The following is a 55,267-nucleotide window of genomic DNA, read 5'->3' on the forward strand; positions in this document are numbered from 1 at the left end:
ACCCCGACGAGTATCTGGGCGATGAGGGGCGCGTACCCCGCGGCGGATGCCGCCTCGAAGGCCGCGGCACGTTGTTCGCGGGCTTCGTCGAGACCGTCCGCGAGGTAGCCGAGCAGGTCGTGTGTCACCGCCCTGATGTAGACCTGCTCCGCGTCGCTGCCCAGCATGGTCGTCGCGAAGTCGATTTCCAGGTGCGCCTGCCCGGTGTCGCCGTTCCACCGGGCCAGTTGCGCCTTCGCCAGGGCGAGGCCGGCCAATGCGTTCGGCCAGGCGGACCGGTCCGCGTACCGCTGCGCCTCGGCCATGGCGGCCATGCTCGCCGCCGCGTCACCCAGCAGCCAGTACAGCTGAGCTTGCCGCGCCCGCATCAGGAGAACGTCCTCGATCGCGCCGACCTCCGTGACCACCGCGATCGCTTGGTCGAGGTGCTCGCACGCACCGGCGAACTCGCCGCGCATGGCGATTCGATTCGCCACCTCGGTCAGCGCGAACGAAATCCCCCAGCGCTCGCCGATGGCCCGGAACTCGGCGAGCGCCGTCTCGAGATACGTGTCCGCCTCCCGCCCCTCCTGGCCGAGTGCGATCCGCGCCTTGCCCAGCTGGAGCCGGGCCAGCGCCCGCACCCAGGGGTCGTCGTCGGTGAGCAGCGGTTCGAACGCGGGCAGCAACGCGTCGGGCCCCTGCAACATGCGTTCCATCGCGGCGACGAACCCCAGCAGCGGGTATCGGCCTTGGCTGCGCCGACTGAACAGGTATGCCTTGTGGATCCATTCCTCCACTTGGCGCTCGTCGGTCGGCCCGGAATTCAGGAAATGCACGATCAGTCCGTACACCCTGGCCCGGATCTCGTCGTCCACCTCGCCGGGCAGGTCGGCGGCCGCGGTGATCAGCTCCATGCCCTCGGCCTTGTGCCCGCTGAGCCACCAGTACCAACCCGCGGCCGCCGCGAGCCGCATCGCCTCGGCCGCGTCGCCGGCCGCGAGCGCGCCACGCATCGCGACGGCGATGTTGTCGTGCTCGGCCTCGAGCGTGGCGAGCCACTCCAACTGCTCGGCGCGGCGCAGGTGCGGCTCCGAGGTATCGGCGAGTCCGGTGAAGTACGCGAGATGCGCCCGGCGCGCCGGATCCGATTCCCCCGCCTCCACGAGCCGGTCCCGGGCGTACTGCTTGATCGTGTCGAGCATGCGATAGCGCGGCCCGTTGTCTCCCACGGTGAGCAGCGATTTCTCGGTGAGCGCGGTCAGCAGCTCGAGCACCTCCCATTGCTCGACAACCGTGTTCTTTCCGCCGCCCTGCCCTTCGGGGCCGCCCTGCGTGCCCGCGCAAACCTGCTCGGCGGCTTCCAGGCTCGCGCCGCCGGCGAAGACCGCGAGCCTGCGCAGAACCATCCGTTCGGCGTCGGTGAGCAGCTCCCAGCTCCAGTCGACCACCGCGCGCAACGTCCGGTGCTGCGGCAGCGCGGTACGGCTGCCGCCGGTCAGCAAGCGGAACCGATCGTCGAGGCGGTTGGCGAGTTGATCGAGGGACATGGTGCGCAGCCTGGCCGCGGCCAGTTCGATCGCCAGGGGGATCCCGTCGAGCGCCCGGCAGACGCGCGCCATGGTCGACAATGTGCGCGCATCGGCAACGAGATCCTTGCGCACCGCGCCGGCCCGATCCCGCAACAGCTGTACGGCGGGGGAGGACTCGATTTCGCTTGGGCTCGCGTTCTCGGCGGGCAACGCCAGCGGCTCGACCTGCCATAGCGCCTCACCCGTGATGCCGAGCGGTTCCCTGCTCGTCGCAAGGATCCGCAGCCGGTGGCACTCCCCGAGCAGCCGGTGCGCGAACGCCGCAGCGGACTCGATCACGTGCTCGCAGTTGTCCAGGATCAACAGCGTTTCGCGCTCGCGGATCGCGGCGATGAGCCGGTCCAGCGGTTGCGCGTTCGGTGCGCCGCCGAGCAGCGCGTCCCGCAGGCCGAGCGCGGCGAGCGCCGACTGCGACACGTCACCACTCGCGCCGACCGACGCCAGTTCCACCAGCCAGGCCCCGTCCGGTAGGTCGTCGAGCATGGTCCGTGCGGTTTCCAGGGCCAGCCTGGTCTTGCCCGAGCCACCGGGCCCGGTCAACGTGGTGAGCCGATGGTCGGCGATGAGTTCGCGCACGACGGCGACATCGGCGTATTTACCGACGAATTCGGTCAACTCGGCCCGCAGGTTCGTCTTGCGGTCGGTCTCCTTCGCTCCCACTTCGCCGCGCAGCAGCGCGACGTGCAGGGCGGAGAGTTCCGGTGAGGGGTCCACGCCCAACTCGTCGGCGAGTGCCTCCCGTGCCTGCTGGTAGACGATCAGTGCCTCGTTGCCACGACCAGCGGCGCCGAGTGCACGCATCAGCGCGATGACGAGCCGTTCCCGCACCGGATGCCGGGCCACCAGCTCGGTCAGCTCGGCGACCAGTTCCGGACCCCGGCCGAGGCGGATCTCCGCTTCGTACCGATCCTCCATGGCGGCGAGGCGCAGCCCCTCGAGCCTGCTGACCACCGCGTCGAAAGCCGCGCTGTCCTGCATGCCGACGTCCTGCATCAGCGCACCGCGCCACAGGCCGAGAGCTTCGCGCAGGAGCTGGGCCCGACGCGCGTCGTCGCCGCCGCGAGCGCGCTCGAGAAGCTGTTCGAACCGCACGGCGTCGACAGCGTGGGGTTGCACCGTCAGCCGGTATCCGCCCGCCTGCCCGTCGAGCGACCCGTCCGGCAGTACCCGGCGCAGCCGGGAGACCAGTGCCTGCAAGGCGTTCGCCGCATCGGAGGGCGGCTGCTCACCCCAAATCCAGTCGACCAGCGCCGCTTTCGAGACCGCGCGACCGGGTTCGAGCGCGAGGGCGATCAAGAGCGCCCGCAACCGGGTGCCCGGTACCTCGATCAATCCGCCGTCGTCTAGTCGGATCTCGAGCGGTCCAAGCATCCCGATCTGCACCGGCCCATTCTGCCGTGGACGATCGGCCGTCAGCGGGGCGCCCGTCCCTGGGGTGACAAGCGCTCCGATGGCCTCGACCGACAACGACCAATCCAGCGCCGCAGGAGTATGCGCCGCGGCGCGGCCGACCCGCTGCTGCGATGAACGTGTGGTGACAACGCGGCCGGGCGGCGGTGACACTTCCGGCCGGTGCCGTATGGCCGGTCACCCTCGGCACGAGCGGCGCGTGCCAGGCGATGAGCAGCGGAGTCGACCATATCGGCGTATCGACGACTCGTGTTGTGGGCGAGACGAATTCCTGTCGTCGAACGGTGTCGATGGGCGTGTCAGGCCGGTGTCAGGGCGGTATCAGCCAGGCCCGCGACAGTATCCCTGTGAATAGTTCAGCGATTGCAGGTTCTGGGTTGCGAAAGGCGTACGGGGACGAGCCAGCGCCTGCCACCCGGTTCCCGGCACTGCGCCTCGCCGTCCCGGCCGAAGAGGTACCGCCGCGTGATGGCGCACTCGTCTGCGGCATGCGCTCCCTGCCCCTCACCCGGGGTCACCGGTGGAACTGAGGGTGGACCGGGAGCGCTGCATCAGCGCAGGCATGTGCGTATGGACCGCCCCCGAAGTATTCGACCAGGACACCGGGGACGGCCGGGTGGTGCTGCTGAACCGCACACCCGCACCCGAACAGGGGCCTGTCGTCCGCGAGGCCGCCCAGGTGTGCCCGTCCGGCGCGATCACCCTCGTCCCCGGCGACTAGCCGAGTCTCCGGCACAACAACCGCAACGAAGGAAAACCCGATGACCCGAGCGATTCCCATCCCGAACGGCCTCCCCACGGAGCGCGATGCGAGCCCCTTCGACCCGCCCCGCGACATCACCCGGCTGCGCGAGACTCACCCGGTCTGCCCCTTGATCTTCCCCGACGGTCACGAGGGCTGGCTCGTCACCGGCTACGACGCGGTCCGCCGGCTCATGGCCGATAACCGGTTCAGCTCCCGCCAGGACATCGGCATTCTGCACGTGCCGTACGAGACCCCCGGCATGCCCGTCGCGACCGAGCCGTCCCCGCAGGTGCCGGGCTTGTTCGTCGCCATGGACCCGCCGGATCACACCCGGTTGCGGCGCAAGCTCACCGGCGCGTTCACCGTCAAACGCATGAAGCAGCTCGAAGAGCACATCATCGACATCACCGAACGGCAACTGGACGAGATGGCGCGTCTGACCCCGCCGGTCGACCTGGTCAAGGCGTTCGCGCTGCCGGTGCCCTCGCTGGTGATCTGCGAGTTGCTCGGCGTCCCCTACGCCGACCGGGAGAACTTCCAGGTGAACTCCGCCAAGTTCCTGATCAAGGACCAGCCGCTCGAAGAGAAGATGGCCGCGTACGGCGCGATGACCACATACCTGGCCGAACTGGTCACGCGCAAACGCGCCGAACCCGGCGAGGACATCCTGTCCGACCTGGCGCTCCATGACGACCTCACCATCGAGGAGCTGACCGGCGTCGCCTTCCTGCTGCTGCTCGCGGGCCACGAGACCACCGCCAACATGCTGGCACTGGGCACGTTCGCGCTCCTGGAGCACCCCGACCAGCTGGCGCAACTGCGCGCCGATCCCGATCTGGTGCCCGGCGCCGTCGAGGAACTCCTGCGCTACCTGTCGGTCGCCGATATCTTCTATCGCTACGCCACGGAGGACATCGAACTCGGCGGCGAGACAATCGGCAAGGGATCGACCGTCGTCGTCTCGTTGCTGGCCGCCAACCACGACCCCCAGCGCTTCGAGAATCCCGACGCCCTGGATATCCACCGCACGGCGCGCGGTCACCTGTCCTTCGGCCACGGCATCCATCAATGCCTGGGCCAGCAACTGGCCCGCATCGAGATGCGCGCCGGTTTCGCCGGACTGCTGCGCCGCTTCCCGACCCTCGAGCTCGCCATCCCCGCCGGTGAGGTGAGACTCAGGACGGACATGAACATCTACGGCGTCCACGAATTGCCGGTCACCTGGACGGAAACGGCCGGGTAAGGCCGTCGAATACCGGAAGAGTCTCAGGGCGGGGATGCGGTGGATCCCCGCCCTGAGGGCTTGTCGAGAAACTGCGTTTCGATGGTGTGTGCGGCGGCTTCGATGATGGTGCGGATGCGGGATTCCGGCAGAGCGGAGTCGGGAAAGAAGACTTGCCGGTTGACCAGTCCGTCGATGACGGTGACGCAGAGTTCGGCGGCCGTCGTGTCCACGGTGTAGCCGGCCTCGGCGTACCGGTCGCGGATCAGTTGGACGAAGGCGGCGCGTGCTGTCTCGAAGTGGCGGTGCAGTTCGTCGTTGGAGCGCGCTTCGGCGAGCAGATGATGCCTGGCGAGCACCCGGTGCCGGGCATGCGGTGCGGTCATCTCGAGGACGAAGTCCCCGGCGATGCCGGCCAGGCTCTGTGACGGCGATTCCGGGGTATCGAAATGGCGTGCGGCGACGGCCATGTCCCGGGCGAACAGTTCGTCGCAAGCCATTTCGAGCAGCCGTTGCCTGGTCGGCGCGTGGTAGTTGACCGAGCCGGACGGTAGTTGCGCGGCCGCGTCGACCCCGCGATGGGTGAGGCCGCGCGGACCGTGTTCGCCGAGCACGCGCAGCGCGGCCTCGGCGATGAGAGCGCGCCGCTGTGCCGAGTCCTGCCGCTGCCGCCTCGGTTGTGTCATGTCACGAAACCTACCGACCTCGGGTCGCGGCGAAGCGTCCTCCGATAGTCTCAACATATGTTGAGACTATCGAAAATGCCTCGTCGTCGCGCGCTCTCGATCGCGACTGCTGCCGCGGGCGCGTTCACCGTTGTGGCGACCACCGCTTTCGCTCGCGCTGAAAACCGTCAGGACAACACCCGTTATGCCGGGTATTCGCCCGGCGATCGAACCCGGCCGTACGCGCGGTTCATGGCCGAGCGCACGGCTCCAGCACAGCCTGATGTCACCGCCGCCTATGCGGCGCAGGCAACGCCGAGCGAGCGGATCCCGGCCTTTTCGTCCTTGGTGGCCGATTTGGCGCCGACGGGCTATTCGCCGATCGAAACCGGATACGGGCAAACCGATTCGGGGACCGTGTGGGTCGCGGTCCGTACCGAGATGCCGCGCGTGACGGCGGCGATGTGGGATTGGTGGTTCGGTTGGCACATGGTCGAGTCCGCGCGGTACAAGCTGTGGCATCCGGATGCGCATTTGTACAGCGAAGTGGCCGTCGACCGGCTCGGCGCACCGATGGCCGACCGGAAACGGTATGTCGGAAACATCTCGTATGTCGATGAATTCATCGGCCCGAAGCCGCAACAGCTCGCCATCGCATTCCATGATCCGGTCGCGTACGGCTTCGCTGTCCCCGACGAACACACCGTGATTCTCGGCCGCGTCGGCAGTAGCGTGGCGCCGGTAGATCTCGGCTGGTTAGCGCACCAAGTGCGGCCCATCGAAGGCGGCTGCGAAATGCGCAGCCGTTTCTATCTCGGGCTGTACGGGCTGCACGCACCCGATCCGCTGCCCACTGCCCGTGCGATCCAGCGCGGCGCCGCTGCCGACGCGCGAGATCTGCTACCCGGTCTGGATCTGGCCCGGGACCTGATGATGCACTGCGGTCAGGAGATGAACCACCTCGCGCAGTTCCTGCCGGAGTTGTATCACGAATTCAAGGGATGATCTTCCGGCCGATCGTACGTGGGGCCGTCGGATCGGCATATCGCCGAGGACGACATCCGCGAAAGTACGCAGATCCTACTTTGATACTCCCCGGTAACTGCCCTAGCTCCTAATAGCCAATTAGTAGCTGACTACCTATTTTCAACCCTGGGGAGCCGCTGACATCGACCTTCGCGCGTAGCCGCTGATTGCGGGAAAAGAACATGTTGACGGATGCGAACCGCCACGGGCAGAATCGGCCGGGTCGGAACAGGGGGTGGAGGAGTTATGCGCGTTAAAACGGATATACATTTCGACGTCGCCGTCGATCCCGCCCAGGTCTTCGATGCCGTCGCCGCGATCGAAATGCTTCCCGAATGGTCGACGTATTCGGATGCGCGCGTGGCCACTCGCGGCGAATCCGGTCGGCCACAGCGGGTTTACGTGACCGCCGACACCCCGCTCGGCAGGTCCGATCTCCAGGTGCTGGAATACGAATGGACCGAAGATCGCGTGTCCTGGCAGGTCGTGGACAGCTGTGTCGGTCTCGGTGGCGGCGGCTGGTTCGAGGTATCCGAGGATCGCACGGGCGCGCAGGTCTGGTATCACACCGAGTTGCAGTCCTCCCTGCTGCTGCCCGGCCTTCTCCTCAAGCGCAGCGTTCGGCGGGAGAGCGAGACCGTGGCGCGGAACTTCATCGAATTCGCCGAAGGCTTCACCGCGCCTCCGCAGTCGCGCGCGGTATAGCAGTCACTTATCGAACCGGTCCCGGGGCGAGTGTGCCCGCGGGCGGGGGAGCGTTCTGAGCACTGCGGCCGGGCGCGCTGGGCGGCGTCGAGCGGCGTCTCAGGATTTCCCGGCCGCCCGCCGTAGCTGAGCCTCCGCCTCACCGGATGGCGTGCCGGCGGGGATCACAACCAGCGTCGCCTCAGCACCGTTCGACCCGATCAGGTGCATGACGCCGGGCGGCTGACCGGTGTCGGGTCCGTGTACTTCGATGCCGTCCTGGCGGTCGATGCGGCGTTGGGTGAGGCTGATGGCGTTCCAGTCGAAGCTGACCCGTTCGGTGGGGCCCAGCCGGGGAGTGAGGGCGCTGATCAGGTCGTGCAGCTCGGCGGAGAGGTTGTCCGTCCATGGCCACCAGCCGCCGTCGACCTGTCCGGAGCCGGTTCCGGATTCGCGCAGCAGCAGTCGTGGGGTGCGGGTGGGCGTCCGGAAGGGTTGGCGCCCGGGCGGAGGCGGACCGGTGGTGGGGGTCATGTCGAAGTGGTTTGTGATCGGACGGGTACTGATTCTGGGCATGGTCTATTCCTTCGGGTCAGCCGGTAAGGGTCGCGGATTCGGGTATCACGGAGGCCATCAAGGCGGTGTGTGCGATGTCCTCGTCGGTGTCCGACGGGATGACGCGGAGCACGATCAGGTCGTTGTCGCGGCCGAAAAGGTACATCGTGTTCCACAGTTCGAAGACATAGGAGTCGAGCCGGACGGTCTGACCGCCGTGGACGGTGGTGTGCCTGGGCGCGTCCGCCCAGCACGTGGGGTCGTAGACGACGCGCCAGATGGGGCCGAGTCGCACTGTGAGCACGGCAAGCAGATCGGGCAGTTCGGCGGTCAGGTCATCGGAGCGGGGCCACCACGCGCCATCGATGTAGTCGCCACGGTGCACTTTCGGCTTCAACCTCAGCCGGGGGGTGTAGTCGGGTGGAACGCAGTGCCGGGCGTAGGTCGGATGCGCCTGTTCGGATGTCGCGCTCATAACGCTGTTACGAATTCGCATGTCGTGTCGTCCTCTCGCGGGAGCGCCGCGTCGTCGGCCGATGGTGGCGCGATGGCTTGGATCGCCGGTCGGTTCGGACGCTGGTCGAGCGCCTCGTAAACGAACCGGTGAGCGGTTGGAATCGGGCGCACAAGGTCTCTCGAAGCGGCCGCGGCGGCCGCGATCTCCGGAGCCGGTCGGCGAAAGTCACGGGGTTCGGACGCCGTGTTCCTCCAGTAGACGCCGATCGGGTCGTGATGTCAACACTGTAGGTCTACACTCGAGACGGTAAATGGGCTCTGCGGGCGTTGGAGGCATCGAGATGGCCGAACCGGTTGATCGCGTGGGTTCTCGCACAACAAATCGGCGTCCCCAGCGGCGGTCCGGTCGGGGTGCAGGCACCGTCACGAGGGCAGTCGTGCTGAGCGCGGCGCTCGAGATCATCGATCGCGACGGTGTCGAGGGACTGTCGATGCGCCGGTTGGCCGAGGCGGTAGGGCGGGATCCGATGGTGATCTATCGGCACGTACCGAACAAGGCGGCGGTGCTCGACGGCGTGGCCGAACTCGTGTTCGCGCAGATGTCGATCGATGCCACCGATCCGGATTGGGCCGCGCAGTTGCGGGCGGTCGCCCGGGATTTCCGGCGGCTGGCGCTGGCGCATCCGCGGGTGGTGCCGTTGCTGGTGACCCGGCCGTTGGCTACGCCGCTGGGGTTGCGTCCGTATGCGGTGGTCCGCCCCCTCGAAGACATCCTCCAGTTGCTGACCGGTGCCGGATTCTCCGGCGCCGCCGCGCTCCATGTCTACCGCGCGGTGTTCGGCTTCCTGTATGGGCACGTTCTCAACGAGTTGCAGGAGATCGTGGAACGTCCCGAGGAGACCGACGAGGTGCTGCGGCTCGGTCTGTACCGCCTCCCGCTGGCGGAGTTCCCCCTGCTGCGTGAACTCGCGCCTGTCCTGGCCGCTTACGACGGCGAAGCCGAACTCGAACGCGGCATCGACATCCTGCTCGCCGGGCTGGGCGTCACCCTGCTCGAACCCGGTACGAGGTGACTGCTGTCGACGTTGTACATCTACGTTGCAGACCTGAGTCGTTGCGAAACGTAGACTGATGACCACCGTTCACGTATCCGCTGTCGGCCGGTCGACAGTCCATTGCCGCGCAACCGGAAGACGACCTTCGATGACCTCGAAGGACAAAATCGCACCAGGTCCGGTCGGGCCCTCCACATCTACCGACGCCGCCGGCCGAGACCGACGAAGACAGCCGCCGCGGGACGGATGTCGGAGGCAGCCGTCCCGGCGGCACCACCGCACTGGCCGGGCGCGAGCTGAAGCAGCGTTCACCAACTGACTCCGAGCTCGGCCGTCCGGAGATGTCGGCTCTCGTCACGGCGGAGTGCTCCAGAGACGAGGTGCTGACGAATGGCAATCACGCAGGTCGCGGCTTACGCGCATCTGAGCGAGACGGATATCGAAGCGATGGGGCGGGAGTTCGATGCGCTTCGCCGTGACATCCTCGAGCGACGCGGCGCCCGGGACGCCGCCTACATCCGCCGGACGATCGCGTTCCAACGAATCCTGGAAACCGTGTCCCGGCTGGTGATCGCAGGCACTCGGATGAAAGCCGGGTGGCTGCTGGGGACGACGGCGCTGGCGGCGGCGAAGAGCATCGAGAACATGGAGATCGGCCACAATGTGTGCCACGGCCAATGGGATTGGATGAACGACCCGGAAATCCATTCCACGACCTGGGAATGGGATATGGTCGGGCTGTCGTCGCAATGGCGCTATGCGCACAACTATCGCCATCACATGTACACGAATGTGCTCGGCATGGACGACGATATCGGCTTCGGCGTGATGCGGGTGACCCGCGATCAGCGGTGGCGGCCGCGGCTGCTGTTGCAACCGTTGCAGAACCTGTTCCTGGCGATGACTTTCGAATGGGGCATCGCCTTGCACGATTTGGGCTCCGAGCGTGCCCGCACGCCCGGACCGGCGGAGGAAGCCGACCAGGGCAGAGCGCTGATCCGGAAGATCGCACGGCAGGTCGGCAAGGACTATGTGCTCTTTCCGGCGCTGAGCGGCCGGCGCTGGCGACGCACGCTCGCCGCGAACACCGCCGCCAACCTTCTACGTAATCTCTGGGCTTATGTGGTGATCTTCTGTGGTCACTTCCCGGACGGCGCGGAGAAATTCACCGCTGCCGGGGTGGAGCACGAGACGAAGGCCGAGTGGTATCTGCGGCAGATGCTCGGCAGCGCGAACTTCGAGGCCGGGCCGGTACTCGCGTTCATGAGCGGGAACCTGTGCCACCAGATCGAGCACCATCTGTTCCCGGACCTGCCCAGCAACCGATACGCCGAGATGGCCGTGCGGGTGCGCGCGATATGCGACAAATACGATCTGCCCTACACCACCGGGCCACTGATCCGGCAGTATCTGCTGACCCTGCGCACGATCCACAAGCTGGCTCTCCCGGACAGTGTGCTGACCGCGACCTCCGACGACGCGCCCGAGACCGCCTCGGAGCGCAAGTTCGACGCCCGCGCGGCGACCGGAGCCGCCGCGTTTCCCCGGCGCGGCCTGCGCACCGCGCTGCTGCTCACCGGCCGGCCGCGCTCTTGAGTGTCCGATTTCCGCTGCGCGGCAACGCACGGTCGGAGCGTTCAGATCTCGATGTGCGCGCCCATGATGACGGTGCGTTCGCGGGGCAGACCGAATTGCTCGGCGGCGTCGGCGGTGATGTAGGAGGTGGCGATGAACAGCCGTTTGCGCCATGCGGCCATCGTCGGCTCGGCGCCTGCGCGCAGTTCGATCTTCGACAGGAAGTAGGACGCCTGGTCCAGTTGTAAGGGCCCCTCGGTGACGGCGGGGTCCACCAACGCCAGCGCGCCGGGCACGTCCTGGGCCTCCAGGTAGCCGAACCGGGCGAGGACGTGGATGATCCCGTCTTCGGTGTAGCCGAGGGGGTCGACGCTGATCCGCTGATCGGCCGGAACGCGCGGTACGGGTTCGGTCTCGATCGACATGATCACGACGTGCGCGTGGCGTACGTGGTTGTGTTCGGCGTTGGCTCGCATGGCCAGCGGCGCGGTTCGTTTGCCGCGGTTGAGGAAGACGGCCGTGCCGGGGACCCGGAGTATCGACGGGTCGTCCCCGGCGTGCAGGCGATCGATGAATTCGCGCAGTGACCCTTCCCGCCGCTCGCGTTCGGCGCTGACGATTTCGCGTCCGCGCTGCCAGGTGGTCATGACGGTGAACGCGGTGAGGCCGATCAGCAGCGGCAGCCACGCGCCGTGCACCAGCTTGGTCAGATTCGCCGCGACGAACAGTAGGTCGACCGACATCAGGGGGACGGCGCCCAAGGCGAGCAGCCACAGCGGGATATGCCACCGGGCGCGGGCGATGTAGAAGAACAGCAGGGTGGTGATGGTGATCGTGCCGGTTACCGCCATGCCGAAGGCATAGGCCAGCGCTGCCGAACTGCGGAAGGCGAACACCAGGGTGAGCACCGAGACCAGCAGCAGCCAGTTGATCCACGGAACGTAGATCTGGCCCACCGTGGATTCGGAGGTGTGCGCGATCCGCAGCCGGGGCAGGTAGCCGAGCCGGGCGGCTTGGGACGCCACCGAGTACGCCCCGGTGATCACCGCTTGGGAGGCGATCACCGTCGCCGCGGTGGCCAGCAGCACCAGCGGCAGTCGGCCCCAGGTCGGCACGAGCAGGAAGAAGGGGCTGCTGACGTGCCGGGAGTCGCCCAGGATCAGCGCTCCTTGGCCGAGATAGCTGAGAATGCACGCCGGGAACACCAGGATCAGCCAGGCCCGGGTGATCGACCGCCGGCCGAAATGACCCATGTCGGCATACAGCGCCTCGGCTCCGGTCACCGCGAGGACGACCGCGGCCAAGGCGAAGAAGGCGGTGCCGATATGGCCGGCCAGGAAACCCAGCGCGTAGGTCGGGGACAGGGCGCGCAGGATCTGCGGATGATCGGCGATGCCCGCCACCCCACACGCTCCGATGGTCAGGAACCAGACGATCATCACCGGCCCGAACACCCGGCCCACCGCCGAAGTGCCCCGGCGCTGCACCAGGAACAGCGTCACGATGATCACCGCGGTGATGGGCACGACGAACTCCCGCAGCGACGGCTCCACGACCTCGATCCCTTCGACCGCGGACAGCACGGAGATCGCCGGGGTGATCATGCTGTCGCCGAAGAACAGCGAAGCGCCGAAAATCCCCAGCGCCGCCAGCACCGCGGTCTGCCGCCGCCCGTGTTGCGAGCCCCACCGCCGCAGCAGCGTGATCAGCGCCATGATGCCGCCCTCGCCGTCGTTGTCGGCGCGCAGAGCCAGCAGGATGTAGGTGATCGTGACGATGATGGTCACCGACCAGAACACCAGCGAGATCACGCCGTACACGTTGTCGGTGGTGACCGGGACCGGATGCGGGTCGCGGGGATTGAACACCGTCTGGATGGTGTAGATCGGGCTGGTTCCGATATCGCCGAACACCACGCCCAGAGCGGCGATCACCACGCCCAACCGCGCGGTGTCGTGCGCGTTCGCCGCGGCGGGCGCCGGGGACCGTGCCTCGTCGGATGTGGTCGTGTACTGCTGATCGCTCACGGCGATCCTCCTCGCGCGGGTTCCTGGGCAGCTCCGGGCGCACGACTCAATACGACACGCGCGTCATGCGGATCTCGGAGATCGACATGCCCCGGCGGCGGCGGAACAATCCGCGCAGGGTTCCGGCGTTGAGATAGCCGACCTTGGCGGCCACCGCGTCCACCGTGAGCGTTGTGGTGCGCAGCAGGTGCACGGCCCGCTCGAGGCGGATGTCGTGCACGAATTCGGTAGGGGACATGCCGAGTTCGGCGTGTGTGGCCCGTTGCAAGCTGCGTTCGGTGACGCCGATGGCGCGGGCGGCGTGGGCGATCCGGAAATTCTCGCCGAGATGTTCGCGGACCCAGCGTTCGAAAGCCGCGGTGACGGAATCGCCTCTGGCGATGATCTCGGGAACGATGAACTCGCGTTGCGGTCGTCCCGCACCGACCGCGAGGTAGCGCATCGCCCGCTCGGCCACCGCCGGGCTCTTGCTGGCGATCAGCGACAGCGCTAGGTCCATGTGCGACAGCGCCGCGCCCGCGGTGGTGACGCCCTGGCCGCGGCACAGCGTCCGGCCCTCGTCGAGTTCGATCCGCGGATAACGGCGCCGGAAGCTGGGGCCGAGCCACCAGCTCGTGGTCGCCGGGGAGCCGTCCAGCACGCCCGCCTCGGCCAGGAAGAACGTTCCGGTGCAGGCGCCGGCCAGATGCGCGCCCCGATCGCGGGCGGCGACCAGCCGGTCGAGCACAGGACGGCTGGCCGGTGCGGAGATGAGGTCGATCAGCGCCGCGGCCTCTAGAACGTTCACGGCGGGCACGATCATCAGCTCGAATTCGTCGCCGAGCTCCTCGAGCGGGATCGTCGGCACGATGTTGCCGTTGCCCGAGCGCACCGTGGCGCCGAACGACGCGGTGTAAATCCGCCAGGGCTGCGGCGGATCGGGGAGTTCGGTGCGCACGGCATTGGCGGTGTTGAAGGTCTCCAGCAAAGCGGCGTATCCGAAATCGGCTACGCCGTCCACCACGAAGACGACGACGTCCATGTCGGAAACGGTACCGAAGATGTCGTTGACGACACTCGGTTCCACGGAAGTTCTGTCCTACTGTCATCGCGAGACGGCTCGCCCCCGGAGTCGTTCGCATTCGCCGTACCTCGTCGCTTGGGAGTTCGCGTGACCATGATCGAAACCACCGGGACGCACCACATCCGGTTGACAGTGACCGATATCGCACGGTCCCGCGCCTTCTACCGAGACGTGCTCGGCTTCCCGATCGCCGCCGAATCGCCGGGCAGCCCGGACGATCCGGCGGTGCGCGCCGATCCGATGCGCCTGTTCGGCGGGGTGGTCTTCCAGGCCAACGGCATGTTGCTCGGCCTGCGCCCGGTGGCCGCCGCGACGGACCGATTCGATTCCGAGCGTGTGGGTTTGGACCACCTCAGCTTCGCCGTCCCGGCGCGCGACGATCTGGTGGCCGCGGCCGCCCGCCTGTCCGAGGCAGGCATCGAACACGGCGAGATCAAGGAAATGGCCGATTTCGGCATCGCTATCCTCTCGTTCTCCGATCCCGATGGCATAAATCTCGAACTCACTGCGCCACTGTGAGTTTGCAAGCGCCCAGCGCGGGCATGCCCGATCCGGAATGAACGCTGTTCTGATGAAGGCTTCGACGACCGGCCGCGAAATCCGTGTGGTCGTGCCGAGGAGGTAGCCGATGCTGGTCCAGCGTGCGCGGCCACGAAAGCTGTCCGAGAGTTCGGCGTTGCCGAGCCCGAGCGCTCTGCTGTGCGCGCTGGGTGGACAGCACGTGCAGGGCCCGGTGAGCCGGTGGGCGCGCGAACTGACCGAACTGCACCGGCAGCGCCGTGAGCAGGCGCGCGACCTGGTCGAGCTCGAGCGGTACCGTGCCGAGTTGGTCGACCGGATCGACACCTGGGCGACCTTGCAGCTGCCGTCCGCCGCGTCGGGTGTGCGTCTGCACGACGTCAGCCTGGGCGTGATGATCGACCGGATGGCCGCCGTCGCGGAAGAAGCGTTCCATCTGCTGATGAACGACGATCCGGGTGGCGAGCGCATGCACGTGGCATGGACTCGGCTGGCGGAATTGGAGATCGCCTACACCGATCTGGTGCGTGCGGTCGGTGACGGGCGTCGTCGTCTCCCGCCGAAACGGATCGGGCCGTTGCCGGCACCGGGGACCGAATGATCTCCGGGCCGGGCGGTCGAGCGCCGCATCCGGGGGCCGGCCTGCCCCCCGGAGGGAAGGTGCTGGTCATCCGCGCTGCCGACCGTAGTGGAGAGTGCGCGCACGGCGTCGTGACCTGCCGCCGCGGGCGAAGCGGCGCGTGTTGTGCCGTGGCCGATCGAAACGAGTCGAGGAGAGGGCGTAGGCTGAGCGCTCCGACGGACGGCGCGACTTCTGGGAGCGGTGCATGAGCAAGGCTGAGGGGACTCCTCCCGCTACGACGCGGACCGGCACGATCAGCGTGCGGGTGCCCGCGGTGTCCGAACAGCTGGCGATGCTGCGTGCCTTGGCCGAGACAGTCATGCTCATGGCCGATTTCGGTATAGATGAGGTGACCGATATCCGGCTGGCCCTCGACGAGGTGGCCAGCGCGCTGGTGCTGGACGCGGTGGACGGGGCAGAGCTCGAGTGCGGGTTCGGTTTCGAGGACGACGCGGTGGAGGTGCGCGTGTCCACCGTCACGGTGTCGGACACCAGCCCGGACGAGTCCGGTTTCGGCTGGCACATCGTGTCGACCCTGACCGATGCGGTCTCGGCTACGCGAGGCGCGCACGATTCCGCCGCGGGCGGCTACCCGACTGTCGTCGACTTCCGTTGGGTGCGCGGCGGCTCGAATAATGCGTAGCGAGTCGAATCAGGCCGGCGCCAAGCGCAAATCGCGGGGAGACAGCTACGACAATATCGAGCCGCTCTTCGCCGAACTCGCCGCGCTTGCCCCGGACGATCCACGCCGGGAAGCCGTGCGCGCCGAGTTGATCGAGCGTTGCCTGCCATTGGCCGAACACATCGCCCGCAAGTTCAGCGGGCGCGGCGAAAGCTTCGAGGACCTGCTGCAGATCGCGCGGGTGGGCATGCTCGCCGCCGTCGACCGCTTCGATCCGGGGCACGGCGCGACCTTCCTGTCGTTCGCCGTGCCGACGATCATGGGTGAAGTGCGCAGGCATTTCCGCGACTACGCCTGGTCGGTGCGAGTGCCGCGGCGGCTCAAGGAGATCCAGTCCACCATCGGTCCCACGGTGGAGATCCTGTCGCAGCGGCTGGGCCGGATGCCGCGGGCGCGGGAGATCGCCGAGGAACTGGGCGCGGACCTGACCGAGGTGACCCAGGCGCTCATCGCACGCAACGCCTACCAGACCTCCTCGATCGATGCCGCCTCCGACACCGACGACTCGGAATCCGGCGGCCCCTCGCTGCTGGACTCGCTCGGCGCCGAGGATCCGGACTTCAGCACCGTGGAGAACTATCTGGCGGTGAAGCCGCTGCTGGCCGCGCTGCCGGAGCGGGAGAAGCAGGTGCTGGTGATGCGCTTCTTCGACTCGATGTCCCAGGAGCAGATCGCCCAGCGGATCGGCTGCTCGCAGATGCAGGTCTCGCGGATTCTGTCGAAGACCTTGAAATCGCTGCGCGAGCAGGCTCTGCGGGACTGAGCGAGCGGACCTTCACTCGCCGGTCAGCTCGTCGTGGTATTCGCGCATCGCTTGGACCACGGCGACCAGGACGCGGTGCGCGGCGGCCAAATCCGCGGCGGGCAGGTCGGCCATCGCGGCGCGGGTCTGCCGCCCGAGCGGGGTGAAGAAGCCTCGGGCCACGTCCATGCCGTGCTCGTCGTAGTGCAGGATGACCCGCCTGCGGTCGGCCGGGTCGGCGGCGCGGCGTAGGTGACCGGACTCGATCATGCGCTCGACCAGGTAGGTCACCGCCGATGAGGAGATGCCCATCAGCTTGCCGAGCGCGCCCGCGGTGAGCGGCGCGCCCTCGATCTCGGCGGTCGCGACGTGCATCAGTGCGCGAAAGTCGTTGGCGCGCAGTTCGTGTGTTCGGGCGAAGACCTGTCCGATCTGCTCGGAGATCGCGGTGAGGGCGCGGATGTCGGCGGCGATGCCGGTTTCCAGTCCATCACGGTCCGGCCCGTCCGCATTCGGCTCGGGGGTCAACGGCGCATCCTTTTCCACACGGGGGATCAGCGTAGTTCAGCCGGTGTCTCGATTGCTTAATATTTCAGTTTCTGAGAGAGTTGCGGGGTGAGCGCTTGGGATCGCTATGCGTCGGTGGTGACCGCCCGGACCTCGTGGGTGCTGCTCGTGGCGCTCGCCGCGGCTTCGATAGGCCTGATCGGGGCGGTGGGTGAGAACGAGTCCGCCGGGCAGGCACCGACCGCGCTGCCGTCCTCGGCAGAGGCGGCCCGGGTCGAACAGGCGCTGGAGGAGTTCCCGGACGCGGGGACGGCCGCGGCCATCGTCGTGGTCACACGCGCCGATGGCGGCGAACTGACCGACGCGGACCGCGATGCCACCGCCGCGGCGGTTTCCCGCGCGGCTGGACGTACACCCGGTCCCGGCGACCTGATCGCCGCGCCCGACCGGAAGGCGGCGATCGGGCAGGTGTCCGTGGACGCCGACCTGAACGGATTCGCGCTGACCGACCGCATCGAGGAGATCCGTGCCGCCGCGCGGGACGGATTGCCCGACGGGCTCGTTCTGCAGGTCACCGGCGGTCCGGCCTTCGGCGCCGACATCGCCGACTCGTTCTCCGGCGCGAACGTCACCCTGCTGGCGGTGACCGCGGTGGTCGTGGCGGTGCTGCTGATCGCGACGTATCGCTCCCCGGTGCTGTGGCTGGTGCCGCTCGCGGTGGTCGGTGCGGCCGACCGGGTGGCCACCGGCGCGGGAACCGCGCTGGCGCGCCTGACCGACCTGACCTTCGACGGCTCGACCTCCGGTGTGACGAGCGTGCTGGTGTTCGGTGCCGGCACCAACTACGCGCTGTTGCTGGTGTCGCGCTATCGCGACGAACTGCACCGGGAATCCGATCACCGCGCGGCGCTGCGGCAGGCGGTGCGGCGGGCCGGGCCGGCGATCCTGGCCAGCAACGTGACGGTGGTGGCCGCGCTGCTGGTGCTGCTGCTGGCATCGGTGCCGAGCACGCGCAGCCTCGGTGTGATGGCCGCGCTCGGGTTGCTGGTGGCGGTGGTATTCGTCCTGCTCGCGCTGCCCGCCGCGCTCGCGTTGTGCGGGCGCAAGGTGTTCTGGCCGTTCGTGCCGCAGGCCGATGGCCGCGACACGGCGGACGAGGGAGTCTGGCACGCGATCGCCGCGCGCGTGGTGCGCAGGCCCGCTCTGGTCGCAGGCAGTGCGATCGCGGTGCTCGCGGTTTGCGCGACCGGGCTGCTGTCGACCCAGGTAGGACTCTCGCAGACCGAGCAGTTCCGGGTCCGCGCGGAATCGGTGCAGGGATTCGACGCCCTCGCGCAGCATTTCCCCTCCGGGGCTTCCGATCCCGCGATCGTTCTCGCGCGCAGCGATGCGGCGGCGGAGATCGATACGGCATTGCGCCGCACCGAGGGCGTGGTGCTGACGTCGCAGACGGGGACCGCACCGACCGGACTGACCCGCTGGTCCGTGGTGATCGACGCGCCGCCGTCCTCCGCACGCGCCTTCGACACGATCGAGGCGCTGCGCGCGTCGCTCGCGCGGGTGCCCGGAGCCGACGCGCTGGTCGGCGGCACCGACGCCCAAGCGCTGGATGTGCAGACCGCCGCGAGCCGGGACCGCGAGGTGGTCATCCCGCTCATTCTCGTCGTCGTGCTCGTGGTGCTGCTCGCGCTGCTGCGCGCGGTGCCCGCCGCGCTCCTGCTGGTCGCGGTGACGGTGCTGAGCGCGCTGGCCGCGCTGGGGTTGGGCAGCTGGATGAGCGAGCACGTGTTCGGATTCCCGGCGCTGGACATCAGCGTGCCGCTGTTCGCGTTCCTGTTCCTGGTCGCCCTCGGCGTCGACTACACGATCTTCCTGGTCACCAGGGCGCGCGAGGAGACGCCGCAGTACGGCACCACGCACGGCATGGTGCGGGCGGTGTCGGTGACCGGCGCGGTGATCACCAGTGCGGGCATCGTGCTGGCCGCGGTGTTCTGCGTGCTCGGCGTGCTCCCGCTGATCACCCTGACCCAGGTCGGCATCGTGGTGGGCCTCGGCATCCTGCTCGACACGTTCGTCGTGCGCACGGTGGTGATCCCGGCACTGTTCAGCCTGATCGGGCGCATGCTCTGGTGGCCGAGCGAGTTGCGGCTCGTCGAGGAGGACGGCGCGACCTCCGGCGCTGATCAGTCGGCCGGTGACCAGCCGGGGCTGCGCGACAAGTAGCCGCAGGGGCGCGCCATGGCGGCGTCGCGCAGGTTGCCGGATCACGGAGAATCGTGGCGGCCACCTTGCCCGGCGCTCGCGGGCAGCGCCGACGTCCGGCCGCATTCACCCTCAGGCTCGGCACCCGAGCAGCCGATTCGGTGGAGCGCGCGGAAGGAGACCAAGAGAGCGGATGACCGCGAGTGCGGTCATCCGCTCTGGGAGGCGTACCTCTGCCTTCGCTGCGGCCATGCGCCGCGTTGCCGGGCGGACTACATCCGCAGCGCTGTTCAGCAGTGGTCAGTGCTTGAAGGCGTCCTTGACCTTCTCGCCGGCGTCCTTCAGGTCGGACTTGACCTTGTCGGTGCGGCCTTCGTCGCGCTTCCCCCGGTCGCCCGTCGCCTCGCCGACCTTCTCTTTGGCCTGACCAGCGACTTTATCGGCCTTGTTCTTCGCCTTGTCGACTGTGCTCATGTCACAACCTCCTTGTGAAGAGACCGGCCGACCATCTTCAGCCGGTCTTTTGCGCAGTAGCCCGATAGAGCGCGGCCAAACATCCGGAATTCCTCGCAAAGCAGAAGACCCGGTCGAAACCGGGTCTTCGCGAGAGTGCGCAGCGAAAAGCGACGAGTCGCACGGTGCGATGCGGCGCCGGAGCCCGCCGGGAAAGGCGAATTACGAGGCGGGAACCGTAGGTGGCGTGAGAAGCCCTTGGAGCACACCGACACCCGCTCCGACAGCCGCGCCGACGGCGATGGCCGGGGACGCGACGAACCCGTACCCGATGGCGGCGCCGAAGGCCATGACGGCTACCGTCCCGGTCGGAAACATCGGCAGGCCCGCGATGGCGCCGCAGACGGCGCCGATGACCGCGCCGATCGAGGCGACCGGCGAAGCCACCATGCTGCCCACCGAGGCGCCCATGGCGGTGGAACCGATGAGATCGGCGGCCATGCGATCGGAGCGCGACGGCTCGAAGCCCGCCGAGTCCAAGGTTTGCGCGATGCTTGCTTCCGGGCCCGCGATCGCATCGTTGAACATCTTGCCCTGCTCGGGAGTCAGGAAGTCCGGCCGTCCGATCACTATCGAACCGGCGCGCAGCGTGCCGGGAGGCGCCTCGATCGGCGCGACCGCTGGAGCCGGAGCGGCGGGGTTGGGCAGGTGCAGCCGCTGCGGGTCGATGGGGGCGAGCACGTTGGGATCCGGCATCGGCCGGTTGACGCTCAGGTCGTTGCGGCCTGCCGAAACCGGGGGCGCGGGTGGAACAGCCTCGGAGGGAAGGGCTCCGGGGTCGGCGGGATCCGCCGCCGGGGTGATGACGCCGACGGCGGGCGCCGGAGCGAACGGGAGCTGGACGGAGATCTCCGGCAGCAGCGGATCGGCGGTGGCGGTCGCGGCGCCGACCACGGACAACGGGATGGCGCCCGCGACGACCAGAGTGGCGGCACGGCGTAAGAAGGGGTGTGCTGGAGTTTCGGGTACTGCTATGCCCATGGACTTACCCACCTCATTCTCAAGAGGACATATACCTACCTTTCTAGTTCGATTCAGAAAGCCGTACGGATGCGCGAAAGTTGGATTTCTTTTCCGATAGCGAGGAACCGCGCACGCGCCGAATCGAATCCGTGCGACAGTATCGAATATTCGTGGCGCCGTACGACAACCGATGATGCCCGCATACGGCGAAATTGCTGACTCGAGTCGGGAAAACCGGCGGTAAACGGGTTTCCGCCCCGCTGCACGGCTTCCGGCCGCATCGCGGACAGTTGGAGTGCCCCAGGGGGTGATCGCTCCGGGGACAACGCGTCAGGAGACCGCGGCCGGTCCGGGGCGCGTCTGTGCCCTAGTCTGTCGGAATGGCAACTCCGAGTGTGTGGACCGTAACGACCACTACCCCCACCGAAGACGCTGCCCAATCCATCGCTCGCGCCGCGGTGACGGAGAAGCTGGCTGCGGGTGCGTTCATCACCGGCCCGATCAAGTCGGTGTTCTGGCACCTCGGCGAATCCGGTGAAGGCCAGGAGTGGCGCGTCGAGCTGCGAACCTCCGACGCCACCCGGGACAAGCTCGCCGCCAGGATCAACGAACTGCACCCTTGGGACAACCCGGAGCTGACCGGCCACCCCATCGCATGGTGCCCCGACGAGTACGCGGACTGGGTGGACCGCTCTACAGTGGCATAGCCGCATCTGCCTGTACGGTGGCCGTGTCCCGAATCCTCATCCGGTCGGGGCGCACTGTGCGGAGGAGGGGTGATGTTCGCGCTCGTCGTGAGGTTCGACCTGCAAGACGCCGGGAAGGCGACCGAGTTCGACAAGTTGGTGGCGGAAACCGTTCGAGCGATAACCGACTTGGAACCCGGGACGCTGGTGTACGCCACGCATACCGTCGAGGGCGAGCCGCTGTCGCGGATCTTCTACGAGGTGTACCGCGATCGTTCGGCCTTCGAGGAGCACGAGCGGCAACCACACACGCGCCACTTCCTCAGCCAGCGGGAGAACTACGTCGCTTCGTTCCGGGTGGAGTTCCTGTCGCCTGCCGACACGAAGGGCCTACCCGCGGCGGGCTGACCGGATCACAGGCGCGCGGCAATCCCGCACCATACGGCGAATCCGTGGACGGTGTCGACGCTGCGTGCTTCCGCACGAGCCAGCGCCCGCACCGTCTCGTGCACCATCGGATTCCAGCGAGTCTGCGCCGGGGCAATCGCTTTCGCGGTAAGCAGCGCATCCAAGGCGCGTGCGCGGTCCCCATGCAGGAGGTAGGCGCGCGACAGGTCGATGTAGTGATGACCCGCGCGCTCTTTCGGGGTGCCATCGGGGATGCGTGCACTTCGATGTCTGGTCCAGGCGCAGGTGAATACGGTTGTCCGGTCAGCTCGGCAACACCGACCCGGAGCGCCTTGGACACAGCCCCGAGAAACGTCGGCGATGCGGGGGCTGTCCGCTGCTCCACCGCACGAACAATTCCGAGAGAGATGTTCGCTTTCTCCGCCAGTGCCTTCTGTGTGAGGCCGGCGAGCTTCCGGGTCTGGGCCACGCGTGCTGCGATGGCAGCGCGGTCATCCATTTCGCTCACCCCTCCATTCAACGACATCCGTTCGTGCCCGAGTACTAGAAAGTTTGATACTTCGCGCGCCGTTTCGGGTTCACAGTCGTAGCCAGGCCCCGGCGCTGGGTGAAGCCCTTTCCTCGCAGAGGCATACCACCAGCGTCCGTGACGCAGCCGGAAAGAGCGAAAGCTTCTGGCGGCGGGTGCCTTTCATTCGAGGAGATGGGGAGTCGCGCGGGATGGGAGAGGCAGATGAGTTCCGGCTGTCCGAAGTGGGGTGCACTGCACCGGCCGGCCCGCGATGCGCAGCGTCACCACGAAGCTGTGGCGTTACGATGCTGCTGACGGGAAGTGGTTCGAGGAATGCGTTGTGCCGATCGGCGCGGACGGTCTCGCGTTCGCGGTCATCCGCGCGACCGGTAGCGAGACACCCGGGGTTACCGTGACCACTCGCGACGGGCGGGCGATCACAGTCGGGCCGCTCGCGGCCTGACCACGAGTCACCCGACGCCCCGGGGCCGATCACCCCGGGGCGCACCGCATCAGGAGGCCGCGTCGAATCCGGCGCGCAAGTCGGCGAGGATGTCGTCGATTCCCTCGATACCGACCGCGAGCCGGACCAGGCCGGGCGTGACGCCCGCGTTCAGCTGCTCTTCCGGCGTCAACTGCGAGTGGGTGGTGGAGGCCGGGTGGATCACCAGCGAGCGCACGTCACCGATGTTGGCGACGTGACTGTGCAGCCGCAGTGCCTCGACGAATCGCTTGCCCGCGTCCACGCCGCCGGCCAGTTCGAAGCCGATCACCGCGCCGGTGCCCTTCGGTGCGAGGGCGCGGCCGCGCTCGTACCACGGGGAGGACGGCAGGCCCGCGTAGGACACCGAGGTGACTTCCGAACGGCCGGTGAGGAATTCGGCCACCGCCTGCGCGTTCTGCACGTGCCGTTCGATCCGCAGGCTCAGCGTCTCCAGGCCCTGGCTGATCAGGAACGCGTTGAACGGCGAGACCGCCGAGCCGAGGTCACGCAGCAGTTGCACGCGCGCCTTGAGCGCGTAGGCGGGCGCGCCGAGCTCGGCGTACACGACACCGTGGTAGCTCGGGTCGGGTTCGGTGAAGCCGGGGAACCGGCCACCGGTCCAGTCGAACTTGCCGCCGTCCACGATCACGCCCGCGATGGCCGCGCCGTGTCCGCCGAGGTACTTGGTGGCCGAGTGCACGACGATGTCGGCGCCGTGGGCCAGCGGCTGGATCAGGTAGGGCGTGGCGACTGTGTTGTCCACGATCAGCGGGACCCCGTTGTCGTGGGCGACACCCGCGATCCCCGGGATGTCGAGGATGTGATTCTGCGGGTTGGACACCGTTTCGCCGTAGAGCGCCTTGGTGTTCGGGCGGATGGCGGCTTTCCACTGCTCGAGGTCGTCGGGGTCGTCGACGAAGGAGACCTCGATGCCGAGCTTGGGCAGCGAGTAGTGGAAGAGGTTGTAGGTGCCGCCGTAGAGCCGGGGACTGGAGACGATGTGGTCGCCCGCTCCGGCGATGTTCAGGATCGCGAAGGTCTCCGCGGCCTGCCCGGAGGCCAGCAGCAGGGCGGCGACGCCGCCTTCCAGTGCGGCGATGCGCTGCTCCACCGCGTCCTGGGTGGGGTTCATGATCCGGGTGTAGATGTTGCCGGGCTCGGCCAGACCGAACAGCGCCGCCGCGTGCGCGGTGTCGCGGAAGGTGTAGGAGGTGGTCTGGTAGATCGGCAGCGCGCGGGCGTTGGTGGTGCCGTCCGGAATCTGTCCGACGTGGATCTGCTTCGTCTCGAAGCTCCAGTTCTGGGACAGGTCGGGTTCGGTCATCGGGAAGGTCCTCCTTCTGGTGGGTGATCGATCAGGGGGTGGGGCGGCGGCTAATCGGTGATCAGGGTGGTATCGACCGGAGTACGTCCGGTGGTGAGATCCAGCACGGGGCAGTGCGCGTCGACGGCCTGCTGGAGTTCGGCATAGCGCTGCTCGGTGTCGGGGCCACTGATGCGAACGGTCACCCGCACCGCTCGGAATCCGGCGCGGACGTTGTCATCCAAGCCGAAGAACCCGCGTACGTCGAGATCGCCCTCGGCGCTCACCGACAATTCATCGATCGTGATGCCGAGGCGCTGCGCCCAGAACCGGTAGGTCACCACTTGACAGGAGATGAGCGACGCCAGATACACCTCGACCGGATTGGGCGCGGTGTCCGCGCCGCCGAGCGCGGGCGGTTCGTCGACGCGCACGGTGTACTTGCCGAGGGTGATCGCGCTGCCCACCGTCCCCTCCGGGGTTCCGGAGGCACGGAACACCACCAGCGCGTTCGCCGAGTCGTCCGCGACGGCCTCGGCCGTCGCGTCGGCGATGTCGTTGAGCGGGGTGCTCACATCAGTTGTCATGTCCACTGACGCTAGGAACCCGGGCGGACGACGGCGAGAGTTACATTCGGACTGAATGCAAGGATGGCGCTCGGCGCGGTCAGTCCGCGGCTTCCGGCTCCGGCTCCGGCTCCGGCGCGGTGGCCTCGTCGATCTGCTCGCCGACGTACCGCAGGACGACCGCGGCCATCGCGACCACGGGGACGGCCAGGAACGCGCCGACGATCCCATACAGCGAGCCGCCCGCGGTGACCGCCAGTAGGACGATGACCGCGTGCAATTGCATGCTGCGGCTCTGCAGCACCGGCTGCAGCACATTGCCTTCCAGCTGCTGCACGGCGATGACGATGCCGAGCACGATCAGGGCGGTCACGAAGCCGTTGCCCACCAACGCGACCAGCACCGCCAGCGCACCCGCGACGAACGCGCCCACCATCGGAACGAATCCGCCGAGGAAGGTGATCACCGCGAGGACCAGCGCCAGCGGCACTCCGAGGATGACCAGCCCGGCCCCGATACACACCGCGTCGACCAGGCTGACCAGCGCCTGCGTGCGGATGAACCCACCGAGCACGACCCAGATCCGGCCGAGCACCTCCTCCAGGTGCTTGCCGCCGCGGCTGCCGGAAACGCCGTGCAACCAGGGCAGGAAACGCGGGCCGTCCTTGACGAAGAAGAACACCAGCACCAGCACCAGAAACAGGGTGACCAGCACCGAGGTAGCGGTGGTCACGCCGCTGAACACACCGCTCGCGATCTGCGCCGAACTCGACTGCAGCCGGGAGACGATCGCGTCCACGGCCGAATCCAGTTGCTCGTCACGGATTCTCAGTGGCGGGCCTTGCAGCCAGTCGCGCACCTGCTCGACGCCCGCGCTCGACTTGTCGGCCAGTTCCGGCGCCTGATCCACGACCGACGGCACGATCAGCGCGATGATGCCGGCCAGCACACCGATGAAACCGAGCACCGCGATCGAGGCGGCCGCGGCCGGTGGCAGGCCCCGTGCGGTGAGCCAGCGCACGGGCGGCCACAGCACGGTGGCGACGACGATCGCCAGCGCCACCGGCAGGATCACCACCCACAGCCGGGCGACCAGGTATCCGAGCACCCACGCGCCCGCCGCGATGGCGACGATGCACAGCGCCCACTTGGCCAGCCACACCAGGCCCGCACCGATGACGTCACCGCGATCCCGCGGTGCGGGCTTGTCCGGTCCGTGGCTTTTGCTACGTTCGCTCACGGGCCCAGTCTGGCACGAGAGGACCCGATCGAGCAGAGCTCGCGGCCGCCCGTCCGGACCGGCACAGGTCAGCAGCGCGCTGTTTGACCCGCCACCTCGGGGTCATCACCTGAGCAGGTCATCGGAAGGGTGGTTGCCGTGCGGTGCGTGGTGTTCGGTGCGACCGGCTACATCGGCGGACGACTGGTGCCGGAGCTGCTGCGCGCCGGTCACACGGTGCGGGTGCTGGCTCGCACACCGGGCAAGCTCGCCGAGGCGCCCTGGCGCGACCGCGTCGAGGTGGTGGCGGGTGACGTGACCTCCGCCGCCGATGTGCGGGCCGCCCTGGACGGCCGAGACGTGCTGTACTACCTGATCCATTCGCTGACCCTGGCCGACTTCGACACCGTGGACCGGGAGGCCGCCACGCTGGTCGCGGCCGAGGCGGCGCGCGCCGGGCTGACCAGAATCGTCTACCTGGGCGGCATCGTCCCGGATGCGCAGCGGCTGTCGCGGCATCTGGCCTCACGCGCCGAGGTCGGTGAGATTCTGCGGGCGGGCTCGGTGCCCGCTGTGGTGCTGCGGGCCGCGGTGATCATCGGTTCCGGCTCGGCCAGTTTCGAGATGCTGCGCTATCTGACCGAGCGTTTGCCGATGATGGTCACCCCGCGCTGGGTGCGCAACCGGATCCAGCCGATCGCGGTGCGCGACGTGCTGTATTACCTCACCGAGGCGGCGGCGCTGCCCGAAGGCCCCGGTGGCGCGTTCGACATCGGCGGTCCGGACGTGCTGACCTATGTGCAGATGATGCGCGGCTACGCGGAAGTGGCGCAGCTGCCGCGCCGGCTGATCGTGCCGGTGCCGGTGTTGACGCCGTGGTTGTCGGCGCAGTGGGTGAATCTGGTGACGCCGGTGCCGCGCGCGATCGCCGTGCCGCTGATGGAATCGCTGATCAACGACGTGGTCTGTCACGATCGCGCGATCGCCGACCTCATCCCGGACCCGCCGGAAGGACTGACCGGGTACCGGCGCGCGGTGACGCTGGCGTTGCTGAAGATTCGGGATCTGGACGTGCCGACCAGGTGGTCGGACGCCCATCCGTCGGGCGCGCCGTCGGATTCACTGCCCACCGACCCGGAGTGGTCGGGCGGTTCGCTCTACCGCGATGTGCGCGAACGGCACACCGACGCCGACCCGGCGACGCTGTGGCGGGTGATCGAGGCGATCGGGGGCGAACACGGTTGGTACTCGTTCCCGTTGGCCTGGTCGCTGCGCGGATGGATAGACCGGCTGGCGGGCGGGGTCGGTCTCGGCCGTGGTCGCCGCGATCCGCACCGGTTGCACGAGGGTGAGGCGCTGGATTGGTGGCGGGTGGAGCGGCTGGAGCGACCGCGCATGCTGCGTTTGCGCGCCGAGATGCGGGTGCCGGGCCGGGCCTGGCTGGAGCTCACGGTCGAGCCGGACGGCTCGGGCGCCACTTACCGCCAGTGCGCGTTGTTCGAACCGCACGGGCTGGCCGGGCACCTGTACTGGAAGTCCATCGCGCCGTTCCACGCGGTCATCTTCGGCGGGATGGCGCGCAATATCACCGGCGCCGCGGAATCGTCCGGCGGGCGATGACCACGCATCCCTTCCGGCTGTCCGGTAGCGGGGGAGTCCGCGATCGCGATCAGCGGCCAGTTGCTGGGCAAGTGCTGCTGCCGATGTCCCCGGGAGTGCGTGGGCCTTGCGGGGCGCTGGTGCGGACGCACCCGCTGTAGGAGCCCAAGGCGCGGTAGAGCCCTGGTGCGGACGAGGCGAGCTGGAATACCGCGGTGGCCGTCATGGAGATTCCGGCGATGGCGTCGGCGCCGTTGCCCGCGAAGGCGGCGTCGATCAGCAGCGGCAGTTGTCTGGTGAGGAACACCGGCACGCGGTATTCGATGACGGCGGTGTGCGCGCTCTGCTGGAATAGGTCCGGGGGAGGGGATGAGTCGTCGGCGGTGTCGAGCCAGGAGGAGCGGATGATCAGGTCACGGGTTGCGGCGGTCGTCGTGGCGGTATCGGCGATGGTGTCGGCGGGGGCGGCGGGAACCGCTCAGGCCGCGCCCGGCGCGTGCGTGCCGGGCGACCCGTTGCGCCCCACCGCCGAGCTGTTCGCCACCGACAACACCGAGACGATCACCGATCCGGCGGATTCGCGTCTGCGGGATGGGTTGACCGACTTCGCAGTCGAGGTCGGGGCGATCACACTGCGCAACGTCGCGCTTCCGGTGGGGTCGACGCTGGTCAGCGGTGTGTTCTGGTCGCAGGAGCGGCAGCGGGCGACCTACGAGCGCTCCCGGGCGTTCCATCTGGCCTGCGCGGTGGGCGGCGATCTGCGCCGGATAGCCGATCAGGTGCGGGTGCGGTTCGGGCAGGAGTCGGTGCTGACGTTCGAACATCACGCGGCGGGCGCGGCCGGGGTCGACGCGTTCACGGTGGAGGTCGCCGGGGTCGACGTGCGGCGTTTCCACGACGGTCTGGTCGCGGACCCACAGGTACGGGAGCGACTGGTCGGCGGTTCGGTCACCGATGACGGCACGCTGATCCTGGTCGCCGACCTCGCCGATCTGGAGCGGACCCGCGAGTTCGTCGAGCGGATCGGCGGGGGCTGGAATTTCGCCGCGGTGCGCTACGGCGATCGCGAGTTCGTCGGAGCATGAGCCGGTCTCGGCGCGGAGAACACTCCGCATCCTTCCGAGGGTGGACTTACGCTGATCCCGGTGACGATTTCGGAGTGACGACGGCTGGGAGTCTCGGTGGGCGCGGCATTGGTCAAAGGTCAGAACGGGGCGGTCGATGTGGCGCGCGTGCTGGTGTCGGTGCGCACCGAGGCCGAGGTCGATGTGTCGGCGCTGCTGGTGACCGACGCGGGGCGGGTGCGATCGGACGCGGATTTCGTGTTCTTCAATCAGCCGAGCGCACCCGGCGTGTCGCTGGGAAAGGGAACGCAAGGCGCGCTGTCGGTTTCATTGAGTGATTTGCCCGTGGACATCGCGCAAGTGCGCGCGGTGCTCACCCTCGATGATCCGGCGCAGACCTTCGGCGGCGTCGCGCCTCCGGTCGCCACGGTCGCCGACGCGGCGGGAAACGTGCTGTACGAGTACCGCATCGAGGGCTTGGGCAGCGAATCCGTGGTGATCGCACTCGAACTGTACCGCCGCCAGGGCGGATGGAAGGTGCGAGCGGTCGGGCAAGGTTATGCGGGTGGGTTCGCCGCGCTGGTCACCGATCACGGGGTGAGCGTGGACGAGCCGGATGTGGAATCCTCGTCCGCGATTCGAGCCGCGCCGGAGGCGTCGGCTCGGCTCACCCCGGCGACGGACGTGTTCACCGTTCCCGGCGAAGCCCAGCTTTCCTTCGACAAGCGCGCGCAGCTCGACCTGCGCAAGCGGCAGGTCGCGAAAGTCCTCATCGACAAGGACGCTTTCGGGATCCGCGCCCGCGTCGTCCTGGTCATCGACAAGACCGGCAGCATGCATCGGCAGTATCGCGACCAAGTGGTGCATCGGGTCGTGCAACGAATGATTCCGGTGGCCACCCAGCTCGACGACGACGGCACATTGGAGGCGTACCTCTACGCCCGCTCCTTCGTCAAGCTGCCCGACATCACGGTCGAGCACGGTGAGGAGTGGGCGCGGACCTATCTGCATCTCACCGGCACCCATGCGGGTATCGACTACGACGCGCTCGGCGCCCGCAACGAGGAACTGCCGATCATGCGCGACATCATCGACTCGTTGCGCCCGGGCGGCCGCCCCACTCTCGTGTTGTTCTTCACCGACGGTGGCTTCGCCAAGAAGCGCGAGATCGCGGCGGTGATGCGTTCGGCTTCGCTGCTGCCCGCGTTCTGGCAGTTCGTCGGCCTCGGGCGGGCCAATTACGGTCTGCTGCGCACCCTGGACGAACTGTCCGACCGGGCGGTCGACAACGCGGGGTTCTTCGCCCTCGACGACATCGATCAGGTCGACGACGCGCAGCTCTACGCCCGCTTGCTCGGCGAGTTCCCGGACTGGCTGCGCGCCGCGCGGAACGCGGACATCCTGCGCTGAACGCTTGAAGACGTCATCGCCGCAACCAGACCCGTCCAGCTGTTATAGCGGAGCGCTATGACGGATGGTGATGCTACCCGCGGCGGCTCAGCCGATGACGGCATTCATGATGGTGCCCGCACTGGTGGCGATCACCCCGCCGATCATGGCCCCCGCCACCATCTTCGGCGACTCGAGGCCGCCGCCGGTCCACTTCTCCCAGGCGAAGCGGCCACCGGCGTAGATGATGCCGCAGATGCCCGAGAGGAGGACGAACCACGTCAGGTAGCGGACCAGTTGAAGGAACTTGTCGGAGATCGGCGGCGCTTCCGGAGTGGGGTTGCCGATCTGCGCCAAGGTGTCGAAAGCGGCGGCCATGATCATCGTCGTTCGCTCATTCTGGATTCGGGACAGGGGCATGTGATTCGCTGAGGAGATCGTATCCGTTCGCTCGCCACGATGCAGTCAGGTCGGTGCAGCGCAGGGAAGTTCGTGTTTCCCGCGCCTTCGCCCGGGTAGCCGAAGCTCGTGTCCGGTCGCGGGGCATCCTCGCCGTGCGCACACCACGGCGGGCCGCATGCCCGTATCCTGGGCGTGGCCGAATTCATCGGTGGTCGAACAGCTTTCGCATAGCGGCTGTCGGCGCAGGGTTGCATTCGAGCGTAGAGGGAGTAGACGGTGAGCATCATTCTGGCGTCGGTCGGCGATTCGTTCACGACGTTGGCGCAGATCGGCAATCCGACCCCGGAGGCGCCGCCCCTGGCGGACAAGCTCTTACAGTTCGTGCGGTATCTGACGTGGTTCGCGCTCGCGTCCGGCATCGTCAGCATCATCTACGCGGGCGGCAGATTCGCCTGGGAGAAGTGGAGTGGTGGCGGGTTGCAGTCACCGAAGATGATCGCGGGCGCGATGCTCGGCGGGGTGATCGCCACCAGCGCGGGCACCATCATGAACACCGTCCTGGAGTTCTGACCGCAGGCCGTACGCGGCGATCCCACGGGCGCGTCTTCGCCGGCGACGAGGAGCGTGTCGCGAAGGGATCGCCGCCGGTCGCGCTCGCTGGGTAATCCCCGGCGTCCTGTCCGCAACTGCCCCGTTCACCCTGGTTCTCGCCGCGGGGGGCGAGTGGGCCCCGGCGCGGATCTCGCCCCGATAGGATCGGAGGCGGAGCAGGATCATGGACGACTGGACCGAGGGCGAGTACACGGTGTCGCGGCGCAGGGCGCTCGGCATCGCGGCGACATCGGTGGCCGCGTTCGGATTGGCGGCCTGCGGCGACGCCGACGAAGAGAACCTCGTCCCCCGTGACGCGGCCACCATCGCCAAGGACGCCTACGAATTCGGCTACCCACTGGTGCTGATGGACGTCACCCGGATGGCGGCGGAGGCCTCCACGCCGGTCAACCGGTTCGAGCACGCGTCGTCGTTGCCCACCCCTGCGCAGCGCGAGGTGGTGCGGCTGGACCGGGACACCTTGCGTTCGACCGCGTGGCTCGATCTGGCGAACGAGCCGATGGTACTGAGTGTCCCCGCTATGGACCGGGGCCGTTTCTGGCTGGCGCAGGTGCTGGACGCCTGGACGAACAATGTGCACAACCCGAGTGGACGCCGTCCACAGGCGCAGTCGGCGGCGCCGCCGTACACCTACGCCGTGACCGGTCCGGGTTGGTCGGGCGCCTTGCCCGCGGGGCTGACCCCCTTGCCGATGCCGACGCCGACGGTGTGGCTGATCGTCCGGATCCAGGTCGACGGCGAGAGCGATCTGCCGGCCGTGCGCTCCCTGCAGCGGGGGTTGCGGCTGGCTCCGTTGAGCGCGTGGACGGCGGGCGCCGAGCCGCCCGTCATCCCACCGCGGGAAGGGATTGTGCAGCCACCGCCGGAGTGGGTCGGCGAGATGGACGCGAGATTGTTCTTCGATCGGATGTGCGCGTTGATGGCGGTCGATCCGCCCGCACATGCGGACGAGCCCGCCATGCGGCGCTTCGCGACGATCGGCATCCGGCCCGGCGGCGCGGTCGAAGGCCTCTCGGACATCGAACTCGCCGCCGCCGTGGACACCGCCCAGCAGCAGATCCCGGTCTATCTGAGCGCGCGGACGATCAACCAGAACGGCTGGCTCATCGACCCCGACGTCGGTCGATACGGCACCAACTATCTGCTGCGCGCCGCCGTCGCCAGGGTGGCTCTCGGCGCCAGTCTGGCGGAGAACGCCTTCTATCCGACGCTGTTCGCCTCGACCGACACCGGCGGTGGTGGAACGGGCCGGTTCCGGCTGCGCTTCGCACCGGGCCTGCTACCACCCGTCGACAACTTCTGGTCGCTGACCGCCTACGACGCCGACAGCTATCTGGTGCCCAATCCCGCGGAGATCTACGCGGTGGGTCATCCGGAGCCGGTGACGCTCAACCCCGACGGGTCCACCGACATCGCGTTGCAGTACACCGACCCCGGCCCGGTCGTTCCGGCCGGAAACTGGCTGCCCATCCCCGAATCCGGTCAATTCTCGCTGACCCTGCGGATGTACGCGCCGAAGGCGGAGGCCATCCAGGGGCGTTGGCGTCCGCCGCCGCTGGAACCGGTGCTCTGATCCGCGCTCGCCCCGTCGCAGCGCCCGAGGTAGCGGTCGGGCTGCTTGCCGGTGATCGGCGCGCCGGTCGCCATTCAGACCGCTGACCAGCCACTATGCCCCTGGAAGGCGGTTATACTCCGAAACGGACCTTGCGCGGCGACCGATCGGATCGGAGGCGGAGCAGGATCATGGACGACCGGACTTACCGCGAATCCGCGTTCTCGCGGCGCACCGTGCTGGGGTTGGCGGCGTCGGTGGCCGCGTTCGGCGTGGCCTCGTGCGGCGGATCGGATGAGGGCGACTCGGCCCACCCATCCGTGACCAGTGACGCCGGAACGGTCGCCAAGGACGCCTATGTGTTCGGCTTTCCGTTGGTGCTGATGGACGTCACCCGCGTGGCGGCGGCGGCATCCACGCCCGTCAACCGGTTCGAGCACGCGACCTCGTTGCCGACCCACGCGCAACGGAACGTGGCACGGCCGGACCCCGACACGCTGCACTCGACCGCATGGCTCGACGTGACGAACGAGCCGATGGTGCTGAGCGTCCCCGTAATGGAAGGGGGCCGGTTCTGGCTGGCCCAGGTGCTGGACGCCTGGACGAACAACGTGCACGACCCGAGCAGTGTCCGGCCGCAGGCACGGTCGGCGTCACCGCCGTACACCTACGTGGTGACCGGCCCGGGCTGGTCGGGTGCACTGCCCGAAGGTCTCACGCCCTTGCCGATGCCGACGCCGACGGTGTGGCTGATCGTCCGGATCCAGGTCGACGGCGCGAAGGACCTCACCGCCGTGCGCTCCGCGCAGCAGAGGATGCGGCTGGTCCCGTTGAGTGCGTGGAACGCGGGGGCCGAGCCGCCCACGGGCGCGCCGCCCAGCGGGCCATCCGAGACGCAACGCCCGGTCGATCAGGTCATGGGAATGGACGCGCGCGATTTCTTCGATCGGATGTGCGCGGTGCTGGCGGTGAATCCGCCCGCGCCCGAGGACGAGCCCGCCATGCGCCGCTTCGCGACGATCGGCATCCGGCCCGGCGGTGCGGTCGACGGCATCTCGGACGATGAACTGACCGCCGCGGCCGACACCGTGAAGCAGCAGCTCCCGGTGACCCTGGGAGCGAATACGGTCAACGACAACGGCTGGGTCTCCGATCCCGGGGCAGGCCGATTCGGCACCGACTACCTGCTGCGAGCCGTCACCGCGTTCGGCGCGCTCGGCATCCCGCTACCCGAAGACGCGCACTACCTCTTCACGGCGGTCCCCGCAGGTTCCGGCCCTTTCCGGCTGCACTTCGCCGCGGGCGAGCTGCCGCCGGTGGACGCGTTCTGGTCGCTGGCCGTCTACGATGCCGCGGATTACCTGGTGTCGAATCCGGCCGGGATCTACTCGATCGGTCACCATGTTCCCGTCGTGCTCAATCCGGACGGCTCCCTCGACCTCACGCTCCAGCACGATGATCCCGGCTCCGGCGTCCCCGAGGGCAACTGGTTGCCCATCCCGGAATCGGACCCCTTCTCGGCAACCCTGGCGTTGTTCGCGCCGAAAGTGGCTGTCCTACAGCGGCGTTGGCAGCCACCGCCACTGATCACGCTGTGAGGAGCTAGTCGTCGCCCGCCCAGGTCCAGCGTGGAACCTCGCGGATCGGGTGCAACTCGGCATCGTCGGTCGCGTGTGAATTCTGCTGCGCCACCTGCGATCCGAACGCGACATGCGCATAGACGGCCGTACGGAACGCTTCGTCCACCAACAGCCCGGCCTCCTCGAAGGTCTGCATGTACACCTCGACGAAGCGTTCCCGCTGCTCGTCGGTGATGCGCAGGCCACGGTGCACCGCGATGATGTAGTCGAACCCGAGTTCCTTGGTGAAACGATCCGGACCGCCGAAGGATTCGGCGGTGAACCAGGTGAGATGGTCGACGTGCCGCGGCAGTCGTTCGGTGAACAACGTCTTCAGGACCGGATCGGTGAGCGCCTTGTCGTAGAACGCCGCTTCGACGCGATGGAGCACCTCGTCGCCGCCGACGTGGTCGTAGAGACTGGGCATGGGACCTCCGGCCGGGGTGCGGGCTGTGGCTCTCATTACAGGCAGCCCGCCGGGCCGGTGTCCAGGCGAAGCGGGGTATTGGCGGATATCTGCCACCTCCGGTACCGACCGGTCGTTCCGATGGGCGGTCGAGAAAGTAAACGGGTTTTACTAAACACTGTTCACGAAGCCTGGTTCTGTGGTTGCATCTCCCTTGACCGTGTTCCCTGCATCGGCGTCAGGTCTGCGCCCAGACCGCCGTAGGAGTTAGCCGTGACCGTGACCACGCCCTCGATCCCGACGGGCTTCGACTTCACCGACCCCGACCTGCTCGCCACCCGCCTGCCCATCGAGGAGTTCGCCGAACTGCGCCGCACCGCACCCGTGTGGTGGTGCGCGCAGCCGGATCGGGCCAGCGGGTTCGACGACGGCGGCTACTGGGTCGTCTCCAAGCTCGCGCACATCAAGGAAATCTCGAAGAATCCCGAGGTGTTCTCCTCGCATGAGAACACCGCGATCATCCGGTTCAACGAGGAGACCACGCGCGAGCAGATCGACATGCTCGGCGACATGCTGCTGCTCAATCTCGACCCGCCCAAGCACACCAAGACTCGCCGCATCATCTCCAAGGGTTTCACCCCGCGGGCGGTGGAGAGCCTGCGCGCCGCGTTGACCGACCGTGCCGCGCGGATCGTGCACGAGGCGAAGAAGTCCGGCAGCGGCGACTTCGTCGAACAGGTCGCCTGTGAACTGCCGTTGCAGGCCATCGCCGAGCTGCTCGGCATTCCGCAGGAGGACCGGAAGAAGATCTTCGACTGGTCCAACCAGATGATCTCCTACGACGACCCGGAGTTCGAGGGCGATCACCACGCCGCCACCGCCGAGGTGATGGGCTACGCCTGGAACATGGCCGAGCAGCGGCGCGCCTGCCCGGCCGAGGACATCGTCACCCAGCTGGTCAACGCCGACATCGATGGCGAGCACCTCGGTTCGGACGAGTTCGCGTTCTTCGTCATCCTGCTGTCGGTCGCGGGCAACGAGACCACGCGCAATTCGATCACCCACGGCATGAAGGCGTTCGTGGACCATCCCGAGCAGTGGGAGATCTACCGGCAACAGCGTCCGCGTACCGCGCCCGACGAAATCGTCCGGTGGGCCACGCCGGTCACCGCGTTCCAGCGCACCGCGACCCAGGACACCGTGCTCGGCGGCCAGGAGATCAAGAAAGGTCAGCGGCTCGGATTGTTCTACAGCTCGGCCAATTTCGACGACGAGGCCTTCGCGGATCCGTTCACCTTCGACGTGCTGCGCGATCCCAATCCGCACGTGGGTTTCGGCGGCACCGGCACGCACTACTGCGTCGGCGCGAACCTGGCCCGGTTGCAGATCGATCTGATGTTCAACGCCATCGCCGACGTGATGCCCAACCTGCGGCAGGTCTGCGATCCGGTGCGGCTGCGGTCGGGCTGGCTGAACGGGATCAAGCGCTGGGAAGTCGAATACGCTTGAATCGATCGGTGCAACAGTCCAAACCACGGGGTCGTGCGCCGGTGGTGACCGACACCGACATCCGGCGGGTGGCCAGTGCGCTGCTGGTCGAACGCGGGCCCGATGCGGTCACCCTGCGTGCCATCGCGCGGGAACTCGGTGTCACCGCGCCCGCGCTGTACCGGTACTACAAATCGCTGGAAGACCTGCTGGAGCGACTGCGGCTCGACTTCTGCGCGGACCTGGCCGCGGAACTGACCACCGAGATCGCCACGCTGCCCGACGACGGCGCCGTGCAGTTCTTCGCCATCTGCCGTGGCTTCCGGCGCTGGGCGCTGACGCATACCAGGGAGTTCACCCTGGTGTTCGCCTCGCCCGGTGCCGGGCAGGCCCGCGCGCTGCGCCGCTTCGACGAGCCCTTCGGCCGGGTCTTCCTGGCCGCGGCGGGCAGGCTGCTGGCGAACTACGACATCGTCACGCCGTCCACCGACGTCATCCCGCCGGAGCTGCGCGAGGATCTGGTGCACTTCCAGACCGAACTACTGGCCGCGCTGTCGGAGTCGAGCCAGAAATTCCCGGCCGAGAAGCTGGATCTCGGGGTGACGTATCTGATGATCCAGATCTGGGCGCGGCTCTACGGGCACGTCACGCTCGAGGTCTTCGGGAACTACCCGATCCCGTTGGACAATCCGGAGATCCTGTTCGACGCGATGCTCGCCGATCTGGGCCGTACGGCGGGCTTGTTCACCGACTGAGACCGGCTAGATGCGAGCACCCTTGGCCCGGTTGCACGCGCGGCACAGGATCTGGAGGTTCGCCGCACTGGTCGCGCCGCCGCGGCTGAGCGGGATGATGTGGTCGAACTCCAGGTAGTGCCCGTCGCCGCATTCGACGCACCGGCCGCCGTCGCGCTGCCACACCTCCGCCTTCACCTCCTGCGCGATGCTCCGGGTGTCGCGCTGACCCGGAGTGAGGACGAGACGTTTGGCCACGCGCAGCGCGCCTTCCAGCGCGGCCGAGACGTAGTCCGGATCGTCGACGGCGAACGTCGCGCCGCCGCGCGCCGAGGTGGCAGCGATCACCACCACGCCTTGTTCCGTGTGCACCGAAACCACCCGCGACCAGGGCATCTCGATGCCGGTGTCGGCGCCGACGAAACGCAGCTTCTTGTTGCTGCCGATCAACCTGCCCTCGGTGAGTTTCGGGCCGCGCGCGAGCTGACGCACGTGCGTCGCGGGCAGGTCGAGGTGCACCTTCTCCTCGGGGTCCAGGTGCAGGCCGGGCGTGCGGACCACCGGCAGGTCGCCCGTGCGCAGCCGATAGAGGGTGTTGCCGCGATGCATCCGTCTGCGCAGGTCCTCGATCAGCGGTCCGCCGAGCCCGAGTTCGGTGACCGCTTGCTCGAACAGCTCCAGCTCCGCGTGCCTGACCTCGCCGTCGGCGAAGGCGAAGGTGACCAGCCGCTCCACATAACTGAGCGCCGCGTCGCGCAACGCCGCGCGTCCGGCTTCGGCGTCGATCCGCTGATAACGCAACGACGCCCACAGCGCCGCCCACTCGGGGCCGCGCGGACCGTGGCCGGTGAGCACTCGCCAGGCGCGGGTGTGCCAATGGGGGAGGTACTCCTCGATCTCCTGGGCACATCTTTGGCACGGCGCGAACCCGCCGAAGAACTTGCGCCGCAGCGGGCTTGCGCAGCGCGCGCAGTGGCGGTCGCCGGGCGGAGGGGGCAGATACCGGTCCTCGGTCCATCCTGCGCCGTCCCACCAGCGCATGCGCTGCGGGTTCTCCGGATCGGGGTGCCAGTCCGCGCGTTCGGGGTCCGGGGGTGGTGGGGGAGGTGCGGCTTCCGGGGTGTACCGATTGAGATCGACCGGGCGGTGGGTGTGCGCCAGAGGAGCGGTGTCCACGCGGTCGAGCACTTCGGTGGGTGGCCATGCGGGTGTGCCGGAGCGCGGCGCTTCGGGCCCTTCGGACCGCCCGGATGGGCTGTCGGCCCGGCGGCGCTGCTCGGGGACACGTTGCACCGGATCATGTTCGGCGGCGACGTTCGCAGCGTCCGTTCGCTCGGCGGCGACGGAGTTCCCGTTCCGGTGAGACTGTCCGGACGGGAACGGCCCGTGGACGTGCCGGGTCAGGGCGGGGTCGTGGTGACCGATTCGTTCGGCCGAGTCGAGGCCGGGCTCGATCGCCGCCGGAAGTCGTTCTCGGGCCGGCGCGGCCGTGGCCGATCGGCGCACCCGGAACGGGTTGGTGGGATGGGTCGTACGGGCGGGCGCCGACGGGTCGTCGACTCGGACGCCGAACTCGCTGACCAACCCGGCCAGTCCGCTGGACCAGCCCTGGCCGATCGCGCGGAACCGCCACTGCCCGTCGCGGCGGTAGAACTCGCCGAACATCAGCGCCGCGACGGCATCCGCGTCATCGATCTCGAACGCCGCGACCACTCCGTCGACCGAGTGCACGGCGACGGTCAGCTCGTGGATGTCGCCGAAGGTGCTTCCCTCCACCGAGCCGGCGACGACGATGCGCTCGACATCCGCTTCCGTGCGCGGCAGCGAGACGCTCAGCCGGGCGGTGCGCGGCGCGGGCTCCTGATCGAGCGTGACCGCCTGCGAGACGTGCCGAGGCGCGTTGTAGAACACCAGATCCCGATCCGAGCGGACCGTGCCCGTCGCGTCCAGCAGCAAGGCGTGCGCGTCCACCGCGTGTTCCGATCGCCATGAAACAACCACGGCTAGAAGAGATGTCGGTACCGCTGCGTTCGCGCCCTTGCTGAGTTTCATTGTGCTCGAACTATGCCACGACCCTCCGACACGCCGAACGCGCGAGGGGAGGTCCTTCGGCGGGGCGTGCGGCACAGTGTTCCCCATGACGAACCCGAAACGCCCGGGTCGTAAGCCGCCGACCCCGAAGCTGCCCAGCGGCCGCGTGCCCGGCCCCGCCGACGTCCTCGCCGCAGCCCAGGCGGCGGTCGAAGCGGCGCAGACGGCCGCGGGCCAGGCGCTGGAAGCCGCCCAGCTGACCGCGACCTCGGCGTTCGACACGGCGGTGCGGCTGCCGCCCGCCTCCGCGCAGCTGGCCGCGCAACTGCCCGGCCTCATCGAGAGCCTCTCGACCGCGATCGAGCGGCTCAACTCCACCATCGATCGGCTCGACCGCACCCTGGCCCTGGCCGATCCGGCCTTCGCGGCCTACGATCGCCTGCTGCCCCGGCTGGAGTCGATGATCTCGCTCGGTGAGGACGTGCTCGGGCGTTTGGCGAGATTGCCCGGCGTCGCCGTGCTGAGCAAACTGGCCGGCCGGAGCGCCGCGGAACAACCCGCCGAGGAGCCCTCCCGGCGAAAGTCGACGAAGCGGCGCGAATAGTCGCGTCGGGGCGCGCGCGATCAGTGGTGCGCGTGATCGGCGGCCGCGCGCAACGTGGCGGCCGCCTTGAGCAGCACCTCGTGGTACTCGTCGGCCGGGTCGGAGTCGAGCACGATGGCGCCGCCGGCTCCGATCCGCCAGCGTCCGTCGTAGCGGACGGCGGTGCGGATCACGATGTTGAGGTCCGCGGTGCCACCGAGCCCGAGGAAACCGACCGTGCCCGAGTAGACGCCGCGAGCTTCGGTTTCCAGCGCATCGATGATCTCCATGGTGCGCAGCTTCGGCGCGCCGGTCATCGAGCCGCCGGGAAAACAGGCGCGCAGGCAATCGACCACGCCGACCTCCGGACGCAGCCTGCCGCGCACCGTCGAGACCAGTTGGTGCACGGTCGCGTACTGCTCGGTGGCCATCAGCCTCGGGACGTACACGCTGCCGATCTCGCAGACCCGGCCGAGATCGTTGCGCAGCAGATCGACGATCATGAGGTTTTCCGCCCTGGTCTTCGGGCTGTCGGCCAGTTCGCGGCGCAGGCGCTCGTCCTGTTCCGGTGTCGCGCCGCGCGGCGCGGTCCCCTTGATCGGCTTGCTCTCCACGATCCGGCGGCGGTCGATTTTCAAGAAGCGCTCCGGCGACGAGCAGGCGACGTCGAGGTCGTCGAAGCGCAGGTAGGCGGCATACGGGGCGGGGTTGCACCGGCGCAGCGTGCGGTAGAAATCGAGGCCTTCGGCCGCGGCGGCGGGAATCGTGGCGCTGTCGGTCAAGGTGATCTCGTAGGACTCACCGGCGTGCAGCCGCTCCTGGCAGACCGCGATGTCGGCGAGATAGCGCTCCCGGCCGCGGGTGAGCAGTGGCTCGACGGCCTCACCATCCGGGGGCACGTCGAGCTGCGGCGGATTCGTCCAGGTCGGCAAGGTGTTCAAGGTTTCGCGGGTGTCGCGCAGCCAGTCCGCGGCAGACCGGGCGGTCTCCACGTCGTCGCTGAGCGCCAGCAGGTGCGTGCGGCCGCCGACGTGGTCGACCACCACCATCCGGTCGGCGAAGATCCACTGGGCGTCCGGCGTCGGCGCGCGATGGACCGCGTTCCCGCCGCAGTCGGCTTTCACCTCGTAGCCGAGATAGCCGACGTAACCGCCGACGAAATCGAAGGGGAGATCGGGCAGTTCGAGCTGGCGGGTGCGCAGCTCGGCGGCCAGGAAATCGAGGATGCCGCCCGGCGCGGTACGCCGATATCCGTCGGAGGACTCCACGGTCACCTCGCCGTCGCCCACGCGATAGCGCAGCACCTCGGCCAGCGGACCGCCCGCGTCGCCCAGGAAGGAGAAGCGGTCGGCCCCGGGTTCGACATGCTCGCTGTCCAGCCAGAACGCCGTCGGGGAGTTGCCGTACAACTGCACGAACGCGCTCTCGGTGTCGATCGGCCGTTCGAGGACGGCCCGCTGAAGCCGGAAGGTCCGCGGCGCAGTGCGAACCGGACCTGTGCGCGCGGCGGATGACGCGCGATCGGCGGGGCGCTCGAGTTCGACGGCCGCGGCGGGGAACTGCTCGGCCGCGAGCGGCACGGGCGAGGCCGTCCGGGAGGGAAGTGGAGAGCCTGCCGCGACCGGCTCCGCTACGGGATCACGCCCCAGGACGATCGACGGGCTTCCCACCGAGGAAGCCCGCCGGCTTCGATGCGCGGCGGTGAGCTTCGCGAAGTTGCGCAGCAGCGTCGCGCCGAACTCGCTCGCGATCGATTCCGGATGGAACTGCACGCCCCACTGCGGTCGTGCGCGGTGCCGCACACCCATCACGACGCCGTCGCCGGACAGCGCCGTAATCTCCAGATCGTCCGGCAGCGGCCGCAGCGCGCACAGCGAGTGATAGCGCACCGCGGTGAAGCCCTGCGGAATCCCGGCGAACAGATCACGGTCGTCGTGCTCGATGCGATCGAGATACCCGTGCCTGGCGGCGGGGGCTTCGGCGACCACGCCGCCCGCCACGACCACGATGCCCTGGTGGCCCAGGCACACCCCGAGCAACGGCAGGTCGCTTTCGCGGATCACCGCCGCGGAGATTCCCACGTCGCGTGCCACGTCCGGCCGCCCCGGTCCGGGCGAGACGACGACATTGTCGAAGCGGCCCAGATCGAGTTCGGCGACCGTGCGCGCCTCGTCGTTGCGCACGACCGTCGGCTCGACGCCGTTCACCTCGCTGATCAGCTGGTACAGGTTGTAGGTGAACGAGTCGTAGTTGTCGATCAACAGCGTGTGCATGGTTCTGGAAACCCTACGCCGCACCGGTCGGAGCTAACTGTTGTCGTCTGCCTTCAGTTCGGGTCGGCGGGTGGTGCACAATGTGGGACATGTCTGTTGCGCAACCGGTCGATGTGGATCCCGCGGTCGTCGACTTCGCCGTCGTCGGAAAGTGGATGGATGAGCAGGGTCTGTCCGGGGGTGAGTTCGAGGACGTGATCGCGCTCGGCGGCGGAACGCAGAACATCATGCTCCGCTTCACGCGCGGCGGCCGGACGTACGTGCTGCGCCGTGGTCCGAAGCATCTGCGCGCCAAAAGCAACGACGTGATCCGGCGCGAGGCCCGGCTGCTCGGCGCGCTGGGCGGCGCCGAGGTCCGCGCGCCCCGGGTGATCGCGGCCTGCGCCGACGAGTCGGTGCTCGGCGCGGTCTTCTACCTGATGGAACCGATCCACGGTTTCAATCCGCAGAACGAACTGCCCGAACTGCATGCGGGCGATCCGGAAGTGCGCAGGCAGATGGGCCTCTCCGCGGTCGAAGCCATCGCGCGGCTCGGTGCGCTGGACTATCAGGCGCTCGGCTTGGCCGACTACGGCAAGCCGGAAGGATTTCTGGAGCGCCAGGTGCCGCGCTGGCTCGGCGAGCTGGAATCGTATTCGGCCAACGAGGGCTACCCCGGCCCGGAGATCCCCGGCGTGGCGGCGGTGGGCGAGTGGCTGGACCGCAACCGCCCGGCCCGGTGGACGCCGGGCATCCTGCACGGCGACTGCCACCTGGCGAACATGATGTTCGACTTCGACGGTCCGCAGGTCGCGGCGATGGTCGACTGGGAGATGTCCACCATCGGCGACCCGCTGCTCGACCTGGGCTGGCAGATCGCCACCCGTCCGGAGCCCGGCACCACGGGGGCTGCGCTGGTGGGCAAGCTCGGCGCGGTCGGTGGCCTGCCGACGGCCGAGGAGATGATCGCGCACTACGGGCAGTTCTCCGATCGCGACCTGAGCGCGATGCCTTGGTACACCGTGCTGGCCTGCTTCAAGCTCGGCATCGTCCTGGAGGGCACCCATGCCCGCGCCTTCGCGGGCAAGGCCCCCAAGCAGGTCGGCGACTTCCTGCACGCCATCACGCTGGAACTCTTCGAGCGGGCGCAGCGGCTGATGGAGTGACTGTCGGGATGTGCCCGATAGTTGACCGGATATCGGTGGAAGGCGCTGTCCGGTCGCGCCTAGGTTGAGCGCATGCCGATCGTTCCCGATGTCAAGGACTGGACCTGGGTGTTGAGCCGCCCCTGTCCCGAATGCGGTTTCGATGCCGCCGCGACCGCCTACGAGGCCGTGCCCGTGCTGATCCGGGAGACGGCCGCCTGCTTCGCCGCGGTTCTCGACCGCCCCGGCGTGCGCGTGCGGCCGGACGAATCGACCTGGTCGGCTCTGGAATACGGCGCACACGTGCGCGACGTGTGCCGCATGTCCGACACTCGTCTCGGCCTGATGCTGGCCGATCACCCCGAGGGGGAGCCGCCGCGCTTCCCGAACTGGGATCAGGACGCGGCCGCGGTCGCCGACCGCTACAACGAGCAGGAGCCGGCCCGGGTGGCCGAGGAGTTGGCCGAGGCCGCTGAGCGGGCGGCGGGGTCTTTCGAATCGGTGCCGCCCGCGCGGCGCGGTCTGCGCGGCGCGCGCAGCGACGGGGCGGAGTTCACGGTGGAGTCGTTCGCGCGGTACATCCTGCACGATCTGCTGCACCACGTGCATGACGTCCGTGCGTGAACGTATCGCAAAACTGTAACGCGTTCGGCTCGGAGGTCACGCTCTGTCGACGAATTTTTCCACCGGCACTAGAACGCGTTACATTTTTCTCGTACTGTGGGTGCAGTCACATATAAGCACGTGCATGCGAGAGGGTCGACAGGAATGAAGACGAAGGGCGCGATCCTGTGGGGGATCGACCAGCCGTGGTCGGTGGAGGAGATCGAGGTCGGCGATCCGGTCGCCGGCGAGGTGAAGATCCGGATGGAAACCGCCGGTATGTGCCACTCCGATCACCACATCGTGACCGGCGCGACCCCGATGCCGTCCTTCCCCGTCATGGGCGGGCACGAGGGCGCGGGTGTGATCACCGAGCTCGGCCCGAACTGCCCGGCCGATCTGCAGGTCGGCGACCACGTGATCCTGTCGTTCATCCCCGCCTGCGGCCGCTGTCCGGCCTGCGTGGCCGGACACATGGCGCTGTGCGACCTGGGCGCGGGCCTGCTGATGGGACAGGCCATCAGCGACGGCACCTACCGCATCCAGGCCCGCGGTGAGAACGTCATCCCGATGTGCCTGCTGGGCACCTTCGCGCCGTACATGACGGTGCACCACACCTCCGTGGTGAAGATCGATCCGAGCATTCCGTTCGAGGTGGCCTGCCTGGTCGGCTGCGGCGTCCCCACCGGCTTCGGCTCCTCCACCCACGTGGCGCAGGTGGCGCCGGGCGAAACGGTGGTGATCGCGGGCATCGGCGGCGTCGGGATGAGCGCGTTGCAGGGCGCGGTGCTGTCGGGCGCGTCGAAGGTGGTGGCCATCGACCCGAATCCGTGGAAGCGCGAGCAGGCGCAGAAATTCGGCGCCACGCACACCTACGAGAGCATGACCGCCGCGATCATGCCGCTGATGGAGGCCACCGAGGGCCGGATGGCCGAGAAGGTCATCCTGACCATGGGCGAGATGCACGGCGAGTACATCGAAGAGGGCCTGATCCTCACCTCGAAGGCGGGCACCCTGGTGGTCACCTCGATGGGCCGGATGGACGAGAGCGACGTCAAGCTGAACAGCTTCCTGCTGTCGATGTTGCAGAAGACGGTGAAGGGCTGCATCTTCGGCGGCGGCAACGCCCGCCAGGACGCGCCGCGGCTGCTGTCGCTGTACAAGGCCGGCCAGCTCAACCTGGACGACATGGTCACCCGCAGCTACTCCCTGGAAGAGATCAACCAGGGCTATCAGGACATGCTGGACGGCAAGAACATCCGCGGGATCATCAAGTACACCGAAGCCGACTGGTAGAGCGCCTCACCGTCGCTCGGCGAGCGCGGTGGCGATCCGTCCGATCAGGTCGTACGGCACCGGTTCGCCGAGCCGGAACCGCAGCGTTCCCTTGCCCGCCCGGTACGGTTCGAGTTCGCGTGTCAGCGCGGGATCGCCGTCCGGGATCGGGTAGAGGCTCACGTGCTGCTTCCACCCCGCGAAGTGCACGACATTGCGGCCGTGCAGCCGGAAAGTGGGGATGTCGTAGCTGATCGCTTCGGTGGCATCCGGCAGGGCGGCCCGGATGGTGCGCCGGATCGCGTCGAGGATCCCGCGCACATCCTCGGGGAACGCGGCGAGGTATGCGTCTATGGTGGCCGGTTGTTCTGCCACGAGGTCCCTCGATTCCACGATCGGTGACTGGTCGGCCCGTGCCTTGTGAGTGTAGGCAGCCTCGTGCACCGCGCAGGGGATCGCGAGCGGTCCGCGCGCCGCCCGGCTCAGATCCGGCAGCGCAGCAAGGCTTCGCGCAGGTTGCGGCTGCGGACGTCGTCGAGGACGGCGAGGCCCAGCCGGTTCATCGTGTAACCGAAGCCCAGACCGGTTGCCGGGTCGGCGAAGCCGAACGAGCCACCGAGTCCCGTGGTGCCGTAGGCGCGTTTGTCGGAGCCGAAGCGGAAGCTGCCGCGCGATTTGCGGAAACCGAGGTGGTATCGGCTCTTGGTGTGCAGCACCAAGTCCTCGGCGGGGACGTCGTCGGCGGTTCGGGCCGCGGCGAGCCGGTCGAGCAGTGCGTCGTCGATCGGAAGTGCGCCGGTGCGCCCGGCCGCCGCGCCGTAGACCTCGGCCAGCGCGCGGGCGTTGCCCACGCCGTTGGACGCGGGAAGTTCCACCTCGAGGAACTCGCGCCGGCTCGCCCGCGCCGGGGCACCGCAGCGCGGGTTGGTCAGCGCCGCGTAGGACAGCCCGCGTTCGGCGTAGATCTCCGTGCCGATCCGCAGCGGGAGATCGCGCTCGTAGCGCAACACGTCCAGGCCGCGGGTGGCCGACATCGTGGCGATGCGGTCCATGCTCTGTTCGGCGGGCAGGCCGATGAAGAAATCCACGCCGAGCGGTGCGGCGATGTCGTCGGCGAAGATCCGTCCGAGCGTGCGGCGGTCCGGGTCGACGCGGCGCAGCAGCTCGCCCTGGTACAGGCCGAGGGTGATCGCGTGATAGCCGTGCCTGGTGCCGGGCCGCCAAGCCGGTTTCTGCGCCGCCAGAATGCGGGCGAGGCCGTCCAGGTCGGCGATCTGGGGCAGACGCACGACCTCGCTCAGGCCGGACAGGCCCGCCTGATGGTCGATCAGCTGACGCACGGTGATCGCGTCCTTGCCGTGGGCGGCGAACTCCGGCCAATACTTCGCCACCGGCTGGTCATAGTCGAGCAGACCCTTGGCTACCGTGGCGGCGACGGTGAACGCCGCCATGCCTTTGGTCGAGGAGAACACCGGCACGATCGTGTCCTGCTCCCAGGGCAGCGTGCGCAGGCGATCGCGGAAGCCGGCCCACAGGTCCACCACGGGGCGCTCACCGGCGTATACCGCTACGGCGGCGCCGATTTCGCCGTGGCGCTCGAAGTTGCGGCGGAAGGCGTCGGCGACGGGTTCGAAACCGGATGCGACGTCGCCGTGAACAGTGGGCTTTTCACTCATGGCGAGTCGATGGTAGCTACCCGGTTCTCGTAGGCTCGCAGGGTGCGTTCACTCGAGCAGATTCGGGAATGGCCGGTTCGGCACGCGGCGGCCGCGGTGGTCACCGCCGACGGCGGCGTCGCGAGCGAAGGTTCTGTCGAGCGGGTGTTCCCGCTCGCGTCGGTGACCAAGCCCCTGGTCGCCTACGCCGTGCTCGTCGCCGTGGAGGAGGGCGCGGTCGACCTCGACCAGCCCGCCGGGCCGCCCGGCGCCACGGTGCGTCATCTGCTGGCGCACGCGTCCGGACTCGCGTTCGACACCACCGATGTCCAGGCGTCGCCCGGATCGCGGCGGATCTACTCCAGCGCGGGTTTCGAAGTGCTCGCCGAATTCCTCACCGAGCAGACCGGGATAGCGTTCGACGAGTACCTGCGCGACGCCGTCTTCGAACCGCTGGGCATGACGGCTTCGGTACTGGCCGGTCCGGCCGGGCACGCGGGACGGTCCAGCGCGGCGGACCTGGCCCGCTTCGCCGCCGAATTGCTGAACCCCCGGTTGATCTCGGCCCAGACGCACGCGGCGGCCACCTCCGTCCAGTTCCCGGGCCTCAACGGTGTGCTGCCCGGCTACGGTTCGCAGCGCCCCAACGACTGGGGACTTGGCTTCGAAATCCGCGACGGCAAGTCTCCGCACTGGACCGGTGGCACGAATTCGCCACAAACCTATGGACATTTCGGCCAATCCGGGACATTTTTGTGGGTTGACCCGAAAACGGAGTTGGCGTGTCTCGCTCTGAGCGACGAGAATTTCGGCGACTGGGCGCGGGCGGCCTGGCCACCGCTGAGCGACGCCGTGATCGCGGAGGCGACAGCCGCGCGCAACACGGTCGCGAAGTAACACGTGTAACTTCGGGCACTCCAGTACACTCAGGCAACGCCAGTACGACGAGTCGTTGGGGAAGACGGTCCTCGTCGAAGCTGGAGGTATTGGTGGTGCGCGCATCGAGTCAGTTCGCGGACGCGACGGCGGGTGTGGTCTACATCCACTCGTCGCCTGCCGCGCTGTGCCCGCATGTCGAGTGGGCACTCACCTCGGCCCTCGGCGCTCCGGCGAAGCTGCGCTGGACCGCCCAACCGGCCGACGGCCAACTGCGCGCCACCAGTGAGTGGATCGGTCCGGTCGGCACCGCCTCGAAGATCGCCCAATCGTTGCGCTCCTGGCCCGTTCTGCGCTTCGAGGTGACCGAGGACCCCAGCGACGGCGTGGACGGCGAGCGCTACAGCTTCGTCCCCGGCCTCGGCCTGTGGCACGGCTCCACGAGCGCCAACGGCGACGTCATGATCGGCGAGATGCGCCTGCGCGCCATGCTCCAGGCCACCCGCGAACTGGGCAAGTACTCCGCCTACGACCTGGCCGCCGAAATCGACCGCGCCCTCGGCACCGCCTGGGACGAGGACCTCGAAATCTACCGCTACGGAACGGAAACCGGCGCCGAGGTCACCTGGCTGCGCCGGGACGTGGGGTAGGCGTCGCGGACACACCAGATGCGGGTCACCTTCCCCGGCGCTGGACAAACTATCTTGTCCTCTCTGGTGACGGCTGCTCGGAGCAGCGCATCACGATGGTTCTTATGGAATGGAGCGGGAGCACAATTCACCGGTGTCCTGTCGACAGGCGCCCGCGCTCGGACTGGTACCGGTCCGTCCGACGACCTACTCTCGAGACATGGAGCACACCGGACAGCGCATCCGGTACTGGCGCAGGCGGCGGGGTGGGATCAGTCAGAAGGTGCTGGCTGATCGTGCCGGGTTGACGCAGGGCTACATCTCGCAGATCGAGAGTGGGCAGCGGGCGTTGGATCGGCGTGCGACTCAGGTTGCCATCGCTCGCGCGCTGAACGTCACCGTCGCGCAGCTGCTGGGGCAACCGGGAGATCCGACGGATCCGGCCAAGGCTGTTGCCATGGCGGCGATTCCGGAGATCAGGTCGGCTTACGTCGAGATTTCGGTGGGTGAACGTCGGAAACCGGACCGGCCACGGGAAGCCGTACGCGAAGCGGTCGCCCGTTCGACGATCCTGCGCAATAACGCGGACTACGCCGCCCTCGCTCCGGGCATGGCCGACCTGCTGCGAGATGCCTTCTACTTCGGTGGGCCCGAGTTCGTCGAGTTGACGTTCAATGCTCGGTTCCTGGTCAAGGGTGTGGGATTTCCGGACCTCGCCTCGGGGATCGCGGATGCCGGCCTTCGGTGTGCTCGGAATCTGGAGCTTTCCGAATGGATCGGCTTGGCGGAGATCTCCAGACTGAACGCGATGCCGCCGGAGAACGCGGCGCTGGCCGGTCGATTGGCGTCCCGTACTGCGGCAGCGATGCAGCCTTTCCTCGGTGCCACCGCGGTCCGCCAGGCATACGGGAATCTGCTGTGCCGGGGTGCCATCGCCAATGCGGTGGCGGGGCAGGCTGGTACCGCCGCGGACCTGCTCGATGAGGCGTATTCCGAAGCGCGCTCGCTCGGCGAAACCGAGGACGGCGGGTTCGGGCTCCTGTGGTTCGGTCCGACCAGCGCGGCGATCTGGCATGTGTCGGTGGCGAGCGAACTCGGTGACAGCGACGCGGCTATCAGGGTGGCTCGCACCGTTGATCCACGGCCGGTTCGTGCGCCGAATCGAGTCGTCTATTTCTGGACCGATTACGGCCACGCTCTCACTGCCGCAGGCAACGATGCCGAAGCAGTTCGGGCCTTCTCAGCGGCCGAAATGGTCGACCCGCAACGTACCCGAATGGACCCCCTGGTCCTCGATTCCGTGGCGGCGATTGCTCGCCGAGCGCACCGCAAGGCGCTCGACAGTCGCCTTCTGACCTTGTCCAACAGCCTTGGCATTGATCCCCACGCGGTATAGCGCTCTGTAATCGTCACTTCCCGCTCGGCGGGCACGCTGATGTCAGCCTCGCCGCCGAGTCGACGCCGTTTCCACTCCTCGGCGGCGGGTGCTCACTGAACACAACGAGCAGGGGAGTGACAGGGGATGGACGGCGACTGCGCCAGCGTCACATCACTGGGCCCGAACGCGCTGGGCTTCATTCGGCGCGAGGTTTCCGGTGCGGACGAACAACACGATGAACGGTTGATTCGCGAAATAGCGACTGCGCGGGGCTATTTCGTGGTGGAGCTGGTTGTCTTCGCTACGGCGGTCAGGGCGGCGGCTCTACTGGCGGTCGAGCATATTCGGGTGGCCGATGCGGTCGCGGTGATCGTGCCGGGCCTTGCTCACGTCGAGCCGTTCGCCCGCGCGGTTACCGAACTATGCGACCTGATCACTCCCGAGCAGACGTATCCGCGCGGGTATCGGTGGCCGTCGCTGCTGCCCATCGACCACCCGTACCGGAGGTTGCCGTGACCGGGTGGCAGTTGGTCGCGATCGGTGTGGTGCTGCTCTCGCTCATCGGTGTCACGTTGTGGCTGTGGCCCGTTCGGCTGCCGGAGGGCCGCAGTGTGGACGAAATCAGCCGACGAGTGCAACGGGAGCGCGGAGACATGGACACGACGCTTCGGCCGATGGGTTTCCCACACGACGCTCCCGATCACGCGATGGGTGTGGGGGAGGCGCAGATGACCATGCAGCGGCACCGTGCTTGTCGCGTGGGGGAATGCGCGCGTAAGACGGCGGCGTGGCGGGCACTCGTGCAGGCCGGGCGTATCCGGCCGGATGCGGGGCGGCAACGGTGAGCGCCGGGCGGCTCACTATCCTCGGTGCCCGAGCACGGCGAACATGGTGACCGAGAAGTGGTAATCGCCTTTGGCGATGCCCGCCTCCATGCTGGAGAGGAGGTCGCGCCCTTCTTCCTCGGTGATCGCGCCGCCGGCGCCTGCCGACGCGATCATCTGCGTGAACAGGGGGCGAGCGGTCTCCGGATTCCAGATCACCGCCTCCGATCCCATGTCATCGATGACGAAGCCCGCTGCGGTCAGCAGGCCGCGCAGGCGGCGGCCCGACGCGGGATCGGAGGTGGTCGCGAGCATCGCCTTCGACAAGCGGGCGACTACGTCAGGGTCGCCGGGATGGGCGATCACGGTATGCCAGTCGCTGTCGATGAGCAGCACGCGACCGCCCGGTCGCAGGACCCGGGTGATCTCGGCGGTGGCAGCCACCGGGTCGTCGAGGTGCTGGTAGACCCGCTCGCAGCGCACCGCGTCGAAGTAACCGTCCGGGAACGGCAGGTGATAGGCAGTGCCTTCGACGAAGCGGGCCGGGGACTCGGCCGTCTCGGCGCGCCCACGGGCGATGGCGAGCATCGCGGGATTAGGGTCGACGCCGACCGCGTCGCCGCCGGGCCCGACACGCTCGGCCAGTTCGATCACCTCGGTGCCCGTTCCGGCGCCGATATCCAGTGCGCGCTCACCGGGATGGACGGCCAAGACCTCGTGCCCCCACGCGCGCATGCGCCGAATACCCGGCAACGCCGCTTGGAGGTCGAGGATGCCTACCAGCGCGGCCATCGGGTCGTCAGGGGAGGTGCGCGAAGTGTCGGGAATCGCGTTCACGTGGAATGACGGGATAGACGGCGCGGGCTCGCTCGGCATACACCGACAGTAATCCCGGCACCGCTGCGAATGGCAATACGTGCGCGGGTGAACATCAAGCCTGGGGCCGGAATTTCTCGGACCAGGTCGACGGAGGGACGAGTCTGCGGACCGGGAAGGCCGCCTGATCCGGTCGCCCGTTCGGTGCGACCTGAACACCTGCTCGGCTTATGGTTGAGGCGAGCCGCGCTCATCCGTGAGACAGCACTGGAAGCGGCTTGCCAACAGTCAGCGAGAGCGATCGCCGGTCGGCGCGGAAGAACGCGATGGCCATTTCCGAGGCGTCCACCGGACCGACTACAGAGGGAGCGTCAGATGACCGAACCCGGCTCCGCGGATCTGAAGAAGCGGCATCGCGCGATGTGGGCGATGGGCAACTATCCGGCCATCGCCACCGAGGTGATTTCCGGCGTGGGCCGGCGTCTCGTCGAGGTGTGCGGTATCGGCCCGGGGCAGCGGGTGCTCGACGTCGCGGCCGGGTCCGGGAACGCCGCGATCCCGGCTGCGGAGACCGGCGCGGATGTCGTGGCCAGCGACCTCACGCCGGAACTGTTCGAGGCGGGTCGGCGCATCGCCGCCGACCGGGGTGTCGACCTGCAATGGCGGGAAGCCGACGCCGAGGCATTGCCCTTCTCCGACGCCGAGTTCGACGCGGTGATCTCCTGTGTCGGCGTCATGTTCGCGCCGTTCCACCAAGCGGCCGCGGACGAACTGGTGCGCGTGGCCAAACCGGGCGGCACGATCGGGTTGATCAACTGGACACCCTCCGGATTCATCGGGCAGATGTTCGCCACGATGAAGCCGTTCGCTCCGCCGCCCCCGCCCGGCGCGCAGCCGCCGCCGCTGTGGGGCGACGAAGCGCATGTCCGGTCGCTGCTCGGCGACCGCGTCGACAACCTGGAGTTACGCCGCGAGAACGCGGTCATCGACCGTTTCACCGATGCCGCCGAGTTCCGCGACTTCTTCAAGACCTATTACGGACCGACGGTCGCGGTGTACAAGGCGATTGCCGGGGAGCCCGACAAGATCGCGCAGTTGGACCGGTCGCTCGCGGAGCTGGCCGCTCAGCACGACCTGGGCAACGGCCGGATGGAGTGGGAGTACCTATTGGTGACCGCACGCCGATCGGCCTGAGCCGGGTCAACGGCGCTCCCCGTTCGGCGGGTTCGGGACGCTGCTGCCCTACCGGGCGTGCGCGGCGTCCGATGGTCTCCGGGTTCGGCCGTCATGCGCCAGGGCGGGCGGGCTGATGGCGCGTCGGGTCGTATTGCTCGAAATAGGACTCGCCCACGGCGAACATTCCGCGTTGCGGCAGCCAGAAGTCCCCCAATGTGGCCTGCTCGGCCAGAGGTCCCGGACGACCGACGTCGATTCCGTCGATCCGGGCAGTGCTGTTCTCGACGGTCCACAGCATCCGGGGATTGGCCAGGAACCATTGACCGTTGGGGGAAGTGCCGCTGAGCCGGACCCGCCCGACGCCGAGCGCCGGACCCGCCACCCGCGACATGAGCGACAAGACGCCGGGACGTCGCCACAATGCGGCGGGCATCATGCGACCGAGGCTCGTCATCGCGGCTGTCGCCACCGATCGTCCCAGCTCGAGATCCCACACGATCCTGTCGCCCACCCGCACTGTGAACGTGGTGGGACCCGTCCAATCAACCGAGATGTCCTCCACGCGCGCATCTTCGAGCGCTGACCCGTAATAGCGGGCGCAGCTGGTGGCAGGGGAGACACTGCTGTAGATCACCCACTTCCCGGCGGGATCTCGATGCCACACCGCGTCGTATCCCGCGCCGACCGAGCTGGCGGGGAAATGCCGCAGCGCCAAGTAGTGACCACTGGCGAAGGGCAATCCCATCACCCCGTAGCCGGAAAATCTTTCCTCATCCGCGCCCGAGGGGAGCACCTTGTCGATTGCGGCAATCGAGCGTGGACTGTCGGTCATCGCCGACCTCCTCGAGGAGTGGACTCGTGCCGATTATTTTACGTCCCTGAAAGGGTGCGGCAGTAGAAAATCAACCCTGACCGGCAGCTACACCGAGCACGTCGGTTCGCCCGATCGGGACTTCAAGGTGCGGGTGGCGACCGGGCGATGATGGACGCCGGCGATGGCATCGCGGGATCGAGCTCAGGCAGGCGGGGACAGACGCGCAGCGCACACACGCAGGCCCGGTTGCCGGACGCGCACTCAGGGCCGCGGTGTGGCCGTTGTTCCCTGTCGGCCGCAGCGGTCGGGCCGCTGATCATGGACGCCGGTGCCGACCCGGTAACGCCGTGCCGGACCGAGCTGGGTGTCCACGATGGTCTCGAGGACGCCGCCCTGGCGCTCGATGGTCTTCGCCGAGGCGATGTTGTCGGCCGCGCAGACGATCAGCACTCGGTCCATGCCGAGTTTGTCCGCCTCGTCGAGCATCCGGCCCAGAGCCCAGGTGGCCAGCCCGCGTCGGCGCGCGGATGGCCGGATGCCGTAGCCGATATGGCCCGCCCACCGCACGAAGTCGTCGAGCCCGCGCCGCAGAGCGATCCCGCCGAGCACTTTGTCACCCTCGACGATCCATCGATAAGTGCACCGCGCCCGGCCGGTCCGGTCCGACGCCCGGCCCGATTCGTCGGCCAGCCGGGCGACCCAGGCCGCGAAACCGGTCGGCGAACGTACCTCGTCGTATGGTCGCAGTCCGAAGCCGTCCTCATGCGGGCCGGGACCCCACTCGTCGTGCGCCTCGAGCCAGGCCGCATGCAGACGCGTAGTCGGAGCGATCAACGCGGGCATATCGCGACGATACCGATCCGGCTGCCCGAGAACGGTCACCGTCCGATCGGGGCCGGGACCGGCTCGGTTGACCGCAGCTTTGCGTTGTCCGTTTTGGGGGCGGCGCGCATGCCGATGTAGCAGACACCGGTGCCGTCCGCGAGCGCGGAGAACACCACGGGCATCCAGTCCTCAGCGAAGGGGCCGGTGCCCGCCCCGGCGAATACGGTGTCGGAGATGGGGGTCAACGTCATTTCCATCGCCGGCGAGAGCCCGGCCATGCCATCGACGAATTCGTAGACCAGATGGCCCGCGCCGTCTCGTTCGGTGACGGTGATGACCACACCCTCGCGCCGGTAGATCCCCGTGAACGGTGTGATGTCCACGGCGGGCGGCGCCGCAGGCGGCGCGAAGGCGGCAGGCATCTGCACCCCGGCCAGTTCGGCCAGGAGTTCACGCAGAAGGTCTGTGTAGAGCAGGCGGGATCCGCCGCCGTTGGTCAGCAGGACCACCGCCACTCCGGCGGACGGGACGACGCGCAGGAAGCCGTACTGTCCGATGGTGGCGCCGTCGTGTCCGAAGCCGGGGATGCCGTTCCAGTCGTAGAGCGTCCAGCCCAGGCCCCAACCGTCCGCGCTCACCGTCCATTTGTCGGGCGAATCGACCACGCGTCGCTGCATCGCCGCGACGCTTTCGGCCGACAGCACCCTGGTGCCGTCCGGCGCCACACCTGCGTCGAGGTGCATTCGCACAAGCCGAGCGAGATCAGCGGCGGTGGCGCACAGGACACCGCCGTAGGGGCCGGCCGAGCGAGGCAGCATGTTCCACGCGGGGGCGGGCTGCGGCTCCTGCCCCGGCTCACCGAGGTGCCCCATCGCGGCGGGGAAACGCAGCACGTCTTCGGGCAGGGTGACGGTGCCGTTCAGGCCCAGCGGTGCGCACAACTGCTGGGCGAGCGCTTCGTCCCAGGTCAGACCGGTGAGGACTTCAACGATGCGGCCGAGCACGTTGTATCCGATGCTGCTGTAGGAGATGGCCGTGCCGGGCGGGCAATCCAAGGCCACCCCTGCGGCAGCCTCCACGTACTTGGCGAGGCAGTCGTCACCGCGCCCGGTGTCGTGGGTGAAGTCGCAGGTCAATCCGCCCGTGTGGCTGAGCAACTGCCGAGGGGTGATGCGCCCGGTGGCTTCGGGATCGGCGGTGGCGAACTCCGGCAGGATCTCCACCACCGGTGCATCCAGATCCAGCCGGCCGGCTTCGGCGAGCTGCATCACCAGCGTGGCGGTGTGGATCTTCGTGATCGACCCGACCTGGAACACCGCATCCGTGGTCACCGGCACCCCGGTTCCCCGGTGCAGGACTCCGCTGGCCAGCTCATGAATCTGCCCGTCGACCAGTACGGCCAGGCTTGCCCCCGGAACGTGGTAGGCGGCGCGTAGTTCTTCGAACCGGGCCTGCCAGCGAGCGATCTCCATGATGACGTCTCCTTCGGGAATACCGCGAATGCGATGCGCACACTGTATGCAAAGCGGAACACTGTGC

General features: G+C 68.2%; 54 protein-coding genes and 2 pseudogenes (1 of these 56 running past the window's edge). 32 read left to right on the plus strand and 24 right to left on the minus strand.

Annotation, left to right across the window (positions count from 1 at the left end; genetic code table 11):
- On the minus strand, nt 1-2,954 hold the 5' portion of the coding sequence (locus ACFU5M_RS04515; RefSeq protein ID WP_379043584.1) for a BTAD domain-containing putative transcriptional regulator. Its footprint begins 220 nt before the window's first position; 2,954 of the gene's 3,174 nt are visible here — the first part of the coding sequence; its start codon is at nt 2,952-2,954; its stop codon lies beyond the left edge, outside the window.
- 547 nt (nt 2,955-3,501) lie between these two features.
- Here ACFU5M_RS04515 and ACFU5M_RS04520 point away from each other — a divergent pair.
- Nucleotides 3,502-3,702 (plus strand): ferredoxin, encoded by a 201-nt coding sequence (locus ACFU5M_RS04520; RefSeq protein WP_379043587.1) that lies wholly within the window; start codon nt 3,502-3,504, stop codon nt 3,700-3,702.
- A gap of 40 nt (nt 3,703-3,742) precedes the next feature.
- Nucleotides 3,743-4,969 carry a cytochrome P450 gene (locus ACFU5M_RS04525; RefSeq protein ID WP_379043590.1) on the plus strand — a complete coding sequence of 409 codons (1,227 nt, stop codon included), beginning with the start codon at nt 3,743-3,745 and terminating at the stop codon, nt 4,967-4,969.
- A gap of 23 nt (nt 4,970-4,992) precedes the next feature.
- Here the strand turns inward: ACFU5M_RS04525 and ACFU5M_RS04530 are convergent, their stop codons facing one another.
- Nucleotides 4,993-5,634 carry a TetR/AcrR family transcriptional regulator gene (locus ACFU5M_RS04530; protein ID WP_379043593.1) on the minus strand — a complete coding sequence of 214 codons (642 nt, stop codon included), beginning with the start codon at nt 5,632-5,634 and terminating at the stop codon, nt 4,993-4,995.
- 75 nt (nt 5,635-5,709) lie between these two features.
- On the opposite strand from ACFU5M_RS04530, the gene ACFU5M_RS04535 reads away from it, so the two are divergent.
- Nucleotides 5,710-6,618 carry a DAPG hydrolase family protein gene (locus ACFU5M_RS04535; protein WP_379043596.1) on the plus strand — a complete coding sequence of 303 codons (909 nt, stop codon included), beginning with the start codon at nt 5,710-5,712 and terminating at the stop codon, nt 6,616-6,618.
- 267 nt (nt 6,619-6,885) lie between these two features.
- Entirely contained in the window at nt 6,886-7,344 is a 459-nt protein-coding gene (locus ACFU5M_RS04540) for an SRPBCC family protein (protein ID WP_379043599.1), read from the plus strand.
- 99 nt (nt 7,345-7,443) lie between these two features.
- Here ACFU5M_RS04540 and ACFU5M_RS04545 read toward each other — a convergent pair whose 3' ends face one another.
- Together ACFU5M_RS04545 and ACFU5M_RS04550 are read right to left on the minus strand one after the other, a co-directional pair.
- A complete protein-coding gene (locus ACFU5M_RS04545; RefSeq protein WP_379043602.1) occupies nt 7,444-7,899 on the minus strand; it encodes a DUF5994 family protein in 456 nt (151 codons plus the stop codon).
- A 16-nt stretch (nt 7,900-7,915) separates the two neighbouring features.
- Complete coding sequence (locus ACFU5M_RS04550) at nt 7,916-8,353, minus strand: DUF5994 family protein (protein WP_379043605.1); 438 nt, start codon at nt 8,351-8,353, stop codon at nt 7,916-7,918.
- Between the two features lie 322 nt (nt 8,354-8,675).
- Between ACFU5M_RS04550 and ACFU5M_RS04555 the strand changes: the two genes are divergently transcribed.
- Both ACFU5M_RS04555 and ACFU5M_RS04560 read left to right on the plus strand, forming a co-directional pair.
- Nucleotides 8,676-9,407: a TetR/AcrR family transcriptional regulator C-terminal domain-containing protein gene (locus ACFU5M_RS04555; RefSeq protein ID WP_379043608.1), complete on the plus strand. Its 732-nt coding sequence runs from the start codon at nt 8,676-8,678 to the stop codon at nt 9,405-9,407.
- Between the two features lie 372 nt (nt 9,408-9,779).
- Nucleotides 9,780-10,985 carry a fatty acid desaturase family protein gene (locus ACFU5M_RS04560; RefSeq protein WP_379043611.1) on the plus strand — a complete coding sequence of 402 codons (1,206 nt, stop codon included), beginning with the start codon at nt 9,780-9,782 and terminating at the stop codon, nt 10,983-10,985.
- 41 nt (nt 10,986-11,026) lie between these two features.
- Here the strand turns inward: ACFU5M_RS04560 and ACFU5M_RS04565 are convergent, their stop codons facing one another.
- Together ACFU5M_RS04565 and ACFU5M_RS04570 are read right to left on the minus strand one after the other, a co-directional pair.
- Nucleotides 11,027-12,898 carry a potassium transporter Kup gene (locus ACFU5M_RS04565; protein WP_379043776.1) on the minus strand — a complete coding sequence of 624 codons (1,872 nt, stop codon included), beginning with the start codon at nt 12,896-12,898 and terminating at the stop codon, nt 11,027-11,029.
- 139 nt (nt 12,899-13,037) lie between these two features.
- Nucleotides 13,038-14,057 carry a GlxA family transcriptional regulator gene (locus ACFU5M_RS04570; protein ID WP_379043614.1) on the minus strand — a complete coding sequence of 340 codons (1,020 nt, stop codon included), beginning with the start codon at nt 14,055-14,057 and terminating at the stop codon, nt 13,038-13,040.
- 90 nt (nt 14,058-14,147) lie between these two features.
- Here ACFU5M_RS04570 and ACFU5M_RS04575 point away from each other — a divergent pair, with 90 nt between their 5' ends.
- The 4 genes from ACFU5M_RS04575 to ACFU5M_RS04590 all read left to right on the plus strand — a co-directional run bounded on the left by ACFU5M_RS04575 (nt 14,148) and on the right by ACFU5M_RS04590 (nt 16,640).
- The gene (locus ACFU5M_RS04575) at nt 14,148-14,573 is read left to right on the plus strand and encodes a VOC family protein (protein ID WP_379043779.1); all 426 of its coding nucleotides are present in this window, start codon (nt 14,148-14,150) and stop codon (nt 14,571-14,573) included.
- A 109-nt stretch (nt 14,574-14,682) separates the two neighbouring features.
- Entirely contained in the window at nt 14,683-15,174 is a 492-nt protein-coding gene (locus tag ACFU5M_RS04580) for a DUF4254 domain-containing protein (RefSeq protein ID WP_379043617.1), read from the plus strand.
- A 226-nt stretch (nt 15,175-15,400) separates the two neighbouring features.
- Complete coding sequence (locus tag ACFU5M_RS04585) at nt 15,401-15,838, plus strand: ATP-binding protein (RefSeq protein WP_379043620.1); 438 nt, start codon at nt 15,401-15,403, stop codon at nt 15,836-15,838.
- On the plus strand, nt 15,831-16,640 hold the full coding sequence (locus ACFU5M_RS04590; RefSeq protein WP_379043623.1) for an RNA polymerase sigma factor SigF: 810 nt from the start codon (nt 15,831-15,833) through the stop codon (nt 16,638-16,640). The genes ACFU5M_RS04585 and ACFU5M_RS04590 overlap by 8 nt, the downstream gene beginning before the upstream one ends.
- Nucleotides 16,641-16,652: 12 nt before the next feature.
- On the opposite strand, the gene ACFU5M_RS04595 is transcribed toward ACFU5M_RS04590, so the two are convergent.
- On the minus strand, nt 16,653-17,147 hold the full coding sequence (locus ACFU5M_RS04595) for a MarR family winged helix-turn-helix transcriptional regulator (protein WP_379043626.1): 495 nt from the start codon (nt 17,145-17,147) through the stop codon (nt 16,653-16,655).
- A gap of 117 nt (nt 17,148-17,264) precedes the next feature.
- Here ACFU5M_RS04595 and ACFU5M_RS04600 point away from each other — a divergent pair, with 117 nt between their 5' ends.
- A complete protein-coding gene (locus ACFU5M_RS04600) occupies nt 17,265-19,349 on the plus strand; it encodes an MMPL family transporter (RefSeq protein WP_379043782.1) in 2,085 nt (694 codons plus the stop codon).
- A 279-nt stretch (nt 19,350-19,628) separates the two neighbouring features.
- Here the strand turns inward: ACFU5M_RS04600 and ACFU5M_RS04605 are convergent, their stop codons facing one another.
- Nucleotides 19,629-19,802: a CsbD family protein gene (locus ACFU5M_RS04605; RefSeq protein ID WP_040865702.1), complete on the minus strand. Its 174-nt coding sequence runs from the start codon at nt 19,800-19,802 to the stop codon at nt 19,629-19,631.
- 201 nt (nt 19,803-20,003) lie between these two features.
- On the minus strand, nt 20,004-20,822 hold the full coding sequence (locus tag ACFU5M_RS04610; RefSeq protein ID WP_379043629.1) for a hypothetical protein: 819 nt from the start codon (nt 20,820-20,822) through the stop codon (nt 20,004-20,006).
- Nucleotides 20,823-21,184: 362 nt separating this feature from the next.
- Between ACFU5M_RS04610 and cutA the strand changes: the two genes are divergently transcribed.
- A complete protein-coding gene (gene cutA, locus ACFU5M_RS04615; protein ID WP_379043632.1) occupies nt 21,185-21,511 on the plus strand; it encodes a divalent-cation tolerance protein CutA in 327 nt (108 codons plus the stop codon).
- Nucleotides 21,512-21,583: 72 nt separating this feature from the next.
- A complete protein-coding gene (locus ACFU5M_RS04620) occupies nt 21,584-21,898 on the plus strand; it encodes a putative quinol monooxygenase (protein WP_379043635.1) in 315 nt (104 codons plus the stop codon).
- Here the strand turns inward: ACFU5M_RS04620 and ACFU5M_RS04625 are convergent.
- The 4 genes from ACFU5M_RS04625 to ACFU5M_RS04640 all read right to left on the minus strand — a co-directional run bounded on the left by ACFU5M_RS04625 (nt 21,813) and on the right by ACFU5M_RS04640 (nt 26,002).
- Nucleotides 21,813-22,424 (minus strand): helix-turn-helix domain-containing protein, encoded by a 612-nt coding sequence (locus tag ACFU5M_RS04625; RefSeq protein ID WP_379043638.1) that lies wholly within the window; start codon nt 22,422-22,424, stop codon nt 21,813-21,815. The genes ACFU5M_RS04620 and ACFU5M_RS04625 overlap by 86 nt on opposite strands.
- A gap of 497 nt (nt 22,425-22,921) precedes the next feature.
- A complete protein-coding gene (locus tag ACFU5M_RS04630; RefSeq protein WP_379043641.1) occupies nt 22,922-24,217 on the minus strand; it encodes a bifunctional o-acetylhomoserine/o-acetylserine sulfhydrylase in 1,296 nt (431 codons plus the stop codon).
- Between the two features lie 50 nt (nt 24,218-24,267).
- Nucleotides 24,268-24,783: an OsmC family protein gene (locus ACFU5M_RS04635; protein WP_379043644.1), complete on the minus strand. Its 516-nt coding sequence runs from the start codon at nt 24,781-24,783 to the stop codon at nt 24,268-24,270.
- 79 nt (nt 24,784-24,862) lie between these two features.
- Entirely contained in the window at nt 24,863-26,002 is a 1,140-nt protein-coding gene (locus ACFU5M_RS04640; protein ID WP_379043647.1) for an AI-2E family transporter, read from the minus strand.
- A gap of 147 nt (nt 26,003-26,149) precedes the next feature.
- On the opposite strand from ACFU5M_RS04640, the gene ACFU5M_RS04645 reads away from it, so the two are divergent.
- On the plus strand, nt 26,150-27,601 hold the full coding sequence (locus ACFU5M_RS04645) for an SDR family oxidoreductase (protein ID WP_379043650.1): 1,452 nt from the start codon (nt 26,150-26,152) through the stop codon (nt 27,599-27,601).
- A 103-nt stretch (nt 27,602-27,704) separates the two neighbouring features.
- Here the strand turns inward: ACFU5M_RS04645 and ACFU5M_RS04650 are convergent.
- Nucleotides 27,705-28,031 (minus strand): annotated as a pseudogene (locus ACFU5M_RS04650) (alpha/beta hydrolase-fold protein); the annotation flags it as partial.
- Between ACFU5M_RS04650 and ACFU5M_RS04655 the strand changes: the two are divergent.
- Entirely contained in the window at nt 27,985-28,665 is a 681-nt protein-coding gene (locus tag ACFU5M_RS04655) for a hypothetical protein (RefSeq protein WP_379043654.1), read from the plus strand. The pseudogene ACFU5M_RS04650 and the gene ACFU5M_RS04655 overlap by 47 nt on opposite strands.
- A gap of 96 nt (nt 28,666-28,761) precedes the next feature.
- Nucleotides 28,762-30,054, plus strand: a complete 1,293-nt coding sequence (locus ACFU5M_RS04660; protein ID WP_379043657.1) for a VWA domain-containing protein — start codon at nt 28,762-28,764, stop codon at nt 30,052-30,054.
- Between the two features lie 87 nt (nt 30,055-30,141).
- Here the strand turns inward: ACFU5M_RS04660 and ACFU5M_RS04665 are convergent, their stop codons facing one another.
- The gene (locus tag ACFU5M_RS04665; RefSeq protein WP_040865712.1) at nt 30,142-30,417 is read right to left on the minus strand and encodes a hypothetical protein; all 276 of its coding nucleotides are present in this window, start codon (nt 30,415-30,417) and stop codon (nt 30,142-30,144) included.
- 294 nt (nt 30,418-30,711) lie between these two features.
- Here ACFU5M_RS04665 and ACFU5M_RS04670 point away from each other — a divergent pair, with 294 nt between their 5' ends.
- The 3 genes from ACFU5M_RS04670 to ACFU5M_RS04680 all read left to right on the plus strand — a co-directional run bounded on the left by ACFU5M_RS04670 (nt 30,712) and on the right by ACFU5M_RS04680 (nt 34,197).
- Nucleotides 30,712-31,005: a hypothetical protein gene (locus ACFU5M_RS04670; RefSeq protein WP_379043661.1), complete on the plus strand. Its 294-nt coding sequence runs from the start codon at nt 30,712-30,714 to the stop codon at nt 31,003-31,005.
- 205 nt (nt 31,006-31,210) lie between these two features.
- Complete coding sequence (locus ACFU5M_RS04675; protein ID WP_379043664.1) at nt 31,211-32,620, plus strand: DUF1254 domain-containing protein; 1,410 nt, start codon at nt 31,211-31,213, stop codon at nt 32,618-32,620.
- A 170-nt stretch (nt 32,621-32,790) separates the two neighbouring features.
- On the plus strand, nt 32,791-34,197 hold the full coding sequence (locus tag ACFU5M_RS04680) for a DUF1254 domain-containing protein (protein WP_379043667.1): 1,407 nt from the start codon (nt 32,791-32,793) through the stop codon (nt 34,195-34,197).
- Between the two features lie 4 nt (nt 34,198-34,201).
- Here ACFU5M_RS04680 and ACFU5M_RS04685 read toward each other — a convergent pair whose 3' ends face one another.
- Nucleotides 34,202-34,645 (minus strand): hypothetical protein, encoded by a 444-nt coding sequence (locus ACFU5M_RS04685; protein ID WP_379043670.1) that lies wholly within the window; start codon nt 34,643-34,645, stop codon nt 34,202-34,204.
- A 258-nt stretch (nt 34,646-34,903) separates the two neighbouring features.
- Between ACFU5M_RS04685 and ACFU5M_RS04690 the strand changes: the two genes are divergently transcribed.
- Together ACFU5M_RS04690 and ACFU5M_RS04695 are read left to right on the plus strand one after the other, a co-directional pair.
- Nucleotides 34,904-36,133, plus strand: coding sequence for a cytochrome P450 (locus tag ACFU5M_RS04690; RefSeq protein ID WP_379043785.1), 1,230 nt, complete (start codon nt 34,904-34,906; stop codon nt 36,131-36,133).
- Between the two features lie 8 nt (nt 36,134-36,141).
- On the plus strand, nt 36,142-36,867 hold the full coding sequence (locus tag ACFU5M_RS04695; protein WP_379043673.1) for a TetR/AcrR family transcriptional regulator: 726 nt from the start codon (nt 36,142-36,144) through the stop codon (nt 36,865-36,867).
- 6 nt (nt 36,868-36,873) lie between these two features.
- Here ACFU5M_RS04695 and ACFU5M_RS04700 read toward each other — a convergent pair whose 3' ends face one another.
- A complete protein-coding gene (locus ACFU5M_RS04700; RefSeq protein ID WP_379043676.1) occupies nt 36,874-38,985 on the minus strand; it encodes a TerD family protein in 2,112 nt (703 codons plus the stop codon).
- Between ACFU5M_RS04700 and ACFU5M_RS04705 the strand changes: the two genes are divergently transcribed.
- Nucleotides 38,984-39,481, plus strand: a complete 498-nt coding sequence (locus ACFU5M_RS04705; RefSeq protein ID WP_379043679.1) for a hypothetical protein — start codon at nt 38,984-38,986, stop codon at nt 39,479-39,481. The two genes, ACFU5M_RS04700 and ACFU5M_RS04705, sit on opposite strands and share 2 nt — an antisense overlap.
- 20 nt (nt 39,482-39,501) lie before the next feature.
- Here the strand turns inward: ACFU5M_RS04705 and pabB are convergent, their stop codons facing one another.
- On the minus strand, nt 39,502-41,733 hold the full coding sequence (gene pabB / locus ACFU5M_RS04710) for an aminodeoxychorismate synthase component I (protein ID WP_379043682.1): 2,232 nt from the start codon (nt 41,731-41,733) through the stop codon (nt 39,502-39,504).
- Between the two features lie 89 nt (nt 41,734-41,822).
- On the opposite strand from pabB, the gene ACFU5M_RS04715 reads away from it, so the two are divergent.
- From ACFU5M_RS04715 to ACFU5M_RS04725, 3 genes are all read left to right on the plus strand, one after another.
- On the plus strand, nt 41,823-42,878 hold the full coding sequence (locus ACFU5M_RS04715; RefSeq protein ID WP_379043685.1) for a phosphotransferase family protein: 1,056 nt from the start codon (nt 41,823-41,825) through the stop codon (nt 42,876-42,878).
- A 72-nt stretch (nt 42,879-42,950) separates the two neighbouring features.
- Complete coding sequence (locus tag ACFU5M_RS04720; protein ID WP_379043689.1) at nt 42,951-43,481, plus strand: DinB family protein; 531 nt, start codon at nt 42,951-42,953, stop codon at nt 43,479-43,481.
- Between the two features lie 144 nt (nt 43,482-43,625).
- Complete coding sequence (locus ACFU5M_RS04725; RefSeq protein WP_379043692.1) at nt 43,626-44,756, plus strand: NDMA-dependent alcohol dehydrogenase; 1,131 nt, start codon at nt 43,626-43,628, stop codon at nt 44,754-44,756.
- A 6-nt stretch (nt 44,757-44,762) separates the two neighbouring features.
- Here ACFU5M_RS04725 and ACFU5M_RS04730 read toward each other — a convergent pair whose 3' ends face one another.
- Together ACFU5M_RS04730 and ACFU5M_RS04735 are read right to left on the minus strand one after the other, a co-directional pair.
- A complete protein-coding gene (locus tag ACFU5M_RS04730) occupies nt 44,763-45,110 on the minus strand; it encodes an iron chaperone (protein WP_379043695.1) in 348 nt (115 codons plus the stop codon).
- Between the two features lie 107 nt (nt 45,111-45,217).
- A complete protein-coding gene (locus ACFU5M_RS04735; RefSeq protein WP_379043698.1) occupies nt 45,218-46,411 on the minus strand; it encodes a serine hydrolase domain-containing protein in 1,194 nt (397 codons plus the stop codon).
- A gap of 42 nt (nt 46,412-46,453) precedes the next feature.
- On the opposite strand from ACFU5M_RS04735, the gene ACFU5M_RS04740 reads away from it, so the two are divergent.
- The 6 genes and pseudogenes from ACFU5M_RS04740 to ACFU5M_RS04765 all read left to right on the plus strand — a co-directional run bounded on the left by ACFU5M_RS04740 (nt 46,454) and on the right by ACFU5M_RS04765 (nt 50,118).
- Nucleotides 46,454-47,287: a serine hydrolase domain-containing protein gene (locus ACFU5M_RS04740; protein WP_379043701.1), complete on the plus strand. Its 834-nt coding sequence runs from the start codon at nt 46,454-46,456 to the stop codon at nt 47,285-47,287.
- Nucleotides 47,288-47,382: 95 nt separating this feature from the next.
- A complete protein-coding gene (locus ACFU5M_RS04745) occupies nt 47,383-47,916 on the plus strand; it encodes a DUF3145 domain-containing protein (RefSeq protein WP_379043704.1) in 534 nt (177 codons plus the stop codon).
- Nucleotides 47,917-48,115: 199 nt separating this feature from the next.
- A pseudogene (locus ACFU5M_RS04750) lies at nt 48,116-48,292 on the plus strand (helix-turn-helix domain-containing protein); the annotation flags it as partial.
- Between the two features lie 213 nt (nt 48,293-48,505).
- Nucleotides 48,506-49,291: a hypothetical protein gene (locus tag ACFU5M_RS04755; protein ID WP_379043794.1), complete on the plus strand. Its 786-nt coding sequence runs from the start codon at nt 48,506-48,508 to the stop codon at nt 49,289-49,291.
- A gap of 126 nt (nt 49,292-49,417) precedes the next feature.
- Nucleotides 49,418-49,789 carry a hypothetical protein gene (locus tag ACFU5M_RS04760; protein WP_379043707.1) on the plus strand — a complete coding sequence of 124 codons (372 nt, stop codon included), beginning with the start codon at nt 49,418-49,420 and terminating at the stop codon, nt 49,787-49,789.
- Nucleotides 49,786-50,118 carry a hypothetical protein gene (locus tag ACFU5M_RS04765; protein WP_379043709.1) on the plus strand — a complete coding sequence of 111 codons (333 nt, stop codon included), beginning with the start codon at nt 49,786-49,788 and terminating at the stop codon, nt 50,116-50,118. The genes ACFU5M_RS04760 and ACFU5M_RS04765 overlap by 4 nt, the downstream gene beginning before the upstream one ends.
- A 15-nt stretch (nt 50,119-50,133) precedes the next feature.
- Here ACFU5M_RS04765 and ACFU5M_RS04770 read toward each other — a convergent pair whose 3' ends face one another.
- Entirely contained in the window at nt 50,134-50,973 is an 840-nt protein-coding gene (locus ACFU5M_RS04770) for a methyltransferase domain-containing protein (protein WP_379043711.1), read from the minus strand.
- 315 nt (nt 50,974-51,288) lie between these two features.
- On the opposite strand from ACFU5M_RS04770, the gene ACFU5M_RS04775 reads away from it, so the two are divergent.
- On the plus strand, nt 51,289-52,107 hold the full coding sequence (locus tag ACFU5M_RS04775) for a class I SAM-dependent methyltransferase (RefSeq protein ID WP_379043714.1): 819 nt from the start codon (nt 51,289-51,291) through the stop codon (nt 52,105-52,107).
- 91 nt (nt 52,108-52,198) lie between these two features.
- Here ACFU5M_RS04775 and ACFU5M_RS04780 read toward each other — a convergent pair whose 3' ends face one another.
- The 3 genes from ACFU5M_RS04780 to ACFU5M_RS04790 all read right to left on the minus strand — a co-directional run bounded on the left by ACFU5M_RS04780 (nt 52,199) and on the right by ACFU5M_RS04790 (nt 55,200).
- Entirely contained in the window at nt 52,199-52,921 is a 723-nt protein-coding gene (locus tag ACFU5M_RS04780) for a hypothetical protein (protein ID WP_379043717.1), read from the minus strand.
- A gap of 243 nt (nt 52,922-53,164) precedes the next feature.
- Nucleotides 53,165-53,746 (minus strand): GNAT family N-acetyltransferase, encoded by a 582-nt coding sequence (locus tag ACFU5M_RS04785; RefSeq protein ID WP_379043720.1) that lies wholly within the window; start codon nt 53,744-53,746, stop codon nt 53,165-53,167.
- Between the two features lie 35 nt (nt 53,747-53,781).
- Nucleotides 53,782-55,200, minus strand: a complete 1,419-nt coding sequence (locus ACFU5M_RS04790; protein ID WP_379043723.1) for a serine hydrolase domain-containing protein — start codon at nt 55,198-55,200, stop codon at nt 53,782-53,784.
- Between the last annotated feature and the right edge of the window lie 67 nt (nt 55,201-55,267).

This window comes from Nocardia sp. NPDC057455 (assembly GCF_042802775.1).
Taxonomy (GTDB): domain Bacteria; phylum Actinomycetota; class Actinomycetes; order Mycobacteriales; family Mycobacteriaceae; genus Nocardia.

Bases quoted from the DNA above. Each gene is read 5' to 3' on its own strand.
- ACFU5M_RS04525 (WP_379043590.1), top strand. From the start codon at position 3,743: ATGACCCGAGCGATTCCCATCCCGAACGGCCTCCCCACGGAGCGCGAT.
- ACFU5M_RS04530 (WP_379043593.1), bottom strand. From the start codon at position 5,634: ATGACACAACCGAGGCGGCAGCGGCAGGACTCGGCACAGCGGCGCGCT.
- ACFU5M_RS04535 (WP_379043596.1), top strand. From the start codon at position 5,710: ATGCCTCGTCGTCGCGCGCTCTCGATCGCGACTGCTGCCGCGGGCGCG.
- ACFU5M_RS04540 (WP_379043599.1), top strand. From the start codon at position 6,886: ATGCGCGTTAAAACGGATATACATTTCGACGTCGCCGTCGATCCCGCC.
- ACFU5M_RS04545 (WP_379043602.1), bottom strand. From the start codon at position 7,899: ATGCCCAGAATCAGTACCCGTCCGATCACAAACCACTTCGACATGACC.
- ACFU5M_RS04550 (WP_379043605.1), bottom strand. From the start codon at position 8,353: ATGAGCGCGACATCCGAACAGGCGCATCCGACCTACGCCCGGCACTGC.
- ACFU5M_RS04555 (WP_379043608.1), top strand. From the start codon at position 8,676: ATGGCCGAACCGGTTGATCGCGTGGGTTCTCGCACAACAAATCGGCGT.
- ACFU5M_RS04560 (WP_379043611.1), top strand. From the start codon at position 9,780: ATGGCAATCACGCAGGTCGCGGCTTACGCGCATCTGAGCGAGACGGAT.
- ACFU5M_RS04575 (WP_379043779.1), top strand. From the start codon at position 14,148: ATGATCGAAACCACCGGGACGCACCACATCCGGTTGACAGTGACCGAT.
- ACFU5M_RS04580 (WP_379043617.1), top strand. From the start codon at position 14,683: ATGCTGGTCCAGCGTGCGCGGCCACGAAAGCTGTCCGAGAGTTCGGCG.
- ACFU5M_RS04585 (WP_379043620.1), top strand. From the start codon at position 15,401: ATGAGCAAGGCTGAGGGGACTCCTCCCGCTACGACGCGGACCGGCACG.
- ACFU5M_RS04590 (WP_379043623.1), top strand. From the start codon at position 15,831: ATGCGTAGCGAGTCGAATCAGGCCGGCGCCAAGCGCAAATCGCGGGGA.
- ACFU5M_RS04605 (WP_040865702.1), bottom strand. From the start codon at position 19,802: ATGAGCACAGTCGACAAGGCGAAGAACAAGGCCGATAAAGTCGCTGGT.
- ACFU5M_RS04610 (WP_379043629.1), bottom strand. From the start codon at position 20,822: ATGGGCATAGCAGTACCCGAAACTCCAGCACACCCCTTCTTACGCCGT.
- cutA (WP_379043632.1), top strand. From the start codon at position 21,185: ATGGCAACTCCGAGTGTGTGGACCGTAACGACCACTACCCCCACCGAA.
- ACFU5M_RS04620 (WP_379043635.1), top strand. From the start codon at position 21,584: ATGTTCGCGCTCGTCGTGAGGTTCGACCTGCAAGACGCCGGGAAGGCG.
- ACFU5M_RS04625 (WP_379043638.1), bottom strand. From the start codon at position 22,424: ATGTCGTTGAATGGAGGGGTGAGCGAAATGGATGACCGCGCTGCCATC.
- ACFU5M_RS04630 (WP_379043641.1), bottom strand. From the start codon at position 24,217: ATGACCGAACCCGACCTGTCCCAGAACTGGAGCTTCGAGACGAAGCAG.
- ACFU5M_RS04635 (WP_379043644.1), bottom strand. From the start codon at position 24,783: ATGACAACTGATGTGAGCACCCCGCTCAACGACATCGCCGACGCGACG.
- ACFU5M_RS04655 (WP_379043654.1), top strand. From the start codon at position 27,985: ATGATCAGGTCACGGGTTGCGGCGGTCGTCGTGGCGGTATCGGCGATG.
- ACFU5M_RS04665 (WP_040865712.1), bottom strand. From the start codon at position 30,417: ATGATCATGGCCGCCGCTTTCGACACCTTGGCGCAGATCGGCAACCCC.
- ACFU5M_RS04675 (WP_379043664.1), top strand. From the start codon at position 31,211: ATGGACGACTGGACCGAGGGCGAGTACACGGTGTCGCGGCGCAGGGCG.
- ACFU5M_RS04680 (WP_379043667.1), top strand. From the start codon at position 32,791: ATGGACGACCGGACTTACCGCGAATCCGCGTTCTCGCGGCGCACCGTG.
- ACFU5M_RS04685 (WP_379043670.1), bottom strand. From the start codon at position 34,645: ATGCCCAGTCTCTACGACCACGTCGGCGGCGACGAGGTGCTCCATCGC.
- ACFU5M_RS04705 (WP_379043679.1), top strand. From the start codon at position 38,984: ATGACGAACCCGAAACGCCCGGGTCGTAAGCCGCCGACCCCGAAGCTG.
- ACFU5M_RS04700 (WP_379043676.1), bottom strand. From the start codon at position 38,985: ATGGGGAACACTGTGCCGCACGCCCCGCCGAAGGACCTCCCCTCGCGC.
- pabB (WP_379043682.1), bottom strand. From the start codon at position 41,733: ATGCACACGCTGTTGATCGACAACTACGACTCGTTCACCTACAACCTG.
- ACFU5M_RS04715 (WP_379043685.1), top strand. From the start codon at position 41,823: ATGTCTGTTGCGCAACCGGTCGATGTGGATCCCGCGGTCGTCGACTTC.
- ACFU5M_RS04720 (WP_379043689.1), top strand. From the start codon at position 42,951: ATGCCGATCGTTCCCGATGTCAAGGACTGGACCTGGGTGTTGAGCCGC.
- ACFU5M_RS04725 (WP_379043692.1), top strand. From the start codon at position 43,626: ATGAAGACGAAGGGCGCGATCCTGTGGGGGATCGACCAGCCGTGGTCG.
- ACFU5M_RS04735 (WP_379043698.1), bottom strand. From the start codon at position 46,411: ATGAGTGAAAAGCCCACTGTTCACGGCGACGTCGCATCCGGTTTCGAA.
- ACFU5M_RS04755 (WP_379043794.1), top strand. From the start codon at position 48,506: ATGGCCGACCTGCTGCGAGATGCCTTCTACTTCGGTGGGCCCGAGTTC.
- ACFU5M_RS04760 (WP_379043707.1), top strand. From the start codon at position 49,418: ATGGACGGCGACTGCGCCAGCGTCACATCACTGGGCCCGAACGCGCTG.
- ACFU5M_RS04770 (WP_379043711.1), bottom strand. From the start codon at position 50,973: ATGCCGAGCGAGCCCGCGCCGTCTATCCCGTCATTCCACGTGAACGCG.
- ACFU5M_RS04775 (WP_379043714.1), top strand. From the start codon at position 51,289: ATGACCGAACCCGGCTCCGCGGATCTGAAGAAGCGGCATCGCGCGATG.
- ACFU5M_RS04780 (WP_379043717.1), bottom strand. From the start codon at position 52,921: ATGACCGACAGTCCACGCTCGATTGCCGCAATCGACAAGGTGCTCCCC.
- ACFU5M_RS04785 (WP_379043720.1), bottom strand. From the start codon at position 53,746: ATGCCCGCGTTGATCGCTCCGACTACGCGTCTGCATGCGGCCTGGCTC.
- ACFU5M_RS04790 (WP_379043723.1), bottom strand. From the start codon at position 55,200: ATGGAGATCGCTCGCTGGCAGGCCCGGTTCGAAGAACTACGCGCCGCC.